Raw genomic sequence first — 56,843 nt, forward strand, 5'->3', positions numbered from 1 at the left:
ATCCATTACCATTTGATCCCTTCGTTTGAGTCCGTCGATCGAGACCGACAATCGGCCGAGTTTATCATTTTCGTAAGGATCCGCTCCGGCAAGGTAGAAAATGATGTCGGCCTGATGAAGTCTGATACGGTCAAGGGCGTGCTCCAACGTCTCCAGGTACTCCTGATCGCCGGTGCCGTCGGGCAACTCAATGTCAAGCGATGAGGCCTGCTTGAAAAGTGGATAGTTTTTTGCTCCGTGCATCGAAAAAGTGAAAACCTCGGGCGACTCCCTGAAAATGAACGCGGTCCCGTCGCCTTGATGAACGTCACAGTCGATGATCAAAAATCTCTCGGCGAGTTTTTCCTGCTGCAACACCCTGATCGCAATCGCAACGTCATTCAAAACACAGAAACCCTCGCCACGATCTGGATATGCGTGGTGTGTACCGCCCGCGAGATTGGACGAAATGCCATCGGCCAACGCCATGCGGGCCGCGTTTATAGTGCCCGAAATCGCATGGAAAGACCTGCGAACCAACGACTGAGACCACGGCAGGCCGAGCTTTCGCAATTCCTTCACGGTCAACTCGCCAGAAGCGAGCCGTGAAATATAATCTTTTGTATGTACCAGATGCAGGTCTGCGATCTTTGCGGGTGCCGGCTCGATGAGTTCGTCGGCCGAAATCGTCCTTTCTGCCAACAGTCTATCGCGAACGAGTTCGAACTTTCTGATCGGGAAAATGTGCCCTTCGCCGATATCAGCATAGTAGTATGGCGAGTAGAAGATCGAGTAGCCAGACATTTGCGAATTCATTCTGCTGTATCCGGCAGTTCGGATTTAACGACTTCGAATTCAAAACGAAGCTCTTTTCCGCGCATCAGGAAACTCAAATACTGCTCCCAAAATTTTCGAAGAAAACGCATTGATGGCGACCGTTGATCGAGATTAACAAGGAACTCGATACCTAAGGACCTCCAGAGCCCGGCAAGTGAGACGTATGTCGAAACTGGCTTCAGCTGAACATCGGTGTAAAAGTCAAACACCTGCCGGCCGGGCTGGAAAGTATTGAAAGTATAACTGTTTATATGGTTACGATGGGTCGGGTCGTTGGCCCAGTCGGCGTTGGTATAGTGTGGCGTCAAGAGGCGGATCGTGCCTCCGGGCTTCGCGATCCGGTGCAGTTCGCTGATGAATGCCATCACATCCGGTACGTGCTCGACAACATGGCTCGAAACGATCAGGTCAAACTCGTTGTCGGCGAACGGATATGGAATCTCGCCAAGGTCGTGGATAACATCGGGATTTGTCCGCGGATTGTGATCGAGCCCGATCGCACCTGGATATTTGTTTGCACCGCAGCCGACGTCCAAGATCTTCATTGTATTCAAAAATTATCACACCGAAGACAGAAATACGACCAACAGCCACGACGTCGGACAACGCTTACTAGAGCTCAAATTTTGTTAGGGCGTCGCTTCTCGCTCAAGTAAAAATGCCAGAGAAGTCTGGCGGCTACGGACCGATATGGCCGCCAGCGATTGGAGATCTGCAAGAACTCGTTCGCGCTCGGCTTGACCTCGCCTGAAACGCGTTGCCACGCGGCGTGAAGCGCAATATCGCCTTTCGGCATAACGTCCGGGCGGAGCAGTGCCATTAGTAGGTAAATGTCGCTGGTCCATTCGCCGACGCCCTTCAGTTTCATAAGTTCGGCCTTGACCTCGGCGTCCGGCAAATTCCGGAGTCGCCCAAGGTCGAGGCGTTCTTCGATTATGGCTGCCGACAAATGCCTTGCATAAGCTGCCTTCTGCCGGCTGAAACCTATCGATCGAAGTTCGACGTCATCGAGCTCCGCGAATCCTTTGGGCGTCACTTCGCCGATCTGTTGCGACAGTTTGTCGAAGCAAGCCTTTGCCGAGGCCAGCGACACTTGCTGTTCGAGAATTATTTGCAATAGCGTCGCAAAACCAGGAGGCCTGTCCCAAAGCGGCGGAGTGCCGTACCGGTCGATGATAAAAGACATATGCTCATCGGCCGCAAGCGATCTGCAGGCGGCGACTAACTGACTCAGATCTAGCTGTATGGACATCGTTCGAATGCGCTGTTACATTTCTGCTCGACACGATTGTATCAACAAGATGGAAAAGGTCACACGAAATGCTGCGGTTTACTTTTTGGCACAGGGTTTCGCTGTTGCGGGCTGGTGGGTGGTGCTTATAACGGTCCCGCGATCGCGCAGCTATTTTCAGCTTGAGGCCGATTCTTTAACGACGCTCTGGGCGTTTTGGCTGCCCGATCTGTTACTTATCGGCCCGCTTTCGATCGTCTCAGGGCTGTTGATAACTGTTCGGAATCGCTTCGCGTCCTCGGCGGCGTGGATGGTCACAGGTGCGGTTTCGTATGCGACCCTGTACACGCTGGCAATGGCAACTATGACCGACACCGGATGGCTCGGGGTCGTGCTGATGCTCCCGGCAATGCTCTGGTCGGGTGTATTCGCTACAGCGCTCAGCGTCCGCAGCGATATGTTTCGCGAGGCGCGGCCGAGCTCGTCAAACTACGTGCTTGTCAAGACTTTCACGCAGATCGTCTTGGTCTGGTCGGTGATACTCCTGATCTTTCCTTATCTCATCACTATCGTCGAGGACAAAATCGGTATCGTCCGCCTCGAATTTGCGGGACAAGGGCCGATCGCTTTGCTGTTGTTCGTTTTACTAAGTATCCCCGGCATTTGGTCAGCTATCGTGATGTCGAGAATCGGAAGAGGGACGCCGCTGCCTCTTGACCACGCCAGAGAGCTTGTCGTACAGGGGCCGTATTCATTCGTACGCAATCCGATGGCGCTGTCAGGCATTGGTCAGGGCCTCGCGGTCGCATTGTTTCTCGGCTCGCCGCTTGTTGCAGTTTATGCGCTGATGGGTTCGGCTATCTGGCAGCTTATCTTCCGTCCGCTCGAAGAGGACGATCTAATGCGACGGTTTGGCCCGCCGTATGAAGACTACAAAAACGCAACAAAGTGCTGGGTGCCGAGGCTCAGGGCCTACCAGATCGACGGAACCGCAGATTCGTCGAATTCGGTCGATCGCCCATCGGGTAGTATATGAATGATCCGGTCAATGCCTTTTGCTCTGATCAGAGGAGCGAGCAGTCCGATACGGTGACAATTCGCCCTTGGTATCTTGTGCCGCGAAAGCGGGTGCGATTCCGAACACATTAAAACGGTCGCGACCTCGGACGATATCTCGACGATCCGGTCGACCCCCCAGGCAAGATCGTCAGGTTTCGGTTTCGTTCTGCCGCCGCATTCGGGCAAATGTTCATATCCGATACCGTTTTCCGTCAGAAGTTCTCGCAAGACCATTCCGTTGAAATGCGGCCACCGTGAACGAGCGACGCTCCGGACGTCGCAAACGAATTTCACTCCGTGACCGTTCAATAGCTCGAGAAAATACCCGAAATCGTGCCGGCCATGGCCGATCGTATATATGTCAGCTCCGCTCACGTTTCGATGCGATTCGGTTCGGGAACGCCGGTTGTTTCGATCGCCGGCTGGCCATCGCCAACGAGCCGGTGCAAGAAATCGTTGACCTGCCATTGATCGTAAAGCTCCAGTGCGGAGCGAAACGCTTTGCTCCGACGCCGAACGAACTGCGACATCAACCAAATGGCGGCGTGTCGTTCCGGAATTGACAAGTGATCTGCGTTTCGTGCTGGTAAGCCCACGTTTCAGATCGACGATCCACACATCGCAGTCGTGAACTTCGCCCAGATACGACTGCATCGCTGCGATCTCTTTTGCGGCTGCCGGAAGATCTGTCTCTTCGCCGAGAGCGAACAGTTCCGCTGCATAACGCAGATGTTTTGCAGCAATACGCAGCTTATGATGCCGCCGGACCTGATGCGGGTCAAAGAGAGAATCGGCAAGCTTGTGAAAATCTTCGACGCGTTTCTGCAAGATCTCACCTTGGGCATCTTCGAGTGTCGCTGCCCCGAAAAGGCTTCGTTGACCAAGCGAAGTATTTAATGCCTTTTCGAAACGATGCGAGAGTCTTTCGACAGCCGCTGGTAAAAGGTGAGGCCGCAACGCATCGAATTCCTCACTACGACGCTTGCGAAACTTCCGCACGATGTCGAGGACGCCGGCGGAAATATCAGGGTCGCGCGTTTTTGCTGCGAGGCGTTCGAGTGCCTGAATTGCGACATCAAGATCGCGTACCTTGCCGAGGGCGTCGGCTAGTTTCCCAAGGTCCTTTCTGAGGGTCTTAAGAGGGAATTTATCGGCAATATCGGCAAAATCGCGGATCACGCTGCGAAGCCGTCTGATGGATACCCGCATGTCGTGAATGCCTTCGACCTGGCTTTCGTTCAATGCGGAACCCCGATTCGAGATCACCTCATTAAATCGAGTGCGCAGCACGGCGGCAAGCCATTCCTGCGGGTCTGCAGCCCGAATGGGAGCTTTGATCTCGATCGCTTGTGCCACGGTTTCTTCAGTCTATCAGAATTTCGGAGCGTCAGCCTTTAAAACCTAATGTGCGAATTTCGTCGACGGCCTGTGGATTTTCGAGAGCCGAAAGATCGCCCGGATCGTCGCCAAGATAAGCCGAACGTATCACGCGTCGCATCACCTTGGCATTGCGGGTTTTCGGCAATGCCGAGACGAAATGGATCTTAGAAGGAGCAAGCGGCTTGCCCATGTCTTTGGCAACCAGGGCCTTTAGCTCTGCCTGCAGCCCGGTCGATATCGCTCCCGGTTCTGACAAGACTACAAACGCCACCATCGCCGTGCCTTTAACTTCGTCGGGGACGCCGATGACGGCGGCTTCGGTGACGAGCGGATGGGCGACGAGCAGGCTTTCGACCTCGGCGGGGCCGACGCGTTTGCCAGCGACTTTCAGCGTGTCGTCGCTGCGGCCGAGGATGAACCAGTGGCCATCCTTATCACGCATCGCAAAATCACCGTGGACCCAGATGTCTTTGAATCGCCGCCAATAGGTGTCGAGATAGCGTTCCTTCTCCTGCCAAAATCCGCGAGCCATCCCGATCCAGGGCTGTTTGATGACGAGTTCGCCGACCTCGCCGGGTCCGACCGGATTGCCTTCTTCATCCAGAATATCAACGTCCATTCCCAGACAAGGAGCAGGGAACGAACAAGGCTTTATCGGCAGCAGCGGATTGCCCATAAGAATACCGCCCGCGATCTCGGTGCCGCCGGAGTAGTTGATGATCGGTAGTTTGCTGTTCCCAACTTTCTCAAACAACCACCACCACGGCGCAGGATTCCATGGCTCACCGGTCGAGGCGAATGCCCGCAGAGAGCTCAGATCGTGCTTTTTCGGCAGGTCGTCACCGCAATTTGATAACGCACGGATCAGCGTCGGCGATATCCCGAGGATCTCGACCTTATGCTTCGCACAAAATTCCCACATCCGGTCAGGCTGCGGATAATCCGGAGCACCGTCGTAAATACAGATCGTCGCACCGTTTATCAACGCCCCATAGATCAGCCACGGCCCCATCATCCAGCCGATGTCCGTGTACCAAGAGATCCGCGTGCCCCGCCCCACATCCGTCCCAAACGCCATATCCTGCGCCGCCTTGATCGGAAAACTCGCATGCGTGTGGGCAATGCCCTTAGGCTTGCCCGTCGTGCCGGAGGTGTAGAGAATAATGAGCGGGTCTTCGGCGGCGGTTGGTTCCGGAGGCGTTTCAATACGAGGACTTAGCTCTTCGATGACTCTATCGATTAAATGAGGTACGAAAGTTACTTTGGGATTCGAACTCGCTCTAGCATCAGGAACCCATTTTTCATCGACCGTGAGGCTGCGATTCACAACAAGGATTGATTCCACAGTTGGACACGCCGCTACTGCTTGTTCGGCGATTGCATACGCATCAAAGAACTTTCCTCGGCGTTTGAATCCTTCAATCGTAACAAGCGCCTTTGCCTTAACCGCATTTAATCGGCTGGCAATCGCGTCCACTCCATAACCTGAGAAGACAGGAACAGCGATGGCCCCGATTCGCCCAATGGCTAATAATACTTCCACCGTCTCGTCCGACATCGGCAGATGTATCCCGATTGCATCACCTCTTTTTAGGCCGAGCATCATCAAACCCTCAGCCAAATCTTCCACGTCCTCCATCAATTCGAGATAAGAGGTCTCCCGAGAATTGCCCTCCTCGTCTTCCCATATGACCGCGGGCTGGTGTTGCATCGCGTCTGTCTGCCAGCGGTCGAGGCACATCTCGGTGATATTGAGGCCGGCGTCTGAGAGCCACGTTGGCAGTTCTACGCCGTTTGAGGTGTCGAGGAGTTTTTCGTAGGGCGGGTCGAATTTGATGTCGAGGAATTTCAGGACCTCTTCGGTGAATTTTTCGACGTCGCGGATGGAGAATTGATATAGCTCGTCCCACGTCGAAACGCCGACTTGCCGCATGAACTGCGTTAGCCGCGAACGTTCGATGACCTCGGGCGTCGGTGTCCAGGCGATGGGCTGATCTTCGAGGAGGTTTTGATCGTTCATAAGACTCGGATTTCATTCAAAAATATCACGAAAGCGACAGCATAAAAACTTGTTGATTCGGTAAGACCTTAAAACGTATCATTGATATGGAAATGCCTCAGTCCAACCCACCCAAATGAGCAAAATTAAACTTGACGATAGGATCGAAAACGCAGTGAATGCGTTCTTCGAAACGCAGCCCGAACCCGGCTCTTTGGCGGTGAATTATAGCGCTCATGATGAGCTGATGGCCTCGGATGAACCTGCTTTTTCCGAAAAATTTGGGAAATGGTCGACGATATTAAGAGAACTACTTTTGTTCGGCCCCGGAACGCTTTCTCTGTATTGGGTTACTCTCGTGCTGATATTCTTTTATCCGACGCTGGGTCTTCCGCTTCCGGGCCTATTGATGCTCGCAATGACCGCGTTTATCACTTACGCGGGTGCTGGAGATATCAGAAAGGTTAAAAATCTGGCCGTGCCGGCGACGGTTATCATATGCGCGGCCGCAGTTTCGGCTGTGAGATCGATCTTCCCGGTGCCAGAAATCCTTAGCCCCTATTTCTCTTGGGCGATATATATGTTTCCCGTTGCGCTGATCGCTGCAAAGCTCGTTCAAATGTGGCTTAAAGATAAATACTAGACGTCGGCAAAGCATTTGAGCGGCGGCGTTTATCAATGCCGCCGTTTTGATTTTTAAATGCCTTTGCGGCTATCTTATTTTCATCAACTATTTTTAGGGAGCATCATCCAAGCTTCACGCGGTTGCGTGAAGGTATGAAAGTTCCTGACCGCAAAGGCCTACGAGGACCATGACGGACAACACACCTACGATCTCGTTTCCAAATAACCTTTTTGCTGGGAAAACTGCGGTCGTTACCGGTGCGTCGCGAGGTGTTGGGCGGGCGGTAGCTGTACGTCTCGCTGAGGGCGGGGCAAATGTTGTTGTGAACTATCTACAGCAGCATGCCGAGGCTGATGAAACCGTTCGGCTTTGCCAGGAAAAAGGCGTGAAAGCGATCGCGGTTCAGGGCGATGTTTCCAGCATAGTTGCGGCGACCGAGATCGCGAGACGCGCGGTAGAGGAATTTGGCGGCATTGATCTGCTGGTGCTGAACGCCGGGATCTGGGAAGGTGCTCCGATCGAGGAAATGTCCGAGGAGACCTGGAACCGCGTCCTTAACACAAACCTGAAAGCGGCGTGGGCGATGTCGAAGGCGTGCGTTCCCGCGATGAAGAAACGCGAATCCGGTGCGATCGTCCTGGTCTCTTCAACCGCCGGCCAACGCGGCGAGGCGAATTATTCGAATTACGCGGCGTCAAAAGGCGGCCAGATCAGTTTTACAAAGGCACTCGCATCAGAACTTTGCCCAAAGATACGAGTTAACTGCGTCGCACCGGGCTGGATCGAAACGGCAATGGTCCGGCCTGTGTTTGAAGACAAGGAATATCATCAAAGCGTTTTGAAGACGATCCCGCTTAACCGCGTCGCCACGACCGACGACGTTGCCCTTTCAATATGTTTTCTCCTCTCGCCATGGGCACGCCATATCACCGGCGAGATCATGAACGTTAACGGCGGCGCCGTGCTCTGCGGGTGAGAAGCCGGAATTGTGACCTAACGCACAGCGAGATGCCTTTCAGCGTGATAAGCGATAAGTAGCCGGCCCGGTCGGCTTGATCGCTTATGAACACGAATAGCCTCAGCGATTTCCAGAGCCACTTTGCCGCTCTTCCAGCCAGTCGGAATTACGTCGAAAACCTGATCGGCAATACCCCGCTTCTAGCCATTCACTGCCATTTTAAAGGCTCGCGTCGGACCGTTTTCGCAAAGGCCGAACACTTGAATCTGTCCGGGAGCATTAAAGATCGGATGGCGTACCATATCCTTCAATGTGCATACCGCGACGGTGCAATCCGTAAGGGCGACATCATCGCCGAGGCGACCAGCGGCAACACCGGCATCTCGTTCGCGGCTATCGGCCATGCATTCGGAAATCCGGTTCATGTATTCATGCCTGAATGGATGAGCCAGGAACGCATATCGCTGATCAAGAGTTATGGGGCCGAAGTAACGCTCGTGTCTCATGAAGAGGGCGGCTTTCTTGGTAGTATCGAGATGGCTGACGCATTCCGATACGAACATGGCAGGGTTTTTCTGCCGCATCAATTCTCGAATCTCGCCAACCCCGAGGCCCATTACGAAACGACGGCGCCCGAGATATGGGCCCAACTCGCTAAGGCCGGATTTGAGCCGGATGCCTTTGTGGCAGGGGTTGGAACAGGCGGGACCATTATGGGATGCGCGGCGTACTTTCGCGAGAAAGATCCCAACATCAAGGTCTATCCGCTTGAACCGGCCGAATCGCCGACGCTGTCGACGGGCCACAAGGTCGGCAGCCACCGTATCCAGGGCATCTCGGACGAGTTCATTCCGCCGATCTGCGATTTAAAGAAATTGGACGAGGTGATCAGTGTTTCGGACGGCGATTCCATCCTGATGGCGCAAATGCTTGCAAAAGAGCTTGGGCTCGCGGTCGGTATCTCGTCCGGAGCGAATTTTCTGGGAGCACTGATCGCTCTCGAAAAACTTGGCCCCGAGGCCGTCGTTGCCACCGTGCTTTGTGATGACAATAAGAAATATCTGAGTACGGACCTTGTTCGTGAGGAACCGATCAAAGACGGCTATCTTTCGCCCGATGTCCGACTTTTTGGATACCAAACGATCGGACGGGTCACTCCCTAGATCGAAACGCAGGCGAGCGATCGCAATCCATCAGCTAAGCTTGACAATGCTATAAGAAACGGTTGAACTTCTCAGTTATTGTGAGCGCAAGTTCGGCACCGACAGTCATGAAGTTTGGCGGCACGTCCGTCGGCGACGTCGCCGCGTTCGAACGCGTTCTTCACGTTGTTTCGACCCAGGCCGAAAGGCGTCCGATCGTTGTAGTCTCGGCGATGACCAGAGTAACTGACGCATTGCTTGCGGCTTTCGAGATCGCTAAGAAAGGAGAATTTGCCGGCGCGATATCTTCGCTCGAACCGCAATACGAACGGCACATCGAGGTCGCAAGACATTTTATTCCCGAAGGCTCGCCGAACCTCTTTGACGCCGAGCTACAATTTGCCCGCGACGAACTTTCTGATCTTTTGATGCGTGCTGCACGGCGTTCGCTCCCGCTCTCGATGCTTAAAGACGCGATCGTTTCCTACGGCGAGCAACTTTCCTCGCGACTCGTGGCCGAGGTATTGAAGGTGAAAGGCGTCAACACAAGGCATGTCGATTCGCGGCGGCTTATCGTGACAGACGACGAATTCGGCGCGGCCCAGCCGATAATGGAGGAGACGGCCGATCTTGTCCGGCTCGAGCTTGAACCCGCGATCGACGAGGGTGAAGTGCCCGTAATGGGCGGCTTCATTGCCGGCAACCGGGCGGGTGAAACGACGACTCTCGGCCGAGGCGGTTCCGATTATTCGGCGGCGATCGTGGCTGCGTCGCTGAACGCCCGTGAATTGCAGATATGGACCGATGTCACGGGCGTGATGACGTGCGATCCGCGGATCTGCAGCAACGCTCGCACGATCCCTGTACTGTCTTACGAAGAGGCGGCCGAGCTTGCTTATTTTGGGGCGAAGGTCCTTCATCCGAAAACGATCAAACCGGCGGTGGATCATGGCATCCCGGTTCGCGTCTGCAACACATTTGAGCCTGGAGCGGTCGGCACGATGGTCGTTGCCAAATCGGGCGAGGCTCCGAACAAGATCAAATCGATAGCAAGCAAAAAGGGTATAACGATCTTGCGGGTAACCTCGGCGCGGATGCTTGGCAGCTATGGTTTCATGAGTGCGGTGTTTCAGGTATTTGACCGCTACCGTACGGTGATCGACGTGATCTCGACATCAGAGGTCTCGATCGCGTTGACGCTCGACAATACCGCTTCTTTAGAAAAGATCGTTGACGAGCTGTCGAGGCTTGGCGATGTCGAGGTCGTACCGGGTTACGCCGTCATCTGCGTCGTTGGCGAGGGCCTTCGAGCCTCGACCGGCCTTGCATCCAAGATCTTTTCAACCATTGATGACGTCCATATCGAACTCGTCTCCCACGGGGCATCGGCCGTGAATCTAACTTTTGTTGTGAAAGAAGAGGACGCGGCCGGCGTCATAAGTAAGTTGCATTCAGAGTTTTTCATTTAACTGACAACCGAAATGAGTCTTTTTGAATTAACGAAGTCATTAATGAACATTCCGTCCGTTTCCGGTAACGAGGAAGCGGTAGGGTATTTCTTGCGCGATCATCTGGAAACGCTCGGGTGGACGGTCGAGCTACAGCCGGTCAGCGAGAATCAAAATAACGTCATCGCAACTCTGAACGACACCCCGCGAGTATGGCTTTCGACACACATGGACACAGTGCCGCCGTTCATTCCGCCGACGGAAGATAACGAGAAGATCTATGGCCGCGGGGCGTGTGACGCGAAGGGAATAATTGCGGCCCAGATAACTGCGGCTGAGCAGTTACGAAAAGAGGGAATTACGGACATCGGCTTGCTCTACACGGTCGAGGAAGAGCGTGCGAGCACCGGTGCGAAGGCGGCGAATCTGCACCCGCTCGCGGCGAAATGCGAATACATGATCAACGGCGAGCCGACCGATAACGACCTCGCGATCGGCTCTAAGGGCTCGTTCCGTCTGATGATCAAAACAAGCGGGAAGGCCGCACATTCGGCGTATCCCGAAGAAGGCGATTCGGCGATCGAGACGCTTCTGGACATTCTTGAAGACATTCGGCACACGCATTTCCCGCATGACGATTTCTTTGGCGAGACGACTGTGAATATCGGCACGATAGACGGCGGCCTCGCCCTGAACATCATCCCGCCAAAAGCGGAGGCCGGCTTGCTCATACGCCTGACAACGAAAAGAGAGCCGATCGAACAGGCTCTCGAGAGTGTCATCCGCGGCCGCGCCGAAATAGAGGTCTTATCGTGCAGCGAACCGGTAAAACTATTTCCTGTGGAGGGCTTTACACAGAAAGTGGTCCGGTTCACCACCGACATCCCGCACATGTCCAACTGGGGCAAACCTCTTCTCCTCGGCCCCGGATCGATCCTCGTCGCCCATACGAAGGATGAATTTGTTTTGAAGAAAGATCTTGAGATCTCCGTTGAGTTTTACATTAATTTGGCTAAGAAATTATTAGCCACGAATTACACGAATGTCACGAATCAGGCGGTCTGATCCGTGACATTCGCGTAGAGTCGTGGCAAAACCGCTTTGCTTTATGAAAATCGCACTTATAGGCTACGGAACGATGGGGAAACTCATTGAACGTCTTGCCTTAGAGAAAGGACACGAGATCGCCGCCATAATTGATGAATCCGATGCCGAACGTACGGCTGCTGAGATCGCGGGGAAACTGCACGGATGCGATGTTGCGATAGATTTCACGACCGCTGAGGCCGTTCGGCGGAATGTCGAGGCTTGCGTGCTTGCAGTTGTTCCGTTGGTCGAGGGCACGACGGGTTGGAACGCGTCGCGTACTGAGATCGAACAAATTGTCCTTGATGGCAACGGGTCGATGGTTTACGGGGCGAACTTCTCGATCGGTGTGAATCTGTTCTATCGCATTGCCGAATTTGCCGCCGAGCTTTTCGCGAGGTTCCCGGAGTACCAAGCCTTCATCGAAGAGCAGCATCATTCACGAAAGAAAGATGCACCAAGCGGAACGGCGTTAAAGCTCAGAGATCTGTTGTCACATTACGTCAATGCTGGAGATATCGCCTCAACTCGTGCGGGGAGCATTCCAGGCACGCATCGTGTCGGATTTGACGGGCCGGCGGACCAGGTCCTGCTTGAGCATATCGCCCGTTCGCGTGAGGGGTTTGCATTAGGGGCCGTGATGGCCGCCGAATGGGTCGTCGGAAAGAAGGGTTTTTTCGAGTTTAGTGAAGTGATGGACGAGATAGTTGGCAAAAAAACCGCGAATTAAGGTCTGCTGTATCGCCGATGCTCAAGAGGCGGCCGATGCGATCGCGTATGGCGCCTCGGCTATCGGGTTGGTAGGAGATATGCCGTCCGGTCCGGGGCCCATATCAGATAGAGAAATATTCAGGATCGCCCAAACTGTTCCGCCGCCAATAGCTACGTTTTTGTTAACCAGCCAACAAACTTCGCAGGGAATTATTGATCATCATCACCGTACGAAGACGAACACGATCCAGATCGTCGATGAACTGACGGATCGTGCATATCACGACATCAAGGCGGCGTTGCCAAATGTGAAGCTTGTGCAGGTAATTCATGTCATCGGCGAAGAATCGGTGGACGAAGCGGCTGAGCTTGCCGAATATGTTGACGCGATCCTGCTGGACAGCGGCAATCCTAAATTAGCGGTCAAGGAACTAGGTGGAACCGGGCGTCGGCATGATTGGAGACTCAGCAAAAAGATAGTCGAAACGTGTGGAAGGCCAGTGTTTCTTGCCGGCGGGCTGAATGCCGACAACGTCCGAAATGCGATCGAAACCGTGCAGCCGTTCGGGGTCGATCTTTGCTCCGGCGTTAGGACAGACGGAAAGCTGGATCTGCGAAAACTAGAAGCGTTTTTTGACGCGGTATCGGTTTGATGCTGACAGGGCACACGCCCGACCAGTCGTGTTTCCGCCGTTGATTCTGTGATAATCTTTGCCGTATGACTACGAAAGTTGACTGGATGCGGGGGTGTGCGACCGCGCTGGTGACGCCGTTTCGAAAGGACGGCTCGATAGATGACGAGTGCCTTCAAGAGCTTGTTGAGCGGCAGATAAAAAGCGGTGTAAGTCTACTTGTTCCTTGTGGCACAACAGGGGAAAGCGTCACGATGAGCGAATCGGAACGGCTGCTCGTGATTCGATCGACGGTTGAGACGGCTCATAAGCACAAGGCAAGAGTCATTGCCGGAACTGGGAGCAATAATACTGCCGCGACCATTGAATTTACCCGAAAGGCTCGCGAGGTCGGAGCTGATGCCGCATTGCTCGTTGCCCCGTATTACAACAAACCGACCCAGGCGGGCATGTTCGCTCATTTTAGCGAGATCGCAAAAAGCGTGAAAGGCTTCCCGATAATGTTGTATAACGTGCCGTCGAGGACTTCTTCGAACATTTCGGCCGAAACAACGCTGCGATTGGCAGATAAATTCGAAAACATCATTGCGACCAAAGAAGCCTCAGGGAATTTCCCTCAGGTTATGGAGATCTTGCGTGAGCGTCCGAAGAATTTCAAGGTTTTTTCTGGCGACGACGCTACTGCATTGCCGCTGATAGCGTTGGGCGGCGACGGTTTGGTGTCTGTTTGCTCTAATGAGATCCCGAAGGAAACCTCGAAAATGGTCGAGTATGCACTAAAAGGGTCATTTCACTTCGCACGCAAGATCCATTACAAAATATTGCCGTTGATGGAAGCGAATTTTATCGAATCTTCGCCCGCTCCGTGCAAGTTCGTGATGAAGGAAATGGGCTTGCTGGAAGAGAATTTGCGCCTGCCGTTGGTTCCAGTAACTGCGGAAACACGTGCAGAATTGAAGTCGATAATTAAGGAACTGAAACTCGTCGGATGAGTTAAATTGTCAATTGTTAATTGCCTAATTGGCAATTGAAAGAGGATGTTTCTTACCCCCAATTAACAATTCGACAATTGCCAATTTACAATTCTTATGGAATTTGACGATCTAAAAAGGCCGGGCGGGACTTCTGGAGGTTTGGCGGAGTTCGTGATCGGGTTCATCATGACCATCGCGGGCGGCTATATGCTCATCAGCCGCGTGATCGTGACCAGCGGCTTTTGGAATTGGGGTGGTTACAACACTTTTGGACTGTCGCTCGTGCCGCTGATCTTCGGCATCGCGTTCGTTTTCTTTAACGGCAGATCGATAATTGGCTGGATCCTGATCGCGATAAGCTTGATCGTCATCGCGGCGGGGATTTTGATGAACCTGCAGATATATTTTCAACCGACGAGTCTTTTTAACACGATAATCATGCTGGTTTTGTTCGCGGGCGGGATCGGATTGATCGCGAAGGCAGTTATCGGAAACCGGGACGAAGTTTAATATGCGGAGAGTTTGTGAATCTACAGAGTGAAATAGAGAGGTTATTTGAGGAGTCGGAATTTTCCTCTGATGACCGCGAAATCTACGAAACGTTCAAAACTGCGCTCCGTCGCGGCGAGATACGTTCAGCGGAGAAAGGTGCGGACGGCGTTTGGCGGGCGAATTCTTGGGTAAAGCAGGGAATTTTGCTCGGATTCCGCATGGGAAAAATGGTCGAGATGTCTAAGCCGACCGAGACATTACAGTTCTTTGACAAAGACACATTTCCGCTGCGGCCGATGACTTTGGAAGACGGCGTGAGGATCGTGATGGGCGGCTCGGCTATTCGCGACGGTTCGTATGTCGCCCCGAGCGTGGTTGTGGTGCCGCCGGCTTATATCAATGTCGGCGCGTATGTTGACGAGGGAACGATGGTCGATTCGCACGCGCTTGTCGGCTCGTGCGCACAGATCGGGAAGCGCGTTCACCTTTCGGCAGCCGCACAGATCGGCGGTGTGCTCGAGCCGGTCGGCGCATTGCCTGTGATCATCGAGGACGACGTACTCGTCGGTGGTAACACGGGCGTATATGAAGGAACGATCGTTCGTGAACAGGCGGTTCTCGCTTCGGGGGTGATCTTGACGCGGTCGACACCCGTATTTGATCTGCCGAACGAGCGAGTGATCAAGTCAACCGACAACTTGCCTCTGGAGATCCCCGCCGGAGCCGTTGTTGTCCAAGGGGCTCGTGCTGTCTCGGCCGGTTTTGGCAAAGATAATGGCCTTTCGATCTATTGCCCGATCATTGTTAAATACCGTGACGAGAAGACCCAAACTTCTACAAGACTAGAAGACTATTTGAGATAGAGGAATCTGGAGTCCAGCAACGACAGGATGATTGGAGCTTATCGAATTCGCTGTTAGAATCGGAGTGTATGATCACAGAAAACGAAGCTCCTGAGGGAAATGTAAAGGAATCGACCTCGATCAAAGATTCGATATCCGCTCTTGGACAAAAAATAATCGGAGAGGTCGAGATGATCGGCGGCATACTTACGGCTGATCCGAACACTGCCGCTGAAGGAGAGTTTAATCTCGAAGTGGCTGAACTGCGCGGGGAGATCGAAGATGATCTCGAAAGCAGCGATTCTCAACCCGATGCCGAAACTGATCCTGGAAAGGCGACCACTGACGGCGAATGACAGCAAGTGTAGAAAAGACCGAAATTCCGGAATTTGAACTGCCGGCTAGGCTCCGCGGTCTGCAGCCGACGCTTATACGTCAGTTCTTTGAGCGGGCATTACCCGATAGTATCAATTTCGGCCTCGGCGAGCCGGATCTTCCGACCCCGGAGTTTCTCCGGGAAGAGGCGTCGCGTGTTACGCTACACGAGCAAAATGGTTATACGTCCCATCCGGGGATTCCGGCCCTCAGGGCCAAGATCGCTGAACAGTACCCGCACCTTGAACTCGGGCTGAGCGACGTCGTCGTAACTTGCGGTTCGCAGGAAGCTATGACGGCCGCATTTCTTTCGATCGTCGACATAGGAGACGACGTACTCTTGCCAAATCCTAGCTTTCCGGCCTACGACGCATGTGTCCGCATTTCACAGGGAAATCCGGTCTATTACCGTTTGCCGGCCAACAAGGAGTTTGCATTCGATATTGAAGAGTTCAAGAGTGCGATAACCCCGAAGACGAAGGCTGCCGTCGTGATCTCGCCATCAAATCCGACGGGCAAGATCTTTACCGAAAGCGACCTCAGGCAGATCGCAGAGGTGCTTGACGGTTCCGGGGTATATTTGATCTCGGACGAGATTTACAGTGATCTTTACTTTGGCGAGCGTCCACGTTCCGCCTCGGAATTTTACGACCGAACGGTGATCGTCAGCGGCCTTTCGAAATCATTGAGCATGACCGGCTGGCGGCTTGGTTGGGCGGCAAGCTCCAGGCCCGAGGTAATGAAAGCGATCCACGTGCTGCACGGGTTTCTGACCGTCTGCACCTCGACCATCACCCAAAAAGCTTCTCTGCTCGGATGGACCGCCGAGGCTGAAAATTGGAAGCAGCATTCGCGGGATGTTTATCGGAAACGCGGCGAGTTTCTGGTGAACCTGTTCAAGACCGAAATGCAGCTCGATGCTACATCGCCCGAAGGTGCTTTTTATACGATGCTTGATGTCCGTACGGTCGGCGATGATATGGAGGTCGCGGAAAGATGTCTTCAAAACCGGGTCGTGACCGTTCCGGGAACGGCTTTTGGGTCTGAGGCGAAGGGTTTCTTACGCATTTCATTCTGCAACACTGAAGAGAAAATGGTTGAAGGCGTTAAGCGGATGAAAGAAGCCTTGTTGACGAACATTTAAGAAATACCCCGGCGAAATTTTGCACCTCGCCAATTCGTAACGACCTAATTTACGGACATGATAGACAAATTCGTGCAGATTCGTTCGTAAACCGAAATAAGTGAAAAAATACCGTGTAGGAATATTGGGAGCAACAGGAACTGTGGGGCAGCGCTTCGTGCAGTTGCTTCAAGGGCATCCGCAGTTTGAAATAACCGCGCTTGCCGCTTCTGACCGCTCGGCAGGCAAATCGTTCGCGGAAGCTTGCGCGTGGAAATTGACAGGCGACATCCCTGAGAATGTACGTGAGATCGTTGTTCAACCGATCGAGCCGCCTCTGGATTGCGATATCGTATTTTCGAGCCTTCCATCGTCTGTCGCACGCGAAACCGAGGAATCGTTCGCACGGGCAGGATTTCCGGTGATAAGTAATTCCTCATGCTATCGGATGGATGAGGATGTGCCGCTGCTAATCCCTGAAATCAATGCAGATCATTTAGGCCTGATCGAGGTCCAGCAGCAAAAGCGGGGATTTGCTAAAGGTTTTATCGTGACAAATCCGAATTGCGCGGTGACCAGTATTGCTCCGCCCCTTGCCGCACTTCACCGTCGGTTTGGTGTCGAATCGGCAGTTGTGACAACGTTGCAGGCAATTTCCGGAGCTGGATATCCGGGCGTCGCATCTCTGGATATCATCGATAACGTTATCCCGTATATCGCAGGCGAAGAACCGAAGGTCGAGACCGAATCCCAAAAGATCTTGGGGGAAATGGTCGGCGGTGCAATTCACAAGGCGGACTTTACACTTTCGGCACAGTGTTTCAGAGTGAACGTGATCGATGGTCACACCGCCTCAATAAGGGTCAACCTTCGCAACACGGCCACGCTTGAAGACGTGGTTGATGCGATGAAGAGTTTTCCGGTGCTCGATCTTCACTCTTCACCCGATCGATTCATCGACGTTCTTGACGAACCATCGCGGCCGCAGCCTAGGCTCGATCGAGATCGAGGTAATGGAATGACCGTAATTGTCGGTCGCGTTTTTCCAGACAATGTTTTTGACTATCGTTTCGTATCGCTCAGCCACAACACCGTCCGCGGGGCGGCAGGTTCGACCATTCTCAACGCAGAACTGCTTATAGACAAAGGCGTTATCTGAAAATGGGACCTATCTCAGCCTCTGAAAGAACGTTTGCCCAAAAGGTGCTGATCGTAATCGGCATTGTCGTTCTCACCATAATGCTGATCGCATTGCTCTACTATACGATCGACATTCTGTTATTGATCTTTTCTGGTGTCCTTATCGCGATCTTCTTACGCGGTTTAGCCGTTCCGGTGGCGTCGCGGTTCAAGATTCCCGAGGGATTGGCGGTGCTTGGTATTTCCGCCGTATTGTTGGTCGTTCTCGCCGGGGCGGTCGCATTGCTTGCCCCAAGCGTTGCCGAACAGGTCCAACTTCTTAGAGTAAAGCTTCCGCAGTCGGCTAAGCAGGTTGGCGATTACGTCGGGCAGTTTGGATGGGGCCAGGCGCTTATCCGCCAGATGCCGAGCACAGAAGCGATAATGGAGAAGATCGACACTGGCCAATTGATATCTGGTGTCGGCGGCGTCTTTTCTTCGACCGTAGGAGCACTCGGAAATTTTTTTGTGGTGGTTCTTCTCGCGGTCTATTTGGCTGCCGAACCGCGCTTGTATTCGAACGGATTCGTGCGATTGTTTCCGATCGGTTCAAGGGCCCGAGTAGGCGAGGTGATGGACACGATCAGCGATACACTTAGCTGGTGGCTGATCGGGAAGATCGGATCGATGGTCTTTATAGGGGCATTGACCTGGGTCGGGCTTTCGATCATTGGCGTACCCCTTGCCCTCACACTCGGGCTTATCGCCGGCCTTCTGTCATTTATCCCCAATTTTGGCCCGATAATTTCGGCGCTTCCCGCATTGCTCTTAGCATTTATAAACAGCCCGATAACAGCCTTATACGTACTGGGACTTTATGTCGGGGTTCAGCTGATCGAGTCGAATCTGGTGACGCCGATAATCGAACGTGAAACCGTCGAATTACCGCCTGCACTAACGATCATCTTTCAACTCGTTTTCGGTGTGACACTTGGCGGCCTCGGCCTGGTTCTGGCAACGCCGCTGCTCGCAATGATGATGGTCGTCGTCCAAATGGTTTACGTTCAGGACGTTCTGGGAGACAGCGGGGACTTCGATGGCAGCGCGGTGAATGCTGATAGCGGTACCCCCGAAGAAGAAACCTGAAAACTATGATCGAACGCTACACATTGCCCGAAATGGGCGCGATTTGGTCGCAGCAGAACAAATTCCAGAAATGGCTGGATGTCGAGATCGCCGTTTGTGAGGTTCATGCCGATGATGGAACCATCCCTGCTGACGCACTCGCTGAAATAAAGGTCAGAGCTGCATTCACGCCTGAGCGTATCAGTGAGATCGAAAAGACGACCGATCATGACGTCATTGCGTTTACGACCAATCTTGCCGAAAATATCGGCCCGGCATCTCGCTTCGTTCATTACGGCCTGACATCGAGCGACGTTGTCGACACCGCAAACGCGATACTTCTGCGGGAATCGTGTGACTTGCTTATCCAGAGGATCGACGCAATGCTGCCGGTACTGAAGCGACGAGCATACGAATTCAAAGATACACCGCAGATCGGGCGAACGCACGGCATTCATGCCGAACCCACCGCATTCGGGATGACATGGGCGTTGTGGTTTTCCGAGATGGAACGTAACCGGCAGCGGCTTGCTCAGGCTCGAAGTATCGTTGCCGTCGGCAAGATCAGCGGTGCCGTCGGAGCCTTTGCCCATTTAGGGCCTGATATCGAGGAACGCGTTTGTGCGAAACTCGGACTTGCGGCTGCCGATGTCTCAACACAGGTCATTCAACGGGACCGTTATGCTGAATACCTATGTACTCTTGCGATAGTCGCTTCGACTCTTGAAAAGATCGCTCTCCAGGTACGCCATTGGCAGCGAACAGAGGTTCGCGAAGCTCAGGAGGCCTTCAAGAAGGGTCAAAAGGGCTCGTCGGCCATGCCGCATAAACGAAACCCCATACTGTCCGAGCGGATCTGCGGTATGGCTCGAACAGTTCGCGCAAATGCGATCGTAGGGCTCGAGAACGTCGCTTTGTGGCACGAACGTGATATTTCACACTCTTCGGCTGAACGGATAGTCTTGCCCGATTCCTCGGCAACACTTGATTATATTCTTGCGAAAACAACTTCGTTGCTAGACACGCTGGTCGTATTTCCCGATAACATGCTAAAGAACCTTTCGATATCGAAGGGGTTGGTCTTCAGCGGGCAGTTGATGCTCGCTCTGACGCAAAAAGGCGTCTCGCGTGAAGATGCATATGTTTTTACTCAGCGAAATGCGATGAGGGTCTGGGACGAAGGCGGTGACTATCAGGACCTGGTTATGAAAGACGCGGACATCTCTTCGTATTTGTCACCCGAAGAAATTGCCCGCGTCTTTGATCTGAAACATTATCTACGCAATGTAGATGCCGTTTTCAAAAGAGTATTCGGTTAGGCCCATTTTTCGGCCATATCACCAACAATTGGGAATTTGAATTTCTCGCCCTGATAGCCCTTGATGCATCCGTATATCATTGCACCCAAGAATGCGATGATCACAACGAAACTCAGAAGGCTGAAGAGTGAACCAAGCGTCCCGCTTACTACCGCGCCGATCACCCCGCCGATCACGGATATCGCGATAACCAACACGATGTAAAGCCCGGTTAAAAGCAGCGACTGAAACGCGTGGAAGCGCATCGTCTTGTTGTCCTTATCCGATACGAGAACGATGATGCTGTAAACCAGGCTCACGAGGCACACCGGCAAGTAGCAAAGCAATGCACCGACATTGGTGTCCAATCCAAGTGCGGTCTTACCGCCTCCCATGTTTTGCATATTCTTTTTGATTTCTCCTTTTGAGGTATTGAAAGATAAAAGCGACTGCAGTGATGACAGCGTGAAAGTTAACACAAGATGTTGATAAATACAACAAATTGCGTAACAATCTACAATTTATTTCGGAGAGGTAAATGAAAGCAAAAGTATACGTTACGCTCAAATCGAGTGTTCTCGACCCTCAGGGCAAAGCCATTCATCATTCCGTCCAGACTCTCGGGTTCGACAGGATCGCGGACATACGTCAGGGCAAGTATTTTGAGATAATGCTCGATGGAGCTTTCACTGAAGACGAGGCCCGACGTTCCGTCGAGCAGATCGCCAGAGACGTGCTTGCAAATCCCGTTATCGAAGAATATCGAGTGGAGATAGTTGACCAATGAAATTCGGAGTTATCGTATTTCCAGGCTCGAACTGTGATCATGATGCATATCATGTGATCTCGAAACACGTCGGACAGCCTGTTGATTTCGTCTGGCATAAGGAGACCGATCTTGGTGGGTTCGATGCTTTGATCATCCCCGGCGGATTTTCATACGGCGACTATCTTCGTGCCGGTGCACTGGCTCGTTTTTCTCCGGTGATGAATGCGGTAAGGGAGTTTGCGTCTGAAGGGAAGTTCGTTTTCGGGATCTGCAATGGGTTTCAGATACTTTGCGAGGCGGGGTTGCTGCCCGGAGCCCTGATGCGAAACGCCGGCCTTCATTTTGTTTGCCGGCACGTCAACGTTCGTGTAGAGAATCAGAATACGCCATTCACCAAGGTCATCGAACCAGGCCGCGTCTTGTCGATTCCGATCGCCCATGCAGATGGCAACTATGCGTGCGACGACGAGACATTTGATTCACTCGAAGAAAACGGCCAGATCGTTTTCCGGTATTGCGAACAAGATGGTGAGATAACGGAAGCCGCAAATCCGAATGGTGCCCGCTCGAACATCGCCGGGATCTGCAATCTTGATCGAAACGTACTAGGGATGATGCCGCATCCCGAACGCGCTTGTGAAGAGATCTTGGGCTCGAACGACGGCCGCGACATATTCCTTTCGCTTACCAACGCGATCGCGGCGAATTAGAATATCAGCGAATAACACTGCGTGTGAAAAAGAGCCGCGAGATGCGGCTCTTTTTTGCGTTAATGTTACTTCGATCATCAGTACTTCTTGTCGCCATCGGTGGTCTCGATCTTTACTCCGCCGTTCGTGGTTTTTACCCGTATCGGTGCTCCGCCACCGTTGATCGAAGTGTTGATCTGCTTTGAGCGATGGCGTCCGTTCCACTCGCCTTTCTCGTCTTCGGTTGTAATGTTCAAGGCCGGAATATCGCTTTTGTATCCACCATTCACCGTTCCGGCCTCGATATTTGCCGCGTAGTTAACAGGCAAGTTGAGTTTTACACCGCCATTCGTGGTCGAAACGTCAAGGCCGTTTCCTCTCCAGCTCGACCCGGTAAGGCTTATATTGATTCCACCATTCGCAGTGCGACCGCGTACGTTGCCCGAAACGTCGCTCAGGCTTATGCCGCCGTTTACCGTAGTAAATTCGAGATTGCCGTCGACGCCCGCGATCGAAATGCCGCCGTTTTTGGCCGTAAGTTCGAGATCGGTATTGCGTGGGACCGTGATCTGATACGAGACGCCCCAGTTGCTATCATCAGATCTGTTCTCTGCTACGATCGTACCGCTCGTTGAGATCTTGATATTCTCGGCGTTCGCACGAGCGTTTTGTTCGGTTGTTCCCCAGGCATTGACACAGGCCCGGACCTGGATCTCACCGACGTTTCCGCCTTTTACTGAGATCCCGCCGTTTCGTTCGCCGTCAACTCGCAGAGTCCCGCTCGCCGGTACAGTAAACTCACGCAGTTCGCGGTGGCCAACTTTATCGCCGCCGTAATTACTGTGGGCGGAACAGAATTCGTGAGATCCCTGTGATCTCGACTTTGTCTCCTGTGAATATGCATCGTCGATCAAGCCGCCAGTAACAAAAAGAAGAGTAGCTAGAAAAAACCTACTGAACTTTGGTGTAATCATTAAGAAGATCCTCCGGTTTTCTGAATATGAAAAATGCTTTTCTGTATTCAAAACACCGTGAGGATCGAACTTGTGACAAAAACTTGAAGGTGTGTCAACTCCAGGAAATATCGAGGAGATATTCTCCTGCACCACCGCGGTCATCCGTTATCTCAACGATTGCCGTAAAATCGTTTTCGGCCGTCGGCTGCTGAATTACCGCAATTCTACCCCGACCTTCGACCCTTGCACCAACAACGGTCACAGGCACTCTAGGCAGCCGAGCCGTGAAACTATGATTGCCGGGTGCTGCCGCCCGACCGGTTACTGTCTTTACTTCAAGCGTGAGGCCCTTGATCACGAGGTGAACTTTATCATCGACCGAACCTCGCCAATAGACCCTTCCGTCTTTTCTTTCGGCTTGAGCGATGACCGAAACACTGAAGACCAGTATCGAAAAGACGACCGGAATTATCATTCGTTTCATAAAGGAACCCCTAAATCTGATTTGGATGACAGCCGGAATATCAAATCAGCCGCGACAAATACGAACTTGAGCGAAATTCTAGCGCCAGCATCGGGCATGACGCAACGGGCATCATCGAATGTCGACCGTTAGGCCGGTCGTGTTCATCTCCCAATTAAGTACTTCAACCCCATTTTCCGATCCTAGAGCTGACTCGACATCAGACCTGCGGTCAGCTTCGCAGAAGAAAGCGATGCATCCCCCGCCGCCCGCGCCGCACACTTTCGCTGCTAACGCACCATTTCTGGTGGCTTTGTCGATAAGCTCATCCATGTGCGGTGTGGTAATGTTTGGCGAAAGCCGTTTTCTTTGAGGATGGGCCGAGTTGAGAAGTTCACCGACCGCTTGCCAATCGTTTCTCAGCAACGCCTCGCGCAGACGCAGCGAACCATCGCGGATCCCTTCGAATATGTCGAACAGCTCCCGATCGCCGTCTATATGTCGTTTGGTGATCTCCCAGTTGTTCGTACCCGAATTCCGCGGCTCGCCCGTGTAACATACCACGATCCGATCTTTAAGCTCAGAATGATCGAAATCGAGTGCTTCGCGCTTTATACCCTCCGGCGAAAAGTGTATGCACGCCGCACCGCCGTATTGCGCGGAATAATAATCCTGGAATCCGGTCGGGACACGTATCACCTGACACTCAACATTTGCCGCGATCGGTATGAATCGATCGGCGGTGTAACGTTCGCCAACCAGGGCGTTAAGTGCGCCAATGCACGCGATGTTAAGAGTCGACGAACCGGCAAGACCGGCGCCTGCCGGTGCCTCCGATTCTGTTGTCATGTGAAAACCGGTCGTGGGCTTGAAGAAATGAACGAGCTTCGAAAGCAGTTCGAGCCTTGGTTCATTTCGAAGTTCGTGAATGCGGTCGATCGTCGTCTCAAAACCCACACCACGGTCGATCGATTCGAGGGAGATGACGTCATCGTCGCGTGTCTCAATGCGGCATTTGGCGAGCAGGCTGACGGCAAAATTTACGGTCGCGGCTCCGTCGTGAAACAGAAAAAGCGGTGGAATATCAATTGTTCCTCCGGCAAGATCGACGCGGGTCGGCGCGGACGATTCGATTATCACAGATTACTTTCCTCGAGAGTTTTTCGAAATATGGACTATAGGATGACGTGCTATATTACAGCAGGTTTGTGTGAAAGATATAGCCGTACCATCATTTTTTGGCGGCAGCACCGGATCTTACTTTTGGTTTTCCATTCGGACCCTCCAGCTCGTCTCTGTTTGGCTCACGCGTCAGATGAAGACGTTCGGTCAGGTCATGGAGCTTTTCCTGAGCTACCTCTTCGACCGCATGGAGTTTTTCTTCTATTTTGAGTATCGTTTCGGGATCGGCCTCCTCGACCTTCTCCGAAAGCCAATATCGCTCAACGGCATAAAGGATGATCACGGCGAATAGAATGACGAAGAACAATGCGATGCCGATCTGCTGAAAATCGCCTATGATCGACGTTATCGCTCCGCTAAAGAAGTAGCCGGTTCCCGACAGCACCAGGACCCATGTGAAGCAGCTGATAGCGTCAAGAACAACAAATCGGGCGAACGGCATTCGGCCCACACCATAGAAGACGCACATTGCCGCACGAATGCCGTATATGTATTTCGAAATGATGATCGCAAAACCGCCGAATTTATCGATCAATTTGTCGATACGCGGCTGAGCCATTTTATAAAAGCGGTAGTGTTTTGCCTTTTCGTGGAAGATCCGACCAATGCCGTAGCCAATATGGTCGCCAACCATCCCGCCGAGGGTTCCGAATATTACTACCTTGGCAAAGCTGTAATCACCGAAAAAACCGCCCTGAGCCATTGCTCCAGAGATGAGCAAAGTGATGTCACCCTCAACCATACAAAGAGCGAAAACCGCGTAAATGCCATACTCCGCGATTATTCTTGAGAGCTCATCCATAAAAAAGTGACGAAGCGCGACCGCTTCCGGGGCACTTGTCAGGTTAACGCCCTAACGCATATCAGTCAAACTTTCGATATCACGCGACCAGCAACATCAAGCGCGATCGCGAGGCTGCAGAAACGCGGCTACGCACGGAAGATGATCTACTTATTCGTTTCTTGGCCAATGATCAACAGCTTTGACGCTACGGATCAAATGCCAGGGCGGATCTCGACCTTTACGCTGAACGCACCAGTATTGTCTTCCAGATTACCTTCGTTGATGCCGAGAAACAGGGCACCATCTCGTTCGGCTGTAAACTCTCGCTCGGACCCGATATAGATGAAATCGTTGTTATCGTCACCGATCACAGCTATCAGGGCTCCCGTCGGTACCGCTTGCATCAGTTTGCCTTTGTCGTCGATCTCGTAGCGGCCCGACGGACCGGTCATCTGCCCATTCCCGAGCGACGCTTCGCCGTCACCAATTATCTTGATGCGCTGTCCCTTCTTTACAACCCAACCCGAATTGGTCCAACCGTTTGAAGTGTTGTCTGCAAGTACTTTTACATTGAGTTCGATCGGCTTCACCGCTGACGCTCGTTCGCTTGCAACTGTAGGATACTCGGCTGGCGGGTCGGACCGAACAACTTTCGGTTCGGACTTGATCACTGGTGGTTTTTGAACGGATGCAGTACTTGTATCTGTCGTTATCACTCGAGGCACGCTTGCTGGCCGCGAGCTCGCCGACTGAGGATTCGAACCCGCATTTCCCGCGACAGAGCGTTCCGCGTTGGTGTTTCCCGCATCGAACTCGACCGATTCGACTTCATCTGCCTCGAAAGTCAGGGTTCGTCGACGTTGGCCCTCGCCGATCGTCACGGTAAACCTGCCGCCGCTGAAGCCCGTGATCTTTCCCTTCACGATACTACCGTCCTTGAGCCGGATAGTATCTGCGAATGCTGTGGATAACATGACGCCGATCAGCACCAATATACTTAGTTGTCGAAAGATCTTTTGCATCGCTTTAATTCTCCAAAGAGGCCTATCTTTTCCATGTTCCGGCTTGACTCACTGAACCCGGTTACAAAGTTCATTCAATGACCGGAAAAAAGATGTCGGTGCCGCCTTTTCAGTTGCAAGGAATCTGCCAGACGCTTCTCGAAACGCATTATACTATGCACTGCAAGCAATCTGTACGCAGAGCTTAGCAATTAGCGCCGGAAAGCGGCGAAGGTGACGTGCAAGTTCACCGCGCTCAGCCGTTCCAATTGCGATGAGGAACGGTGGATCGCGAATCCACATCCTGGATGCAGTAGACAAACGAGTAAAGGGAGAGTTTGAAAATGAGAATAGTTGCATGTCTGATCGGAACGATCATTGGGTTTGGGGGATTTGCAGTGAGTGCACAGGATAACGGACTGTCGGGAACCGTATGGCGACTGACGGAAATGAACGGGGACAAAGTAAGCAATTCGCGCGCATTTATCGAAGTGGACAAAGGGGCATCGAAACTTAGCGGCAACGCAGGATGCAATCGGATCTTTGCTGGTTTGACGATCGCACGGAGGACGATCACAGTTTCAGGGATCGGATCTACGCGCATGGTGTGTCCTGACCAAATGTCTGCCGAAGCCGAGTTTATTTCCGCTTTGAGGAGCGTAACAAGATATCGCCTCGATGGCGATTCGCTATCGATGTTTGCGGGCCGAAAGGTGGTACTTCGTTTTGGCACGATCAGCACAGATGATTCGACCTCGGACGACATCAGCGCTCTTGCGGACAAAAAATGGGTGCTCGATTCCGTAAAAGGTGAAGCTGTGGGACCCCTCGGCACGCAAGCGTTTATGATCTTCGACCCGGCAAAATCAAGCCTTGGCGGGAATACGAGCTGCAATGTCTTTGGCGGAAACTACACGATCGACAAAGGCAAGTTCGAGTTTTCGCAAGGCATCTCAACAATGCGGGCGTGTATCGAAGACGAGCGAATGAGCATTGAGAGGTCGTTTCTCGACGGACTACGAACGGCAGACCAAATCGAAATTATCGAAAACAAACTCACGCTTTTTCGTGACCGCGAGGCCTTACTGACCTTCGTCGGGACCGAAAAATAACTGCTTCGATCAAAGAAATAGAAAAAGATGCCGTTAAACCTGATCGGCATCTTTTTCGTCTTTAGGAGGGGAGTTCGAGAGAAAGGGTATCGTCTATTTCACTACGATCTTATCAATCTCTTCTTTGAGTTTTGCAATAGCCGTATTCGAAGGCTCGACAGCCTCAAGCCTTTGGAGAGCGGCAGTTGCCTTTGCTGAGTCGCCTTTCTTGGTAAAGGCGATCGTAAGATTTTGAAGAGCCTGAACGTGATTAGGCTCCTTCTCCAACGCCGTATTGAACTCTTTTATCGCCCGGTCATAGTCCGGCTGCGGCCGGAACACGAACGTCAGTCCGAGATCGGTGCGAACGTTCAGGTCATCAGGCTTCTTTGCCAGTGCCGCTGTATAGCTTTTCTCGGCGTCTTCATACTTACCAGAATCAAAGTAGGCGTTACCCAAGTTTATGATCGTGTCCAGATCGTCCGGTTTTAGCTTCGCAGCCTGTTTGAGGAATTCGACCGCTCCCTCAAACCGTTGGATCTGATAGTACATCTCGGCCGCTTTGATCTGCGCCTCAAAATTGTTAGGCTCGGCTCGGGCCTTTTCGATCGCGGCCTGAACCTCAGGTATCGAACCGCCTTGAGTTCCTGTTGGCGGATGGCCAGCCGGCATGTTCGCAGAAACGGCGGCCGGATTTATTGCCGTCAAGGCAGCACTTTGGTTTACCGAGTTGGCAAACATGAACCCGATTATGGCGCCGGCAAAAAGTCCGACGAGGCAAAACAATACATTTTCTTTATTTATCATTTTTCTTATGCGTAAGAGTGTAATCCCGGAAGGAGATAACTTACTCCAAGATAGGTGAATATCACAAACAGGAACGCGACCAGTGCGAAATAAGCCGAACGCCGTCCACGCCAGCCATAAGCGATCCGGGAATGCAGGAATCCTGCATAGGTAAGCCAAGCCACCAAGGCACCCGTCTCCTTTGCATCCCAGCCCCAATATCTTCCCCACGATTCATTTGCCCAAACCGCACCGGTGATCAGAAGAAGCGCTAAGCCCGCGAAAGCTATGCCACCAAGCTTGTACATCAACCCGTCAAGGGTCTTAGCAGACGGAAGCGACTCCCGCAGCCTATCGGTTTTAATACTGAAAAGAAGAACAAAAAGCGTTCCCGAAAATGCAGTGATCAATGCGGCAAGCTCGACCGGGTTCGCATTGAGGCTCAAATGCAGCCGATCGCCGTTTTGTTGGATCCAATTAGCAGACATCCCGATCAGCTGGTCTGCTGGGATCTGCGATATCTGCTGCTGCGGCACGTCCTCTTGCTGCAGCATCCAAACCGCGAACCGTTCATATTGCATCGGATCTATGAGCACGAGCACATTCTGGATCGTTTTGATCTGATAAACGAGTGTCGCGATCGCAGCGGCGTGTGCGATTAGAGATCCGAAAAGCATGCCAAGGCCGATCCTTTGGGAAGCCCTGTCATCTTTGGCCAAATATACACCGAACGCGAACATAGCTCCGATCAGCAAAACGGCCGCGGCGACCAATATCCATCCGACATACGGAATGTCTGCCCGCAGTGCGAGCGACATACGCGAGTCGCCGACAAACGTCGACGCGGTGTATGTGCCAAAAGACGCCGGAGCGAACACGCTAAATTTGCTGATCGTCGCAAATACCGAAAGGGCAAAAATACCGGTCCAGAGCGTCATTTTCTCGACTTTCAGGCCGTCTTTCAAGAGATACAGCACTGCCGCCGCAAAGCAGACCAACGCGACTCCATAGCTGAGCGACGCGATCCCGACATGGATCGGACGCCAGTAAGAATCGAGAACCGGCGGAAGATCGAGCAGATCGTCACCGATAAATCGGGCAAGTACAAGGATGATCGCGGCAAGCGGCAATGAAACGCCCGCGATTATTCGGAAATCCCTTCGCCGCATCACCAGAAGCGTTGTTATCCCCGCTCCGAAAGCAAATGCAAGACTCAGGTCGTAAAGGTTCGCAAATGGCACGTAACGGAACAACCAGGGCATTTCGGCTGCATCTCTGCCTTGGCTTCTGAATATCTCCAGTTCGCGATCATGAGCAGCAACCCATCGGACCAGCCAGCTCGAGAGATTAAAGAAAACACCGAGCGTTGCGGCCCAAAGGCCGAGGCTTTCGGCAAACCGGAACGGTGCGTAGAAATTGGTCAGGTAAAAGACCGCGGCGATCAAATATGCTGCGAGAGCAAGCATCATCAAAGCGCCGTCAGAGATAAAGGCCGCACCACCGAAGTAGATGCGAGCAGCGACCAAGATCAGCGAACCTGCGATCGAAATTGCAAACGGTATGTACGTCTGTGCCGCGTCATCCGCAATAACAAACGCTTCGCCTGTATCTCCGGCAACGACAGGTGATTTCAAAATACTTTCACTCATTTGGAATTTGTCCCTTCATTTCATCGACGATCGCCTTTTCGATCCGTTCAAATCTCTCGTCGAATCCGTTTTGATTCCGATTCGCGTGTCCCGCCAAAGTTATTTCGATTTTTCCGTCAGGCATTTCATCGATAACGGCCCAAACCCGTTTGTGTGAGTACATGAAAACACCGACAAGCGTGATGAAGAGCATCGCAAATCCTACATAAACGATGTTCGAGCCCGGATCGTGCTGGACGGAAAGCACGTGTTGATCGGAAACCTTTTCGAAACTATTCATTTTGAAGGTGTACCCGCCGACCGGTTTTTTCGCGATCGGGATCTCGCCCACCTTCGGGCCAAACACGGTCGCCGTCTGAAGCACTCCACCTGGAGGCAGCACTTCAAGGATCGCCGCCGGATTCTGATATCCGCTTGTGTCTTCATTCGGATCTTCGGGACCGATCCGAAAGTTGCCGCGAAATTCTTTCAAGATCAGCTTTGCACCGTCAGCGAGACTTACATTTCCGTTGCGGGCTAATTCGACGGTTTCCGTTTCGCCGCCATTGACAGGCGTGGCTTCGATCGTTACGGTGCGAGCCCTTCCGATGGGTGTAAAACTTGCCTGAAAAAAACGATATCCGCGAAAGTCGAAAGGGCGGTTCATTTGGACAAACGCGTCGTGCGTTCCGGTTTCGTCCGTGATGCGGAAATAGGTCAACCAATCTATCGTGTTGTTGGCGGCCAGCGATCCGTCATTACGGATCAGTATTTGCCGAATATCCGTGCATTCGACCGTGAATGGCAGCTGCTTTGTGACCTCAGTCATTTTGTCCAGCTCGAACGCCGTGTCGAAGATCAGATCAGAGCTTTGCCCCGGGGCTAGCGGTAAATTACCTGTGTTCCCAAGCTGCGCCGTCAGGAAACCTCCGAGAAAGATCGTCAGCAACGCGACGTGTACGGCGCAGAACATGAAGCGATTCCACACGCCGGACTGGCCGAACGCGAACGTTCTGCCATTCTTCACTTCGACCGCCGGCGAGCCGAGTCCATGCTCTCGAAATGCCTGCGAGATGCTCCTTAAAGCAGATTTTTTATCGACCGATGTAATTATCGAAACGCAGTTAGATCGTTCGCGAAGCCACCTCAATGGAACGGTGACGGTCGGTTTCGAGACAAACGGCCAGATCTTGGGAAATCGCTCCAAAGTCGCGAGTATTATATTCAGCGAGAGCGCTGAGAGCAGAGCATTAAAATACCAAGAATGGTAAATGTCAAAGAAACCTAGTCTGCCGTAGACAAGACGCTGGGCAGGCGTCAAAGATGCGAAATAGTTGCCGAAGCCGGTAACATTCTGCTGCATGACGAGCATCCCGATCATGCAAGCTACGCCAAGCAATATGAGCAACGCGACACCGAGCCGCACGGAGCCCGCATATCTGAGAACCATCTCGAAGTACGGTTTTGGCCTCGCAGAGCGAACTCGCAATTGAGTAGCGGCGATCGTCTCAACTCTTTCAAATGCAGCCATATTCGTGTTGCCGTCGACCACTCGTGAGAATGCGATCGGCATGATCAATGCAGATCACGACCAGCAATCAGCGTGCCGTGTCCGGGCGAAGGCGATCGGTGCCTGCGTTAAGATGCGGTCAATTACGGGAATTCGCACATTCATTTCTGTGAAATTACGTCAGATCAAATCGACCGGATCGTGATCTAAACAATCAGTGACTGCGGAATTATTCGCATTCCATCATAGTTTCTTTCGCGACTGGGGCAATGTGACGTGAGTCACAGTTGCCCTGCTCGCTTTCTGATAAACTCAGCTGATTCTATTGAAAAGTGAGGTTATGAGGCTGACGCGGCTCGAAAGATGTACAAGGGATCGAACATCAAACTGATTTGTTGCGGAGCTTCTTTTGTCGCCGCTCTGATGTTCATGCTTGGATCATGGCCAGCGAAGACCGTCAACGGTTCGAACCGAGCTATTGTGGCTACTGCTACCCCGACACCTAAACGGATACGATCGGTCGCCGCAAAGCCGAAATACTCAGAATTTTCGCACAGCGTAAAGGCCCATAGCGTTGGATGTAGTTCGTGTCATGCCTTCCCGTCGTCGAACTGGAAATCGGTTCGAGCAGAAGATAAGGCATTCCCCGATATCACGGAATATCCGAAACATGCTTCGTGCGTCAATTGCCACAAGCAGCAGTTCTTCAGAGGAGCAAACCCCGCGATCTGTTCGATCTGCCATACAAACCCGTCGCCGAGAAACAGTAAACGTCACCCGTTTCCGAATCCGCGTGAGATCTTCGACGAATCGCCAAAGGGCAAAACGGCGGATTCTGATTTTCAGATCCATTTCACGCACGACATTCACGTTGAGATCGTTTCGAAGACGACGGCAAATTTACCGGCATTCGTCAATGCATCGTGGTCAAGGGGGCGGCGGGCCGAAGAAAGCTGCAGCGTATGTCATCAAACCATCATGCCGCAGGGTGACAGTTCGGACGAATACCTTGTCAAACCGCCTGCGGATATCGGTGAGGCATTTTGGTTGAAGAAGGGAACTTTCAAATCGTCGCCGATCGGTCACACAACATGTTTCACCTGTCATTCGGCGGATTCTGGAATGAGCCCGTTACCGACGGATTGTGCGGCCTGCCACAAACTGAAAGAGAGCTTCCCTCCCGGAGATTTTATTGACGTCAACGCCGAGAAAATGGGAGCTTCGGCGCGAATGATGCGCGATGCATGGCGAACACGCACGTCTTCAGGGACCTTTCGGCACGAGTGGATGAGCCATGCCGAGATGAGTTGCTCATCCTGCCACAATGTTTCGGCGATGGTGACGACCGATCAAAACACCAGAAAAGTAGCGATCTCGTCATGTAACACTTGTCACATAACAGCGACGTCGGACGACGGCGGAATACTCAATTTTGAGATCGATCAGCGGAAAAAGACTCCAACGTTCCAGTGCGTGAAATGCCACCTTTCATTTGGCACCGGGCCGATACCCGAATCGCACCTAAAGGCGATAACTGCCGCGGCCGGTAATTGAGCCGCTTTTTGAGATGACCCAAACCGGTGAAAATGTCAGAACGCCCTGCGAGCCGAAAGCGGCCTCACCCACAAAATTGGTTGCGGTCGCAGCGTGGTTCCTTTTGCTGGTGATCTGCATTTCCTCCTGTCGAGGTGACGCTTCAAAGATCGATCCCTCGGACGTTGAAGCCCCGAAGCCCGAACCAACCGCGAGCGTTGTAAAGTTCGAGTTCCCGGATAAGGACTACGGGAAGTTTGACCACCAGAGCGAGCAGCACGTTCGCCTTCCATGTCAGGTTTGCCACACGAATGACGGTCAGGCTGCCAAGGTGAAATTTACCGGTCACATTCCGTGTTCAAGCTGTCATACAGAGCACTTCGCAGAGAAGAACGTAGCCCTCTGTTCGATCTGTCACACCGATGCGGAATCGGGAAACATGAAGAGTTTTCCGCCACTTCGGTCGTTCAACGCACGTTTTGATCACGCCCGTCACACGCCGCACGCTAATTGTGCGACCTGTCATTCGCCAACGCAGCGAGGCACGGGTTTTTCGGTTCCGACAAGGGCCAACGCGCACACGACTTGTTTTCAATGTCACGGGGCAGACGCTGCGATCGCAAAATCTGAGATCGCCAAAGGGAACAATATCGATTCCTGTGCGACCTGTCACCAACAAGGAACTCCGGGGGCGGGACGTGCATTTGCGAAATACGCAGGAGGATTTTCTCATGCAAAACATGGCGGCCCGCAGCGACTTTCGTGCAATAGCTGTCATACGATCCAAGCCGGCGCGAGACGCGACCGACAAGTCTCGGCACCAGAAACTGCGATGCACTTTGCGGCCGGTCGAGGTCAATCTTGTGCAACGTGCCACAATGGCAAGCGAGCTTTCGGCGGCGAAGATTTTAGCAGCTGCAAACGATGTCATCAGGGCGATTCTTTTAAGTTTTAGGGTTGAAACTAATTGCCGCGAAGTTTTTCGCGGTCATGAACGGCAGTAATGTGGTATTTCGGGGCATTTGACTCAGATGGAGCACGAATATTGCCCTAAACAGGGCTGTTTCTTGACTAATGAGTTGGCACGTCCTTTGCTTGATGAATAGTTGACGGCGGGAAAATGCCCGTCGATCGCAATGATCAACAAACATTACTTTCGGAGTACTTTCATGAACAACTATAAACTCAAGATCCTCACAATAGCCCTTTTTGCTGTACCTATCATCTTCACGGCATCGTATAGCGGCGTCGTAACGAATGCCATGCCGATTGCCGATGACGACTCGGCGGCGGTCTATAAGGCGAAATGCGCAATGTGCCATAGTCCAAAGGCGGAAAAGCACTTTGATGCCGCCTTGGCCGATGAACACCACGTTAAGGCGATCCTTGAAGGACAAAAGGGCGAAAAGCCGCCATTCATGCCGGCGTTCAAGGACAAGGGCATCGATGCCGCAAAAGCACAGGCGCTTGTTGCCTACATGCGGTCGCTGAGGACCCCACCCGCTGAATAAGCGTTGAGGAGGCGGGTCAAACGAACGGTTCAGTCGCTATACGGCGAACTCAGATCAAGTGCTTGATCGAGGGCTGTCGGTGATGCCGGTCAGCGTCCGGTGCGTCATTGTAACGAGAATTTCATCTACGAGATGAAAGTTCGGAACATTGTCGGCCGGAGCTGACTTGTTTCCGTTTAGCGATCGATCAGTGCGGTCGACTTTGTGGTGCCGAACTCTCTGTTCAAGAACGAGGAGCAATTGCAAACTATGAGCGAAGAAGAACTAACTGAAAACAAGGAATTGCCGTCAGAGAAAAAGGCGGTTCCCAGCCTTTTTAGGAACTTTATCAGCTTTGCGGGGTTTGCGATCGTCACTGCCGCGCTGACGAGCATTGCCCTGCTTTTCCTTATCGAGATCTCGGGGACGTCAGACAATCCATACACGGTCTTGGTGACTTATATTCTACTACCGAGCGTGATGCTGTTCGGTTTAGCGGTCGCCGGGATAGGGGCTTTGTTGGAAAGACGAAGGCGGCTGCGATCGCCAGGTATGGATATTACGCCATACCCGATCATTGACCTGAATGATCCGGCTCGACGACGCTCGCTGCTCGCTTTCATTGCCGGAACCTTCTTCTTCCTTTTTATCAGTGCGTTCGGCAGTTACCGGGCGTTTGAGTATACCGAATCAGTTTCGTTCTGCGGCCAACAATGTCATACCGTTATGAAACCGGAATTCGTCGCATTCCAGGCCTCGCCGCACTCGAGTATAAAGTGCGTTGATTGCCACGTCGGCGGCGGGCCGGAAGCGTATGTGCGGTCAAAGCTGAACGGTATGCGGCAACTTTATGGCGTTGCTTTCAATTCGTTCGATCGTCCGATCCATACACCTATCAAGAATATGCGTTTGGCCGAGGAGACCTGCGCAAAGTGCCATCGACCTGAAATGTATTACGGCGATCAGCTCAAGGTCTTCAACCATTATGGGTTCGATGAGAAAAATTCGCTCCGACAGATCAGAATGATGATAAAGGTCGGCGGCGGTACAGCCGAACGCGGTCCAACCGGCGGCATCCATTGGCACATGAATCTCGACAACGAGATCACATATATCGCGACCGACGATAAGCGCCAGAATATTCCATGGGTGAGGATGAAGACCGCTAATGGCGAGGTGGTTGAATACCTCGCCGAAAACGCCAACTTCACTTCGCAGCAGATCGAACAGGCAACGAAAAAGCGAATGGACTGCATCGATTGTCATAATCGTCCGACGCATATCTACCTGTCGCCGAACAAAGCGGTCGATCAGGCACTTGCAGCCGCACGGATCGATCAATCACTGCCGTTCATCAAGGCCAAAGCGGTCGAGGTTCTCTCGAAAGCGTACAACACAAACGATGAAGCCGTTGCAGCTATAAATGCCGATCTGGCGGAATATTACCGAACGTCGCATCCGGACGTTTATGCGTCACGGAGAGGCGTTGTGGACGGTGCCATCGCAGAGATTGCACGGATCTATCAGACCTACTTTTTCCCGGAAATGAAGACCAACTGGTCAAGCCATATCGACAATATCGGGCATTTTAACGCGCAAGGGTGTTTTCGATGTCACGATGGGCAGCACAAGAGCAAGGAAGGGAAGGTCATTCGAAATGATTGTGCTATTTGCCATACGACGCTCGATCAGACGTTTGCCGGCCAGACCTTCACCCCGCCTAACGGTATGTTCAAACATCCGGTCGATCTCGGCGACCGCAACACATGGCAGTGTGCGGCGTGTCACACAGGCGACAGCTCATTCAAACATCCGCTGAATCTTGGTGATATATCGAGGTTCCAATGTGCGGAGTGCCACAAGGGCGAGAGCTTTAAGGTTGCTCGTTAGCTGGACCAAGAAAAGAAAAACCGCGGCGATCAGTCTGGACTGATTCGCCGCGGAACTGTTTTCCCACCTGAAAAAACTCTAATTGCTATCTGTCGGCTCCACGTCCGAGATAGATCCTCAATGACATATAGGGCAAGTGGGCGTTGTAGTCCTGGGTGTTTTGGAACTTTTCGGTATAACCGAAATACTGATATCCAATATTCCAGTCGATGTATCGCGAAAGCATTACCGACATTCGGAATTCCGGCATCTTGAATGTCATCGGATACGAAGTGATTATGTTCTGAGGGAGCGTCGAGACAAGATCTTTCTGTCCTTGGTCGTTGCTGAACCGATAGCTTCCAAAAAGTGTGATCCTTTTTATCGGCCGAGCTGTTACATCGACGAATGCGTAGTGGTCACGCATATAAAACTCGCTTATCCCTTGTAGACGCTGACCGCTAACCGGGACAATGATCGCCGACTCGCTCTTGATATACGTGTATGTGTATCCACCGCTGAGGCTAAACTCAGGGATCGGATCCCAATCGAGGCTGCCAGAGTAGGTTCTGTTCCTGACATCTGCACCAAAATCCCTTGGCGGAACTTCGATGGACTGCGCCGGATTGGTGTTGTTCTTCACGATCGCAGAAAGATTTGCAGCGACCTTGTTGAAACTCCACCTACTCCGAACTCGGAAGTTCGTGAACCGATAGTTCGCCAGCCGCGTGAATACGTTGTCGGCACGACCGCGTTCGACATCAGCGAAAATAGCCCAGTTCTTCATCGGTTTGATCTTCGTCCCGGCAAGGAATGTGTGGGTCGAATTCGAAAACTCGTCCACCTCAGTTGTCGGGGTAGCAGAGGCGAAATTGCGGTCGAACAATTCGAGGACGGACTGACGATGCGTATACCGGTAACCGATGTTGAAACCGAACATGCTATTGGCTTGATAGTCGGCCTCTACGGTATTGACATATCGTTTGTAACTCGTAAGACGATGTGAAAGCGTATTCGTGAACGTCGTCGGCCGCGGAGCTCCTGCCGATGTCCTTGAGTAGACTGCCTCAGCAAAAAGATTGCCGCCTGTGATGTTGAACTGATCAAATGTAAACGTGTTCGAGATCCGGAACTTGTCCGTTACCATGTAGGTCAACCCGAGATCGGCACGTGTCTGCGGTCGTTTTGAATCTCCACGGATCTCAAAACGGTCGAGGTCAATTTGGTTATTCGAGTTGTCGCGGCCCGTAAGAGCTTCGAAAAGCGTGAAATTGGTGCGCGAATCTGAATATGAGATGCGCGCTGTCATGTCGAGCTTCTTAGCGAAGGTTCTTTGAGCAGTAAAGATACCGAAATGGGTTTCGCCGAGAACCGGATTTTGCCGATCGAATGTAAATAGCCGCGGGTTGTTTGTTGGGTTGTTTCCTAGATTCAAACCAAATTGAGTGAACCGCGTATGGTCGTCAAAGTTCCGATAACCGTATGTACCCGTGAGATTGAACCCAAGCAGCTTGCCGTCTATACCAGCCCTCAGATCGTGAGCCTCGGTACTGACAAATGAAACAACGGGGAATTCGTCGCTATACGCCCGAGTCGTGTAACCACCAGTACCGCGGACGGTGTTCAGCGAATATCCGAACCGCATCCGAAAATCAGGGCTTTCCGGAAATACGATCAGATCGATATCACCGAGTGTCCGGCGAGAATCCGCATCGTGCTGGCTTAGTGCATGATTGTTGAGGTTGTTGTAAAAGCTCACTCGGCGAACATTTGTATCGAGCCTATATTTGCCGGTGCGTTCCATATTGATACGCAGGAAGCCCGACGGGTCGGCTCCCCAACCCGACGAGATAATGAGGGCTGAGTCGAAAACCTTGTAACCTTTACCTTTGTCTTCGACGACAATGCTCGAATCGAATACTCGAAATCCGTTTCGGTAATTCAAATCGCTGCGAAACTTTTCCCTATTACCATCAACGCTTACGTTCCGGGCACCGATCTCTGTGCTCACAGAGATCTCAAATCTCTCATCCGTCGCCGGCGTTTCGGAGGTCGGTGAGTTCTGTCCGATACCGGAAGTGGTCATCAAAGCGGCGGCAACAAGAACAAACGTCGATCTTATCCAAATCCCTCGTGTTGCGAATAGACTAATTGTGTTGATCATGATCGTTGTCTTTTGCCTCCTAGCGGAAGAAATCTTTGTTAGTATTTGATCCGTGTATTGCAACGTGGCAGATAGTGCAGTTCTGATATCTGACTACTGCCTGGTTGTGGAACGATGGTGTGTCCGGTGCCAACTGCTCAGTAATGCTGCTGTGGCATTCGAGACAAAGCTGGCGAACAGAATTGCGTTTGAGCATCTTCGGATTGCTGGCGCCATGTGGTGTATGACATGCCGAGCAACCCTCGAGGGTTAACGGGGCATGTTCGAATACGAACGGCCCTTGCTTGTTCGTGTGACACCGAACACATGCATTGTCCGCACCAAACGTTGCGCGGGTCTGTTTACTTTCGAAGCCACCATGCGGGTTATGACAGTCGCTGCAGCTCATCTGGCCTTCAAGGACCTTGTGATGGAATGGTTTTGAGAACTGAGCCTTTGTTTCGGTGTGGCATCCAATGCAAAGCTGGGGTTCGTTGGACTTTAGCATTGCTCGGTTTGCAAGATTGGGCCGTTGAGCGGCTGCATCACCGATATTGGTTATCGACCCTGCTTTGAAATCGCCAAACTTAGAGCCGTGTGCTGAATGGCAATCGGTGCATCCGACGTTATTTCGCCAGTGTTCGCCTCTACGAAAATTGTTGTGGTTCTCCTTACCCGCGTGGCAGGCCAAGCAAGATTCGGAAACGGCCTTGGCGTCCATTTCTTTAAAGATCTTTATTTTTGTCTTATCGCCGCCGCCATCCACATGTTCCTTACCAGGCCCGTGACAGGATTCGCAGCCGACCACTTTGTTTTTCCAGTCCGGAAGTTCTCCGAGTTTGCCATGAGTTGTTTGGGCAACGTCGTTGAATTGAGACTCATGACACGCCTTACAGGTTTCACTGCCAACGTAATTGTCGTCTTTACCATACCCTTCGATGAGTAGGGTTTCACTCACGGCCGAAGCCGATGTGCCGGCTACCGGCGAGGTCAATCCGACAACGAACCAAACCGAAAGAAACAGAACGAAGCCGACCAGTAAGACAAGTTTAAAGTTTTTTGCTGAAGCCATATGAATTGCCTCCCCAAGTACTTGGTCTGCCGTAAGGAATTGCTATGCGGAGATCCGCGAGAACGTTAACATCAGTCGAACTGCCCAACTGTGATAAGTGTCACAGAAACACGGAAAATCGCACCTTTTTATTGATCTCGGGCCCGTCTTTGGCGGAGTTGGAGGCCGATACCGAGAATACGGATCAGCCGGGAGCGTGGCACTTCCTCGTTTCGCAGGAATTTATCAAAGTCGTCTCGCTCGATCCGTTCGACCTGGCAGGTCGAAACGGCCCGAACACTGTAGGTATAACCGACTTCGGCGAACATTTCGGTAATACCGAAAACCTCATGCGGATCAGCGTAGCGCACCAGTACGTTTTCGTTCTTTTGTGTGTCGGAAACCAGCACTGCCCTTCCTTCGCAAAGAATGCTGACCGATGATGGGATATGGCCTTTTTCGACAAGCAGTTCGCCTGCCTTGATCTCGCGAATTAAACGGATCATCTGCAAGGCCTTCCGGGTTCGTGACGAGAGGTCGCGAAACAACCCTTCGTCATTTATTCTGGTGCCCGATACTTCGGCTGGATTTATTACGTATTCTGGATAGATTGGCCTCACCCCCACTGACTCCGCGGGTCAGGCCAAGAATGTCACTGATGCGACCTAGAGATAGGATTTGAGTCACATTCGGCTGTGACGGCCATCACAACTTTGCCCGAGATCCTCTTGGCCGGCCGATCATCGCCTCAAGAGCCTTTGTGTCGTGAATGTGCAGATCAGAACCTTTAAGAGTTATCAGGTTGCGCTCACGGAAGTCTTTTAGCAGACGAGTCACGGTTTCACGCGACGTGCCGATCATCTCAGCGACCTCTTCGTGGGTGAATGGCATCTTGATCCGAACAGGTCCGTGCGGTCGGCCGTTGCCATTGCCATTGCCATTGCCGTCACCATTGCCGCTCCATTCGAGCATCAACAGTGCAAGTTTGTCGGACACCGAGTTTGATAACCCGAAAGACCGTATCTGGTTATATGCATCGTGATACTGGCTGCAAAGATGTTTCACCGCATTCATCGCGACGTCTGAACGCTGCATCAGCCGCATGAAATCAGATCGGCGGACGTAATTGACCTGACATGGCTCGATCACCTCAGCAGAAACCTCGTAGTTGCCGCCCGAGACGATCGCGCTAAGCCCAAGCAATTCGCCGGCGGCCGCAATGTGAAGTATCACTACCTTTCCGTCCCTTGAGCATGTAAAGAGTTTTACGCGTCCCTGACACAGCATAAAAACGCCATTCGCGGGCTGTCCTTCGATAAAGAGCATACTCCCGGGAGCATATGTGTTGGTTATTTTTACTTCTTCGAAGGCTCGTAGGCTATCCGGCTCTAATCCGCAGTAAAAACTCTCGGTCGGCAGGCAGCATTCGACGCATTTATTCTGGATCTTTAGGTGATTCGGACTCATTGATTTTGCTCCAACGTCGTCGGGCCGAGGCCCTGGCCTCTCACAACCAGAACCGAACATGGTGCATTGTGAACTACTGAGTTGGAAACAGAACCCAAATACACGCGCTGCCAAAATCCTCGGCCATGCGAACCCATAACGATCAGGTCAGCATTCCACTCTGCGGCCGTTTCGACCACGGCTTGCGCCGGAGATCCAACCGCAAGTTCCGTTGTAATGTTCTGATCACCCTTGAGGCAATCAGAAAGCATGGACCTGGCTTTGTCCAGATTGCCAGCAGCCTCATTTCGAGCCTCTCTAATATACGTATTGTAGTACTCATCGACAACCCCGAACGGTGCCCCGACAATGTGTGTCATCGGTTCGACGACAGTGAGTATCTTGACCTCGTCGTACTTTCCAGCAAAAGCACTGCAGTATTTGGCAACGGCAGCGTCGCTGAATTCAGAGCCGTCGATCGCAATGATTATTCGCATTTTCCATACCCCTCAGGCTGCTGCTTTTTCTAAAGTATCAGCCTCAAATTCCCCTGATTCCGGCTCTTTGACAGTATGATCCACTACCTGAAGTACCCCATCGTGGCCGATGATGCTGAGCCGGTCGACGAACCGCGTTGCATTTTCCGGATGATCCGAGACAAATGTGAATACAGGCAACGCAGAGCGGGTGTCGTTTAACACCGCATGGCAGATCTGTGTGACGCAGGCCGCGAGATCATCTGGCGAGCGTTCAGATCCTGGCATTCCCGAAGCACATATGCCCGGGCTTACTAAAATGTCTTCAAAATAGGGACAATTTGCTGTGCAGCTATCTATGTACCGGACGTCAGCAACGCTCGCGGTGCACCAAATACCGTGCTTGCCCGGTTCGTTCTCTGACCGTGTGAGCTGGTTGACCATAGGTGCGGCAAATTTTTCAGCTGAACTTATGTTTGATCCAGCCCATAAGCCTATCACCTTTCCTCGAGGTAGGTTCGATTCCGCTAAAGCAATTGCCGCGAAACGTTCTACAGGCTCGTGAGTGACGATCATGACACCTCTAAATCCATTGTCCTTAAGTTCGCGGACGATAGCCGCAAACGACGCTTCAGGGTTCGAAACATCATCGGTACTTGCCAAGATCGCAACATTCGCTTCAGCCGCTTTATCGATGCGACCGATCACGATACGCGGAAGCTTACCGAGCGGAACCAATTTCAGTAGGTCCGCTAATTCGCCCACTCGTGAATCTGGGGCGGATCCGACAAGTATCAGTTCGTCCATCACTACACCTGCAAGCAGGGCATAAAGATCTGTTGCGCTGACATGACCCGTACCGATCACAGCAACGCTTGCTTTTGTTTTGTCCTTTGTCGCCATTCTCGTGCTGGAAATGAAACGAATGTTAGTACCGCTTACGAATTCAACAGTGCAAAAGGCGTGCCCGTTAAGGCCGATATCCTGAGGCCCGAAAAAAGGGCAGTTATCACACTGCCTTGTGATCATGAACACAAAAATTACGCGGGTTGATCGAATCAGGTGTGTGAAAGTTCGCGCATTCGCAACGGCATCACCTCCGAATTCGGTGTCAGATAACAAAGAGGAGATCTGTCTTGGATGGGAAGCTCGGAAATATCGGAATAAATCGACCATCTAAAGTGATTTACGGACAGACGGCTGTTCATCATTTATTAAGATCTCTTTAACCGTCCGTTTATCGAAATTCGTTCTAATTGTGTTTGCAGCCGTCAAAGCTATGAGATCAACACCTGGATTTATGGCACTTGCGGGGCCGTCAGGCGATCCGTTCCTCAATCCCGGATTTACCGGAGTTTCGGATGGGCGCTACACGGTGCGTCTCGCTGAAGACAGCAACGACGTCGAGTCAGCGCTGCGATTGCGTTACGACGTTTTCAACGTGGAGCTTGGTCGAAGGGGAACATCAATACACGACGCGGGGCTCGAATTCGATGCCTACGATCTCAAATGTCGTCACATGATCGTTGTTTCAAAAGCGACGGGAGAGACCGTTGGTACTTATCGCCTGAATTCGATCGAGACCGCCCATTCGACCTACGGTTTCTATTCTTCGAACGAATTCACGATCGAAGATCTGCCGTATGAAGTGCTCAACGACGGGATCGAGATCGGTCGTGCGTGTATAGCCAGCGAACACCGGAACACCAAGGTTCTCTTCCTTCTCTGGAAAGCCCTGCTTGCGTATCTCGAACAAAGCGGAAAGAGGTACTTTTTCGGATGTTGTTCAATTTTCACGGACGAACTCAGCATAGGACGGAGAGTGTTCAGACACCTGGCCCGAGCTGGCCACATCCACAGAACATTCGCAGTTTCGCCGTGCAGAAACAGTCTTAGCCTGGTCGAAGAAGACGGCGGCACGGATGAGGTCAGGCTTCCTGCACTCTTCGATATGTACCTTCGAATCGGCGCACGGGTATGCGGCCCGCCTATGGTGGATCGCGAATTCGGGACCATCGATTTCTTTGTTGTATTTGATGTTACGGAAATGAATGAGAAATACCGCCGGCTGTTTTCTTGATGTGCGGTCGAAATGATCGACCGGCAAGTCAAACATAAACGCGTTCCTCAAAACTCCATTCCGAGTCTCGATGAAATCGCAGCACAGTCGAGCAGCGTGTACCGTAATTCGGTGTCTTTATGAAGATTGCCGAGACCGCTTTTTCGGCTTCATATGGGAGCCCGGTCGATGGCAGATCGTCGTCGCTGGCTTGTGATTCATCCGACAAAATATCGAAGAGTTCATCGTTCGACGTTCCGAGCGATCCGATCAGGTTCGCCAAGCGCGATCTTCCTTTTGTGACCTTCGGCCATGGCGTATCGAGCAGGTGATTACTTAGACCGTAAATGCCGGGCGACAATTCTCGAAACCCTTTGACCCTGTTCGAGGAATAAAACAGCTCCTTTCGCCTGCCGATCTGGCCAACAAGCAAGTTGAAGCCCGAATATTGGTGTCCTTTCTTCTCGACATCCGCCAGATGATCCTCAGCCGGCCGATCAGATCGGAGAAATGCAGCGACCAACTCGCCTCGTGAACGTGATCCCGCCGGAGTTCCTGGTTCGCGGAAATTGGTCACGGCCGCAAATCGTCCGCTTTTTGTTACGCCGAGCCACGTTCCGCCGCCTTTCAGGTCACGGCCTCCGAAAATGTTATCGGAACCATCCCAATAGGCCGACGGTGCAGAAGGCCGGTCGTAAAATTCGTCTCGGTTCGCAAGCAAAATAAGCGGATGATCGGGATGTTGTTCGTAAGCAATATATATTACGCACATCGTTGTTTCGTTGGCTGATACGGATTACACGAACGTCGTTTCGGCCGCACGGGCTCCAAGGGCGAGACGAGCAAGTCGCAGCACTGATGTTTGCCTGACCCCCGATTTGCAATTCGCGGCACCGATCTCAAACGCGATGCTCCATTGCCTGAACAAAATTCGATATGCATCGAACAGGGTATATTGCGGATCATAGATATTAGTTGACTCACTCGTGACACCGTTAAGCTCGATTATCTTAAAACGTTCACCTCGTTTGAGCTCTTCGAACGAGGACGTGCGAATATCGAATCGGCCAAAAAAGAAACCATCAAATCCGCGGCAGATCTCGTCGATCTTTTTCTCTAGTACATTGGTTTTGAGCCACCCGCCATCGAGGAATATTGCCCCTCGCGAATGCGTTCCGATCTCGGTTAGTTTGATCTCTTCGCCACCGCCGTAAACATTGGCGAGAGCAGCCTTATTTTGCTCGAAATATTTTGCAGCCAGGCAAACGGCCCGCGGATGGCTCAGGATCAGTTCTTCAAGAGTCGATCTTCCGTCACCGATAAGCGAAGGTAAGTGTTTCTCGGTGATCGAAAAGATGCGCCCACGTTTTTCGTGCGGATAACGATAGTAAAAGATGCTGACCTCGCGGCCGGACGCATTTTCCTGCAGTATCATGTCCGAGTCAGAGGCTGACAGTTCCGCTTCGAGGCTTTCAGATGTTCGGATGATCCTTACGCCCGTTCCGCGTTCTCCCCTGTCGGGTTTCAGTACAAGCGGAAATTGCAGTCCGTTTTCGTCAATGAATTGCGATGCCTGACGGAGTTTTTCGGGCGGGGAAAGCGCGCCATTCAATAGCGTGTGTCGAAGCAGGAATTCGGTCGCGTCTCGCGAGCTCTTTAGTTGCTTGTAAATGTCATCTTTCGATTCTCCCTTAAATCCGCTGGCCGGGATCGCGGGATTGACAGCGGTGAAAGCAGTAAGGCTTCGGTGCCTGATCGCGAGCCAAAACACGTATAGGACGACCGGTGCGTAAAAAACTTGAAGCGGCCAGAATTCCCAGTGTGCCATTCGTTTGATCCGGCCAACCAACATGCGGCGATTTTTCCATGAACTGTATTTAATGGCCGTCCGAATCACTATTACGATCACGATCAATCCGAGAAGTGTGTTATCCGGGAAGAGAAAAGCTTGCGAGAATGCTGTTGAGCCAACCAGGATCGGCGTCCATATCGCCGACGCCAACAAAAAATAGAGAACGAACTTTCCGAAATCCGTGCGTAGAGCCCCGGCCAACAAATAAGTAGGCAGGCGGAGTCCCGAAACAAAGCGGCTAAGAAACACTGCTGCCGCGCCGTGCTTCGTTAGCCATTTGGACGCACTGGTTATCGTTCGATCCGGTACAAATCGCTTGACCAGTTTGTTTTCAAACGTTCGTCTTCCAAGCATCCTTCCTGCTCCATACAGAAGAATATCGCCGACGAAGATGCCCAGAAAGCAAGCTGAAAGTGCAAGCGCAAAGCTCATTCGCCCGGTCGCCGCTGCTGTTCCCGCCAATAGGCACGCGCCATCTTCGCTCAAGAAGGTGCCAAAGAAGAACAGGAAAAACAATCCGGCGGCCGAGAATTCCGGAACGCCATTCTGAAGGATCTGTGAAAGATCAAGCATCTAGCATACTGCCGAGGATCGGCAACTCCTTTCGGTGTATCAACAGGATGACCGCACTCAGCACAAACACCGTTACAGCTAAGATAAATAAAAGGCCGCCGTCGTCCTTTACAATTATCCCGAGCATCGTCGCATGGCTCAGGATCGCCCCTGAAATAGTTCCGAGAGCTATGAACGCACCCAGCCAGGCTGTGCTGGGAATAAGCAAGAGAATGACGGCAATAAGCTCGATAACGCCTGACCCTATACGACCGTAGGCTTCAAATTCTGCGCCCATCAGCGTTGTAAAGATATACTTCGATTCCTCTGCCCCTGTGAATTTAAAGAAGAGGGTCTGAAATAGAATGATCGCCACGACTATGCGGCAAACCCAGCTAAGTATCACTATCTTTGATGACATGGTTTTCTCCAAATATTAACGGTTGAAAATTTGCTTAAGGTGCCAAATAGAAATCGAGGTCAGCAATAAATGCCCTTGGGCTGCATCCCGTTAGAGTTACGCAGCCATCGTTTTCCAATGATCAAGTGTCGACGGTGCAACGCCGAAAGTTCCAGACACGGCGATGCCGAAACCGGCCAATTTTTCCGCGATCAGCGCATGATGGTGCACCGTATGACTATTAAGGAATTCGAGCTCGCGTGCGATGCATGACGGCAGCCAGGCCTCGTGGTCTATCTCTGAACGGACGTAAACGGTCTGTTTCAAGATCGTGTCGTCAACACCATGCATCCGTTGCAACGCGAGCCGCAGCCTTTCCGCTGCGTGACTGCGATCGATTTCGACGCGGAGATCGCGTTCTCGCGCACTGTAATCGATGCGCCTCTCAGTAATTCCCTTTAGAAAGTTGTTCAGAAAATCCAGATTGTGGCGGAAATGCCCGCCGATACTGCCAGTACCGTTGGCAGAGGTTCGATATGTCAGATCATCGAGTCGTTCGATCAGTTCGCGCCCGCGTTCGAACTCGGCGATGGCATTTCGAATGAGCAGATTGTCTGATCGTAAGCAAATGCGTGTGTCTTTCATTCGTTACTTTACTGCACTGAATATTAAGGCCGTCGCAGAGTGAATTCCCTTTATCGGAGTAATTATTCCACCGATCGGCTTTGGAATACCAAGAGCGATTTCCGGGATTCATGACACTGAAACTCAGCGGAGGTACGTAATTTTCGCGAGAAATTCTAATAACCGATTACGGAGAAAAAAGTATGACTACCCAGAAATTTATGGCTAGTGTTGCGATCATCGTGACACTGGTGTTGAGCATTCAGACAGGCTTCGCCTTCAACAAAAACGGGAAAAAGCAGGCGACCTTCAAGGTTCGCGTGGAGAACATATCCGATCCTAATGGACTCGTGACCGCCGGCGGCAATAAATATCCGTTCGCGCTCTCGCCGGGCCTCTTTGTCATAAATCACAAAAAACAGCACTTTTTTGAAGAAGGTGAGAAAGCGAGCGCGGCCCTGGAACTACAGGCCGAAGACGGCAATCCAGAAACTCTGTCAAAGAGACTCCAAACGAAAGTAGGCTCCCTCTTTATGGGTATATTCAACACGCCGGTGGGCGCTGATAAGCCAGGCCCGCTTCTTCCCGGCAGCGCGTACGAATTTACGTTCGAGGGTGCCGAGGGAATGAAGTTCAACATAATCGCGATGTATGGCCAGTCGAACGATCTCTTCTATGCTCCAAAAGAAGCTTTGGACCTTTTTGACAAGAATGGCGATCCACTGGATGGTGACATCACGGAAAAACTCCTACTGTGGGATGCAGGTACCGAAGTCAATCAGGCTCCCGGGATCGGCGATGAACAGGCTCCGCGTCAGAAAATGGCGAACACCGGCAAAACCGAGAATGGTGTTGTAAAGCTCGTCAACGACGAATTCAGATATCCGAAAACATCTGACGTTCTGCGAGTGACCGTTACCGCGCAGTAAATGCAATCTCGTTACAGCCCGGCTGCAGCGGAGACCTTGCAAAAGAGATCTGCCCGCAGTCGGGTCATCGAAATGCGGAGAAAAATAATGAAAATCAATACGCTAATACTTGCGATCACGTTCGGAATCTGTGCGGTTGCGACGTCAGCTCAAACCCTGAGCAAGAAATCGATCACACTTGAAGGGGCTCGAACGGTCATATCCGGAGCCAAAGCCTTCGCTAAGGCAGCTAATGCACCTGGAGGTGTGATCGCCGTCGTAGATGACGGCGGTAACCTCGTTGCCCTTGAACGCCTCGACGGCACCTTCACAGCCGGGGCCAACATCTCAGTCGGCAAGGCAAAGACCGCAGTTATGTTCAAACGGCCGACGAAATTTTTTGAAGACATCATCAAGAACGGCCGCACATCGATGGTCGCCTTGCCGGATTTCACACCTCTGCAGGGCGGTGTGCCGATAACGGTCGACGGTCAGATAATTGGCGGCGTCGGTGTCTCCGGCGCAGCCTCAGCCCAGCAGGATGAAGAACTTGCGATGGCGGGTGCGGCAATGCTCAGCGGCGAAAAGGCATCCTCCGTAACGTTTCTTGACAGCAAAACTGTAAACGATGCTTTCGCAAAAGGTGCGGTTCTGAGTGGCGGCACGAATGGCGAGAACTACATGGTTCACGCGAGTCGCCGCGAGAAGGCCGGCCTCGCTGAGGTGCATGATCTAGATACGGACATCATCTACGTCCTTGACGGAACCGCAACGGTCGTTACAGGTGGAAGCTCAGTCGATCCGAAAACGATCGAGGCCGGTGAGCACCGCGGTACTTCCATCGAGGGTGGCGAAACACGCCAACTCAAGAAGGGAGATGTGTTGATCGTCCCAAAGGGGACCCCGCATTGGTTCAGACAAGTAGACGGCACTTTTCTTTACTACGTCGTCAAGGTTAGGTAAGAGGTCTGCCCGCAAAATACTCCAAAGAACGCAAAAATGAAACTTCCTTTGCATTCTGTTTTTTCGCGGGCACGTCTTTGTGAGGATATATGAAAAGCATTTTTACTATTGCGATCCTATTTCTTGTATTTGGTGCTGTTAAGGCGCAGGATGTTCCATCGGGCAAGCCGGAAGCGGCTATCGATCTAACCACGACCGAGGGCGTTCGGCTGGTTGCGGGTCAATGGAAATACAGCGATACGAAGATCGTCGAGACCACTTTCAACGCCGCCGGAGCGGACAACCAACCGAGCGGGCCATCTGTGAAAACGTACGACTACACTCCGCACGCGGGAATCGCGAATTTTGACGATTCGGCATGGGAAAACGTCGCCCCGGACGATCTGGCAAAGCGACGCGGCAATGGCCGCTTGTCATTCAACTGGTATCGCATCAACGTAACCATTCCTGAGCGTTTGAACGGTTTCTCGACCGCAGGTTCTACGGTCGTATTCCAGACCGCTCTCGATGACTATGCAGAGGTCTGGGTGAACGGCGAACTCTCACGTTCCCTAGGCCAACGCGGTGGTTCGGTCGTCGCCGGTTGGAATGCCCCGAATCGACTAGTAATTGGCCGCGACGTAAAGCCGGGCGATAAGATCCAGCTGGCGATCTTCGGCATCAACGGCCCGATCTCGAATCCGCCCACCAATTTTATCTGGATACGCGAAGCAAGACTTGAATTTTACAAGGGTGAAACCACCGGTCCGATCGCGGTCACGCCGAGCGAGGTAAATGTCGAGGTCGTGCGTCTCGACAACGAGATCAACAAGATCGTCGGGCCAAATCCAAAGGTGTTCAAGTTAGCAGAGGGCTTCAAATTTACCGAAGGGCCTGTCTGGACAAAGGACGGCCTGCTCTTTAGCGACCCGAATGCTAACACCATCTACAGGTACTCGAAAGACGGAAAGCTCAGTGTTTTTCGCTCGCCCAGCGGCTACAGCGGCAGCGACATCGCCGCCTATCGTCAGCCCGGGTCAAACGGGATCACCCTCGATCCCCAGGGCAATATTGTCTTCAACCAGCATGGCAACCGCCGCGTTGTCCGGCTCGAAAAGGACGGCAAGGAAACCGTTGTAGCGGATAAGTTCGAAGGCAAGCGTTTCAACTCGCCTAACGATCTGGTCTATCGCTCGGACGGTACGCTTTACTTTACTGATCCGAACTTCGGGCTGCCCAAATTTGGCGATGATCCGAGGAAAGAGTTACCGCATACGGGTGTTTACTCACTCTACAAAGGCAAGCTACAACTGCTCACGACAGAGTTCACCGGGCCGAACGGCATCGCACTTTCGCCCGATGAGAAATATCTCTACGTCGGCAACTGGGACGATAATCGCAAGGTGGTTTATCGCTATGAGCTCCAGCCGGACGGCACGGTAAAGAACGGGAAACTGTTTTTCGACTTCACGCCGATCAAGGGTGAGGACGCTATCGACGGCGTGAAGGTCGACATCGCCGGCAATGTGTATGTTTCGGCGCCTGGCGGGCTGCACATTGTGTCGCCCGAAGGCAAACACCTCGGCACCATAATCGCACCGCAGCATGTTCATAACATGGCGTGGGGCGATGATGATGGGAAGACGCTGTATCTATGTGCACGAAATGGGCTTTATAAGATTCGGTTGAATGTCAAAGGAGCCGGGCCGAGCCACGATTGATCGATGTTAATGAAGTTCTTTCTTGGAGCTTGTCTTCTCTGTTGGGCGATCACGAAACCGATCGCCCAGCAATCCTAAGGTTTATTACCGCAATTGATATCGATCGCCTTCGATGGCTGATCGGTTTCGCCCCGACGGCCGCGGCTTATCTCTTCTGAGTATCTGACCCCGTTTGATCACCGCGTTGCCTTTATTCGCAAAGATCGATCACAAATGAGATCTCGATATTCAGACGGAATCCGGAACTAGTTAAAGACTTCGGTCTTTAAGACGGCAATCTCTTTCTCAAGGTTTTCAATATGGTCGCGAAGCGGCAGTATCATCTGCTCAACCTCGGCCATCGTGTATCGCGGTGTTATATGCTGCGGGCAATTCCAGTCGAACGCCTCGACATGGAGAGTGACCGCACGCTCGATCTTTGCTCTATAGTCGGGCATTTCCAACTCGGCGATGAGGTCTGGAACTTCGGCCGCCGGCTTGACCTCGGCTTGCACGAGGATCTTAAGGCGAGCTTTATTTGCGTAGTCCATTAGGAACAGTGCCGCTTTCGCATTGGCAGCGAGGTTTCCGACACTAATGTATTGTAGGTTCCCGCGAAAGTCGGCGAACCCGAGCGTCCGTTCATCCAGGACTTTTAGAAATCCGGGCGGCCCGCCCCGAAACTGAATATAAGGCTGGCCGTTCTCGCTTACGGTCGCCATGTAAAAACCATCTCGCGATCCGATAAAATCAGTTTCCGCATCCGATAGGCCGTTAAAATCAGGTTCACCGCCTTCAAATCGTTCGAGCTTCTTTCTCGAGCCATAACGCTCCTGCGCGAGCTTTACGCTCGGCGTGAACGTAAGGTCATAGAACTTGTGTGACATTTTGTAACCCCTCTACTGCATGATACGACAGTTGTCGCCAAACGATCGATAAAGCCAAAAATGACGCCCGGATGATCGCACCGGGCGTCAAGTATTTCGGAGGATAATATAAGAACGAAACGAGTTTACGCGACCGCTGCGAGACCTGGGGTTCTGATGCCGTATTCTCGGGCGACCCCTGCGAGAGACTTTTTCAATTGCGTCCTGGCTCGACTGAGACGCGACATGACCGTCCCGATCGGTATATCCAGGATCTGTGCGACCTCTTTGTAATCAAATTCGTGAACGTCAGCCAGCAACACGACCGATCGATAATGGTCTGATAGCTTGTCAAGCGCGTTAATAACCTCTTCATCGGTGAGATGCTCCGGGACTGAGGGCCTTGCGGTCGAGAACTCAAACAGGAGTTCGTCGGCTTCCTGAAAGTACTTTGCCTGCGTGAACTGCTTTCGTCGATGGTGATCGTACTTGTTGAACAGGATCTTGTAGAGCCACGCACGGCAATTCGTGCCGGGTTCATAATGTGCAAAGGATTTCCATGCCTGCATATAGGTTTCCTGAACAAGGTCGTCAGCCTCAGTTTCACTTCTTGTTAGCCGCTTTGCCGTTCGGTATAGGTCGTCGATATGCTGCATCGCTTCCGCTTCAAAAATTTCTGCCGCTATCTTGGTCATATGGTTGCTCCTAAGATTGATGAAAAATTGCCGCTCACAACCATTTGTCGCGCGGGCTCGCAAATCCTTACATGTTTTTTTCGATTTTCTTTGAGGCGAGAAAAAGGGATGAAACTGCGCTGTTTCATCCCTTTAGATTGAGCGACAATCGCCCGTTTACCTTGCGGTTGCCGTGTAGGTCCTGACTGAAGGCGGCAGCTCTTCACTAGATACGCTCGGAGCTCGCAGCGTGAGAAATTGCACCGGATCTTTCGTGAAGATCAGATCCAGCGTCCAATCGAGCGCGACGCGCAGTTTCTTTTCAAATCTGGGCAGCTTCATCAGGTAGATCGTCCGCCATAGCCACCAAGCGATAAAACCCGAGAAGTTCACGCCTAAGATCTGCGCGACTCCTGTTCTGCGGCCAAGTGCTGCGAGTTGACCGATCGTTTCGAATACGAACGGCTTCATCTTTCCTCCGCGGATAGAGGCTTTAATGTTGTGGGCAAGCACCTTGCCCTGGCGAATTGCGTGCTGCGCGGTCGGAGGGTAGGGTCGCCCGTTTTTCGGATCGACTATCGAGGCGCTATCGCCAACGGCCCAGATGCCCTCATATCCGGGCACAGCCATGAAAGCATCCGCACATATCTTGCCCCGGTCCTTTTCACACGGCAGTGCTTCAAGCAAAGGGTTTGGGGCCGTTCCCGCCGTCCAGATCAGCGTGTTCGTTACGATCCGCGTGCCGTCGCTTAGCCTTACGAGGTTACCGTCAACCTCTGATACCTTTGTGTTCGAGTGGATCTCAACGCCTCTCGCCGCGAGCTTCTTCGCGGCATATTTGCCGAGCTTATCGCTTAGCTCGGGCAGGATCGTGTCGCCAGCGTGTACGAGCACAACGCGCAGCATACCCTTGGTCAAATTCGGGTAAAACTTCAGTGCCTCGTGAAGGAAATCATTGACCCCGGCGATCGTTTCGACACCGGCAAATCCGCCGCCGGCCACGACAAAGTTGATCAGTGGCTCACGGACCTTCGGGCAACATTCGAAATCGGCCTCTTCGAGATTTGAGATCATGTGGTTTCTCAAATAGATCGCGTCGCCGAGCGATTTCATCGTCAGCGCGGTTTCCTCGAGGCCTTTATTGCCGTAGAAATTGGTGATCGAACCAAGCGACAGCACCAAATGGTCGTAAGGCAATTGGTGATGGTGATGTTCCTTTCCGTGTGAAACGTGTACGATCCTGGAATCGACGTCGATACTCTCGACATTCCCGTTGAAGATCTTTACCCGTTTCAACAGCTTTCTGACCGGGCTCACGATATGAGTGATGTCCAGGTCGCTTGCTGCGACCTCGTGAAGCATCGGCGTAAACAAAAAGAAGTTCTCACGATTTATCAGCGTGACCTCGATGTCCGGATCACGCGCAAGTGTTTTTTCGAGATTCAGCGCCGTATAAAGGCCGCCAAATCCGCTTCCTAAGATGAGAATGTTAGTTTTCCGTTTCATGGTCGCCTACGAACACCTCGCTTCGAGCAGCGTTCCAAAAACAATCGCGACGGCGGCGTAGTTTATTCCGTTACGGAACATTGGAATAAAACCGCATCCTGGTCTGATAAAAGAGATGAAATTAGCCGAAGGGGCGTAGAGGAGTGCGAAACAATGACAAAATACTCGAGCGTTGGGTCAGGATTTAAGCAGATGTCTTCGCGAAACCGGATCTTCGATGTCGAGCCTTTCTCACGAAAGGAGCAAATGTCGTTGACGGAGGTGCGCGACGGCTTGCGTCTAAAGCGAGCATTGAAGCGGGCTATTGGCCGAGATTCGGCCCCTCAGCGACTTGTTGATTCCATACTGAGCATGATCAGGGAATGACAATATGGGCTCGGAAGCCGTATCATTTACGATTCAGAATACGAAGATGGAGACCGGCGAAGCATTGGCACCGCAAGCCGAACGTACGCGTCCGAACATCGATCCTTCTCGCTGGATCGACGACCATGGCGACGTTCTCTTTCGTTTTGCCTTCGTGAGGCTTCGCAACGAAGCCGCGGCGGAAGATCTCGTTCAGGAAACGCTCTTGTCGGCCATCCAATCGCTTGAGAGGTACGCCGGTAACTCATCGGAAAGGACTTGGCTGATCGGGATATTGAAGCACAAGCTTATCGATCATTACAGGAAGAACAGTAAAGAAGTAAACCTGGCCGACGATGAAGAGGATCTTTCCGACCTGGATGGTTTTTTTTCCCGGCCCGACAAATGGGATGGCCATTGGGTGGTCGCGCTAAGGCCGGTCGATCCTGAACAGTCGCCTGATCAAGCGATAGAGAAAAGCGAGTTTTGGGGAGTGATGAACCGGTGTCTTTCGGCCTTGCCTGATCGTGTGGCAAGTGTTTTTGCACTGCGTGAAATGGACGGGATGTCAAGCGAGGATATTTGCAGCGCAATGGGCCTTTCACCAAGTAACTTTTGGGTTATCATGCATAGAGCCCGCATGCAGCTCCGGCGCTGTATCGAAATAAAATGGTTCAAGCATCCGGTCTAGTATGTAATGAAAGAAGCTAAAGTAAAACATACCAGGTTCAACGTCCTTCTCTGGCGGAAATTGCCGCCGTGCCGGGAAATTGTCAAGATCATCACCGCGTCGATGGATGCCAAACTTTCGTGGCGCGAATGGGTACTGATGAAGCTGCATCTGCTTTCATGTGATCCGTGTGTCAATTTTCTGAAACAGATAAACTTTATTCGAACAGCTCTTGATCACAGCGACGAAGGAATGGATGATGCCCTCCAGCACATTTCGCTTAGTCACGCCGCACGTGAGCGGATGAAGGATGCCCTCGATTCTGCCAATACTGCCTCGTAGTTAGATGGAATAATTCCCGCCCAAGAGTGGATTTGCCATAGTTGTGCGCATCGCGTGCGCATCACTGATTATGGCGACTTCTACATTCACTGAAACTCATCATCACCAGCATTCACAAAACCGATTTTCGGTGATCCCGACGGCTGAAAGACTGGGTGCCAGCCCGAAATACAACGGCCGTGGCGTTACGATAGCATTCCTTGATTCCGGATTTTACCCTCATCCCGACATCGCTGATCGGATCGTCGCGTTTCATGACATTCACGGCGAGGAAAATAGATGCGACGCAGCCGCTGAGCCACAACCTCATCAATGGCATGGAACCCAGACGGTCGTTGCATGCGCGGGGGACGGACGGCTGTCGGACGGGATCTACCGTGGTCTGGCAGATCAAGCCGATCTCGTTTTGGTGAAAGTCGCACAGCAAGGCCGCATAACTGATGATTCGATCGAAAAAGGCCTTCAATGGGTGATCGACAATCGAGAAAAATACGGAATACGAATTCTTAATATTTCGCTCGGCGGCGACATCGATGCCATGACGAATGATAGTCGGATCGATCGGCTGGCTGAAGAGTTGGTGGAAATGGGCGTCGTTGTCACTGTCGCTGCCGGCAATTCGGCGGAAACACATCCGATCCCGCCGGCAAACGCGCCGTCGGTCATTACCGTTGGCGGTTACACCGATCAAAACCGGTTTGATCCAAATGCGTTCGATCTTTATCACTCAAGCTTTGGCCCGACCGCTGACAGGATCGTCAAGCCCGAGATCATCGCACCTGCGATGTACGTTGCTGCACCAATACTGCCGAGAACTAATGACTATCATGTTGCGGAATTGCTCTCGATGCTGGCAGCAGCACCTGATTATTCGTTTCGGCCATTGGTCCAAGAGTATTGGATCGAAGCAGGTCTCAATGCTGATGTTTTGAACATGGACGATGAGGCCGTGCGAAAGATCGTCGGCTATGGCTTACAAAGGCGAAAGGTCGTTGCGACGCACTATCAGCACGTAGATGGGACTTCGTTCGCCGCACCAGTCACCGCATCGGTCGTCGCGCAGATGCTTGAGGCCAACCCGGATCTTTTGCCCGCCGCGGTAAAGAATATTCTCATTACAACGGCCGAACGGATAAAGAACTCATCGGCGATCAGGCAGGGCTACGGCGTAATAAATGCAAAAAAAGCCGTTGACCTCGCTGAAGCCGAAAAGCACCATTTTGATCCAAATGTTCACCACCCGCCACGGCGAAATGGAGCATCTCTTCGCTTCTCGTTCCACGACGACAGTGCCAGATCGGTCAACCTCGTCGGTGACTTTAATGGCTGGGATCCTTCAGGCGTGTCCCTAGAGAGGTCATCGAACGGCTTCTGGTACGCGACGATATCCGCCGAACATAAAACTCGATACAGATATAAGTTCCTTATTGATGGCCATCGCTGGGTCGAAGACCCGACTCATGGAATGAAGGAAGAGGACGGCTTCGGAGGTTTTCATTCGATTCTCGACGTCAACTGAGAATACGCCCCAACGCATACTCGATACGAACTCGAAGGTGGAATAAAAAAGTCAGGAACTTTGATTTCAAAATGCGAGATCAAGATGCTTAACGCCATAAGAAATCACTGGCCCGAATATCTGATCGAGGCGTGGGGCCTCGGCACATTCATGGTGTCAGCATGCGTATTCGGTGTCCTTCTGTTTCATCCGGATTCATATCTTGCAGGATATGGCGTCATCTTTCGCAATGTCCTTATGGGAGTCGCGATGGGAATGACCGCAATGGCGATCTTCAAATCACCGTGGGGAAAACGCTCGGGAGCGCATATCAATCCCGTCGTTACTCTGACATTCCTTCGCCTTGGCAAGATCAGTCGGCCGGATGCCGTAATGTACGTTGCTGCTCAATTTGTTGGCGGCATGTCCGGAGTCCTCCTATCTTGGTTGATCCTTGAAGAGCGGCTCGAGGCCCGAGAGGTGAATTTCGTTGCCACGGTCCCCGGTGTTTACGGTGTCTTGGCTGCTTTTGCAGGCGAGCTGACGATCGCGTTCGTAATGATGTCGGTAGTGCTCGTAACGAGCAATCATCGGATCCTGTAT

At 52.2% G+C, this 56,843-nt stretch carries 59 protein-coding genes (2 of these 59 running past the window's edge); 32 read left to right on the forward strand and 27 right to left on the reverse strand.

The annotated features are described in order from the left end of the window. The 3 genes from IPM28_16885 to IPM28_16895 form a co-directional block, all read right to left on the reverse strand. Positions 1-783, reverse strand: the 5' portion of a protein-coding gene (locus IPM28_16885; GenBank protein ID MBK9174658.1) for a histone deacetylase. The gene continues 150 nt to the left of window position 1, outside the view; 783 of the gene's 933 nt are visible here — the first part of the coding sequence; its start codon is at positions 781-783; its stop codon lies off the left edge, out of view. An 8-nt stretch (positions 784-791) separates the two neighbouring features. Then, the gene (locus tag IPM28_16890; GenBank protein ID MBK9174659.1) at positions 792-1,361 is read right to left on the reverse strand and encodes a class I SAM-dependent methyltransferase; all 570 of its coding nucleotides are present in this window, start codon (positions 1,359-1,361) and stop codon (positions 792-794) included. A 74-nt stretch (positions 1,362-1,435) separates the two neighbouring features. Next, the gene (locus IPM28_16895; protein ID MBK9174660.1) at positions 1,436-2,068 is read right to left on the reverse strand and encodes a DNA-3-methyladenine glycosylase 2 family protein; all 633 of its coding nucleotides are present in this window, start codon (positions 2,066-2,068) and stop codon (positions 1,436-1,438) included. Positions 2,069-2,117: 49 nt separating this feature from the next. Here IPM28_16895 and IPM28_16900 point away from each other — a divergent pair, with 49 nt between their 5' ends. After that, positions 2,118-3,083 carry an isoprenylcysteine carboxylmethyltransferase family protein gene (locus tag IPM28_16900; GenBank protein MBK9174661.1) on the forward strand — a complete coding sequence of 322 codons (966 nt, stop codon included), beginning with the start codon at positions 2,118-2,120 and terminating at the stop codon, positions 3,081-3,083. On the opposite strand, the gene IPM28_16905 is transcribed toward IPM28_16900, so the two are convergent. Together IPM28_16905 and IPM28_16910 are read right to left on the reverse strand one after the other, a co-directional pair. Further along, a complete protein-coding gene (locus tag IPM28_16905; GenBank protein ID MBK9174662.1) occupies positions 3,020-4,462 on the reverse strand; it encodes a CHAD domain-containing protein in 1,443 nt (480 codons plus the stop codon). The genes IPM28_16900 and IPM28_16905 overlap by 64 nt on opposite strands. A gap of 31 nt (positions 4,463-4,493) precedes the next feature. Continuing rightward, positions 4,494-6,506 (reverse strand): AMP-binding protein, encoded by a 2,013-nt coding sequence (locus tag IPM28_16910; protein MBK9174663.1) that lies wholly within the window; start codon positions 6,504-6,506, stop codon positions 4,494-4,496. Between the two features lie 115 nt (positions 6,507-6,621). Here IPM28_16910 and IPM28_16915 point away from each other — a divergent pair, with 115 nt between their 5' ends. The 15 genes from IPM28_16915 (at position 6,622) to IPM28_16985 (ending at position 20,456) form a co-directional block, all read left to right on the forward strand. Continuing rightward, on the forward strand, positions 6,622-7,128 hold the full coding sequence (locus IPM28_16915) for a hypothetical protein (GenBank protein ID MBK9174664.1): 507 nt from the start codon (positions 6,622-6,624) through the stop codon (positions 7,126-7,128). A gap of 169 nt (positions 7,129-7,297) precedes the next feature. Next, positions 7,298-8,086, forward strand: coding sequence for a 3-oxoacyl-ACP reductase FabG (locus IPM28_16920; GenBank protein MBK9174665.1), 789 nt, complete (start codon positions 7,298-7,300; stop codon positions 8,084-8,086). 86 nt (positions 8,087-8,172) lie between these two features. Then, positions 8,173-9,231, forward strand: coding sequence for a cysteine synthase family protein (locus IPM28_16925; protein MBK9174666.1), 1,059 nt, complete (start codon positions 8,173-8,175; stop codon positions 9,229-9,231). A 107-nt stretch (positions 9,232-9,338) separates the two neighbouring features. Beyond that, a complete protein-coding gene (gene lysC, locus IPM28_16930) occupies positions 9,339-10,679 on the forward strand; it encodes a lysine-sensitive aspartokinase 3 (GenBank protein ID MBK9174667.1) in 1,341 nt (446 codons plus the stop codon). Positions 10,680-10,691: 12 nt separating this feature from the next. Then, positions 10,692-11,723 carry a M20/M25/M40 family metallo-hydrolase gene (locus tag IPM28_16935; protein MBK9174668.1) on the forward strand — a complete coding sequence of 344 codons (1,032 nt, stop codon included), beginning with the start codon at positions 10,692-10,694 and terminating at the stop codon, positions 11,721-11,723. A 43-nt stretch (positions 11,724-11,766) separates the two neighbouring features. Then, positions 11,767-12,474 carry an NAD(P)-binding domain-containing protein gene (locus IPM28_16940; GenBank protein ID MBK9174669.1) on the forward strand — a complete coding sequence of 236 codons (708 nt, stop codon included), beginning with the start codon at positions 11,767-11,769 and terminating at the stop codon, positions 12,472-12,474. Beyond that, positions 12,452-13,108, forward strand: coding sequence for a phosphoribosylanthranilate isomerase (locus IPM28_16945; GenBank protein ID MBK9174670.1), 657 nt, complete (start codon positions 12,452-12,454; stop codon positions 13,106-13,108). The genes IPM28_16940 and IPM28_16945 overlap by 23 nt, the downstream gene beginning before the upstream one ends. A gap of 86 nt (positions 13,109-13,194) precedes the next feature. Further along, positions 13,195-14,079, forward strand: coding sequence for a 4-hydroxy-tetrahydrodipicolinate synthase (locus IPM28_16950; protein ID MBK9174671.1), 885 nt, complete (start codon positions 13,195-13,197; stop codon positions 14,077-14,079). Between the two features lie 96 nt (positions 14,080-14,175). Further along, on the forward strand, positions 14,176-14,571 hold the full coding sequence (locus IPM28_16955; GenBank protein MBK9174672.1) for a hypothetical protein: 396 nt from the start codon (positions 14,176-14,178) through the stop codon (positions 14,569-14,571). Between the two features lie 14 nt (positions 14,572-14,585). Continuing rightward, positions 14,586-15,416 (forward strand): 2,3,4,5-tetrahydropyridine-2,6-dicarboxylate N-succinyltransferase, encoded by an 831-nt coding sequence (locus tag IPM28_16960; GenBank protein MBK9174673.1) that lies wholly within the window; start codon positions 14,586-14,588, stop codon positions 15,414-15,416. Between the two features lie 68 nt (positions 15,417-15,484). Next, positions 15,485-15,751, forward strand: coding sequence for a hypothetical protein (locus IPM28_16965; protein ID MBK9174674.1), 267 nt, complete (start codon positions 15,485-15,487; stop codon positions 15,749-15,751). After that, complete coding sequence (locus IPM28_16970; protein ID MBK9174675.1) at positions 15,748-16,914, forward strand: pyridoxal phosphate-dependent aminotransferase; 1,167 nt, start codon at positions 15,748-15,750, stop codon at positions 16,912-16,914. Before IPM28_16965 ends, IPM28_16970 begins: the two co-directional genes overlap by 4 nt. A gap of 100 nt (positions 16,915-17,014) precedes the next feature. Further along, complete coding sequence (gene asd, locus IPM28_16975; GenBank protein MBK9174676.1) at positions 17,015-18,052, forward strand: aspartate-semialdehyde dehydrogenase; 1,038 nt, start codon at positions 17,015-17,017, stop codon at positions 18,050-18,052. Positions 18,053-18,054: 2 nt separating this feature from the next. Further along, positions 18,055-19,158, forward strand: a complete 1,104-nt coding sequence (locus IPM28_16980; protein ID MBK9174677.1) for an AI-2E family transporter — start codon at positions 18,055-18,057, stop codon at positions 19,156-19,158. Positions 19,159-19,163: 5 nt separating this feature from the next. Further along, positions 19,164-20,456 (forward strand): adenylosuccinate lyase, encoded by a 1,293-nt coding sequence (locus tag IPM28_16985; protein ID MBK9174678.1) that lies wholly within the window; start codon positions 19,164-19,166, stop codon positions 20,454-20,456. Here IPM28_16985 and IPM28_16990 read toward each other — a convergent pair. Beyond that, the gene (locus IPM28_16990; protein MBK9174679.1) at positions 20,453-20,839 is read right to left on the reverse strand and encodes a DUF4870 domain-containing protein; all 387 of its coding nucleotides are present in this window, start codon (positions 20,837-20,839) and stop codon (positions 20,453-20,455) included. The genes IPM28_16985 and IPM28_16990 overlap by 4 nt on opposite strands. A gap of 134 nt (positions 20,840-20,973) precedes the next feature. On the opposite strand from IPM28_16990, the gene purS reads away from it, so the two are divergent. Together purS and purQ are read left to right on the forward strand one after the other, a co-directional pair. After that, positions 20,974-21,222, forward strand: coding sequence for a phosphoribosylformylglycinamidine synthase subunit PurS (gene purS, locus IPM28_16995; GenBank protein MBK9174680.1), 249 nt, complete (start codon positions 20,974-20,976; stop codon positions 21,220-21,222). Further along, positions 21,219-21,914, forward strand: coding sequence for a phosphoribosylformylglycinamidine synthase subunit PurQ (gene purQ / locus IPM28_17000; GenBank protein MBK9174681.1), 696 nt, complete (start codon positions 21,219-21,221; stop codon positions 21,912-21,914). Before purS ends, purQ begins: the two co-directional genes overlap by 4 nt. A gap of 77 nt (positions 21,915-21,991) precedes the next feature. Here purQ and IPM28_17005 read toward each other — a convergent pair whose 3' ends face one another. From IPM28_17005 to IPM28_17025, 5 genes are all read right to left on the reverse strand, one after another. Then, positions 21,992-22,867 (reverse strand): DUF4097 family beta strand repeat protein, encoded by an 876-nt coding sequence (locus IPM28_17005; protein ID MBK9174682.1) that lies wholly within the window; start codon positions 22,865-22,867, stop codon positions 21,992-21,994. Between the two features lie 94 nt (positions 22,868-22,961). After that, positions 22,962-23,333, reverse strand: a complete 372-nt coding sequence (locus IPM28_17010) for a hypothetical protein (protein ID MBK9174683.1) — start codon at positions 23,331-23,333, stop codon at positions 22,962-22,964. Between the two features lie 111 nt (positions 23,334-23,444). Further along, positions 23,445-24,452, reverse strand: a complete 1,008-nt coding sequence (locus tag IPM28_17015) for a GHMP kinase (GenBank protein MBK9174684.1) — start codon at positions 24,450-24,452, stop codon at positions 23,445-23,447. Positions 24,453-24,543: 91 nt separating this feature from the next. Then, positions 24,544-25,296, reverse strand: coding sequence for a DedA family protein (locus IPM28_17020; protein MBK9174685.1), 753 nt, complete (start codon positions 25,294-25,296; stop codon positions 24,544-24,546). Between the two features lie 194 nt (positions 25,297-25,490). Then, a complete protein-coding gene (locus tag IPM28_17025; GenBank protein MBK9174686.1) occupies positions 25,491-26,300 on the reverse strand; it encodes a hypothetical protein in 810 nt (269 codons plus the stop codon). A 323-nt stretch (positions 26,301-26,623) separates the two neighbouring features. Between IPM28_17025 and IPM28_17030 the strand changes: the two genes are divergently transcribed. Then, positions 26,624-27,391, forward strand: a complete 768-nt coding sequence (locus tag IPM28_17030) for an META domain-containing protein (GenBank protein ID MBK9174687.1) — start codon at positions 26,624-26,626, stop codon at positions 27,389-27,391. A gap of 93 nt (positions 27,392-27,484) precedes the next feature. On the opposite strand, the gene IPM28_17035 is transcribed toward IPM28_17030, so the two are convergent. Genes IPM28_17035 through IPM28_17045 form a run of 3 tightly spaced genes read right to left on the reverse strand, consistent with a single transcriptional unit; the run spans position 27,485 to position 31,357 of the window. Then, positions 27,485-28,177: a tetratricopeptide repeat protein gene (locus tag IPM28_17035; protein ID MBK9174688.1), complete on the reverse strand. Its 693-nt coding sequence runs from the start codon at positions 28,175-28,177 to the stop codon at positions 27,485-27,487. A gap of 5 nt (positions 28,178-28,182) precedes the next feature. Then, positions 28,183-29,805, reverse strand: a complete 1,623-nt coding sequence (gene ccsA / locus IPM28_17040) for a cytochrome c biogenesis protein CcsA (GenBank protein MBK9174689.1) — start codon at positions 29,803-29,805, stop codon at positions 28,183-28,185. Further along, on the reverse strand, positions 29,798-31,357 hold the full coding sequence (locus IPM28_17045; GenBank protein ID MBK9174690.1) for a cytochrome c biogenesis protein ResB: 1,560 nt from the start codon (positions 31,355-31,357) through the stop codon (positions 29,798-29,800). Before IPM28_17045 ends, ccsA begins: the two co-directional genes overlap by 8 nt. Before the next feature lie 417 nt (positions 31,358-31,774). On the opposite strand from IPM28_17045, the gene IPM28_17050 reads away from it, so the two are divergent. The 4 genes from IPM28_17050 (at position 31,775) to IPM28_17065 (ending at position 36,207) form a co-directional block, all read left to right on the forward strand. After that, a complete protein-coding gene (locus IPM28_17050; protein ID MBK9174691.1) occupies positions 31,775-32,848 on the forward strand; it encodes a hypothetical protein in 1,074 nt (357 codons plus the stop codon). A gap of 13 nt (positions 32,849-32,861) precedes the next feature. Next, positions 32,862-33,782: a hypothetical protein gene (locus IPM28_17055; protein ID MBK9174692.1), complete on the forward strand. Its 921-nt coding sequence runs from the start codon at positions 32,862-32,864 to the stop codon at positions 33,780-33,782. 214 nt (positions 33,783-33,996) lie between these two features. After that, the gene (locus IPM28_17060) at positions 33,997-34,338 is read left to right on the forward strand and encodes a cytochrome c (GenBank protein MBK9174693.1); all 342 of its coding nucleotides are present in this window, start codon (positions 33,997-33,999) and stop codon (positions 34,336-34,338) included. 249 nt (positions 34,339-34,587) lie between these two features. After that, the gene (locus tag IPM28_17065; GenBank protein MBK9174694.1) at positions 34,588-36,207 is read left to right on the forward strand and encodes a NapC/NirT family cytochrome c; all 1,620 of its coding nucleotides are present in this window, start codon (positions 34,588-34,590) and stop codon (positions 36,205-36,207) included. Positions 36,208-36,292: 85 nt separating this feature from the next. On the opposite strand, the gene IPM28_17070 is transcribed toward IPM28_17065, so the two are convergent. The 6 genes from IPM28_17070 to IPM28_17095 all read right to left on the reverse strand — a co-directional run bounded on the left by IPM28_17070 (position 36,293) and on the right by IPM28_17095 (position 42,205). After that, positions 36,293-38,350 (reverse strand): hypothetical protein, encoded by a 2,058-nt coding sequence (locus tag IPM28_17070; GenBank protein MBK9174695.1) that lies wholly within the window; start codon positions 38,348-38,350, stop codon positions 36,293-36,295. A gap of 19 nt (positions 38,351-38,369) precedes the next feature. After that, positions 38,370-39,401: a cytochrome C gene (locus IPM28_17075; protein ID MBK9174696.1), complete on the reverse strand. Its 1,032-nt coding sequence runs from the start codon at positions 39,399-39,401 to the stop codon at positions 38,370-38,372. 128 nt (positions 39,402-39,529) lie between these two features. Beyond that, positions 39,530-40,000, reverse strand: a complete 471-nt coding sequence (locus tag IPM28_17080) for a cyclic nucleotide-binding domain-containing protein (GenBank protein MBK9174697.1) — start codon at positions 39,998-40,000, stop codon at positions 39,530-39,532. A gap of 85 nt (positions 40,001-40,085) precedes the next feature. Then, a complete protein-coding gene (locus IPM28_17085; GenBank protein ID MBK9174698.1) occupies positions 40,086-40,847 on the reverse strand; it encodes a Crp/Fnr family transcriptional regulator in 762 nt (253 codons plus the stop codon). Next, positions 40,844-41,323, reverse strand: coding sequence for a universal stress protein (locus IPM28_17090; protein MBK9174699.1), 480 nt, complete (start codon positions 41,321-41,323; stop codon positions 40,844-40,846). The genes IPM28_17085 and IPM28_17090 overlap by 4 nt, the downstream gene beginning before the upstream one ends. Before the next feature lie 12 nt (positions 41,324-41,335). Beyond that, on the reverse strand, positions 41,336-42,205 hold the full coding sequence (locus tag IPM28_17095; protein ID MBK9174700.1) for a hypothetical protein: 870 nt from the start codon (positions 42,203-42,205) through the stop codon (positions 41,336-41,338). A 376-nt stretch (positions 42,206-42,581) separates the two neighbouring features. Here IPM28_17095 and IPM28_17100 point away from each other — a divergent pair, with 376 nt between their 5' ends. Then, positions 42,582-43,382, forward strand: a complete 801-nt coding sequence (locus IPM28_17100; protein ID MBK9174701.1) for a GNAT family N-acetyltransferase — start codon at positions 42,582-42,584, stop codon at positions 43,380-43,382. Positions 43,383-43,410: 28 nt separating this feature from the next. On the opposite strand, the gene IPM28_17105 is transcribed toward IPM28_17100, so the two are convergent. From IPM28_17105 to IPM28_17120, 4 genes are all read right to left on the reverse strand, one after another. Then, positions 43,411-44,133 carry an NRDE family protein gene (locus tag IPM28_17105; protein MBK9174702.1) on the reverse strand — a complete coding sequence of 241 codons (723 nt, stop codon included), beginning with the start codon at positions 44,131-44,133 and terminating at the stop codon, positions 43,411-43,413. A 24-nt stretch (positions 44,134-44,157) separates the two neighbouring features. Then, on the reverse strand, positions 44,158-45,786 hold the full coding sequence (locus IPM28_17110) for a VTT domain-containing protein (protein MBK9174703.1): 1,629 nt from the start codon (positions 45,784-45,786) through the stop codon (positions 44,158-44,160). Beyond that, on the reverse strand, positions 45,779-46,186 hold the full coding sequence (locus IPM28_17115) for a DoxX family protein (GenBank protein MBK9174704.1): 408 nt from the start codon (positions 46,184-46,186) through the stop codon (positions 45,779-45,781). Before IPM28_17115 ends, IPM28_17110 begins: the two co-directional genes overlap by 8 nt. 96 nt (positions 46,187-46,282) lie before the next feature. Next, the gene (locus IPM28_17120; GenBank protein ID MBK9174705.1) at positions 46,283-46,810 is read right to left on the reverse strand and encodes a hypothetical protein; all 528 of its coding nucleotides are present in this window, start codon (positions 46,808-46,810) and stop codon (positions 46,283-46,285) included. A gap of 182 nt (positions 46,811-46,992) precedes the next feature. Between IPM28_17120 and IPM28_17125 the strand changes: the two genes are divergently transcribed. The 3 genes from IPM28_17125 (at position 46,993) to IPM28_17135 (ending at position 50,360) form a co-directional block, all read left to right on the forward strand. Further along, positions 46,993-47,718, forward strand: a complete 726-nt coding sequence (locus IPM28_17125; protein MBK9174706.1) for a spondin domain-containing protein — start codon at positions 46,993-46,995, stop codon at positions 47,716-47,718. Positions 47,719-47,805: 87 nt separating this feature from the next. Then, positions 47,806-48,660 carry a heme-binding protein gene (locus IPM28_17130; GenBank protein ID MBK9174707.1) on the forward strand — a complete coding sequence of 285 codons (855 nt, stop codon included), beginning with the start codon at positions 47,806-47,808 and terminating at the stop codon, positions 48,658-48,660. Positions 48,661-48,749: 89 nt separating this feature from the next. Then, positions 48,750-50,360, forward strand: a complete 1,611-nt coding sequence (locus IPM28_17135) for an SMP-30/gluconolactonase/LRE family protein (GenBank protein ID MBK9174708.1) — start codon at positions 48,750-48,752, stop codon at positions 50,358-50,360. A gap of 245 nt (positions 50,361-50,605) precedes the next feature. On the opposite strand, the gene IPM28_17140 is transcribed toward IPM28_17135, so the two are convergent. From IPM28_17140 to IPM28_17150, 3 genes are all read right to left on the reverse strand, one after another. Beyond that, the gene (locus IPM28_17140) at positions 50,606-51,226 is read right to left on the reverse strand and encodes a pyridoxamine 5'-phosphate oxidase family protein (protein ID MBK9174709.1); all 621 of its coding nucleotides are present in this window, start codon (positions 51,224-51,226) and stop codon (positions 50,606-50,608) included. Between the two features lie 125 nt (positions 51,227-51,351). Beyond that, a complete protein-coding gene (locus IPM28_17145) occupies positions 51,352-51,900 on the reverse strand; it encodes a sigma-70 family RNA polymerase sigma factor (GenBank protein ID MBK9174710.1) in 549 nt (182 codons plus the stop codon). A gap of 156 nt (positions 51,901-52,056) precedes the next feature. Next, positions 52,057-53,385, reverse strand: a complete 1,329-nt coding sequence (locus IPM28_17150) for an NAD(P)/FAD-dependent oxidoreductase (protein MBK9174711.1) — start codon at positions 53,383-53,385, stop codon at positions 52,057-52,059. A gap of 153 nt (positions 53,386-53,538) precedes the next feature. Between IPM28_17150 and IPM28_17155 the strand changes: the two genes are divergently transcribed. The 5 genes from IPM28_17155 to IPM28_17175 all read left to right on the forward strand — a co-directional run. Continuing rightward, complete coding sequence (locus IPM28_17155; protein MBK9174712.1) at positions 53,539-53,751, forward strand: hypothetical protein; 213 nt, start codon at positions 53,539-53,541, stop codon at positions 53,749-53,751. A 4-nt stretch (positions 53,752-53,755) separates the two neighbouring features. After that, positions 53,756-54,421 carry a sigma-70 family RNA polymerase sigma factor gene (locus IPM28_17160; GenBank protein ID MBK9174713.1) on the forward strand — a complete coding sequence of 222 codons (666 nt, stop codon included), beginning with the start codon at positions 53,756-53,758 and terminating at the stop codon, positions 54,419-54,421. A gap of 6 nt (positions 54,422-54,427) precedes the next feature. Beyond that, complete coding sequence (locus IPM28_17165) at positions 54,428-54,742, forward strand: zf-HC2 domain-containing protein (GenBank protein MBK9174714.1); 315 nt, start codon at positions 54,428-54,430, stop codon at positions 54,740-54,742. A gap of 70 nt (positions 54,743-54,812) precedes the next feature. Beyond that, positions 54,813-56,261, forward strand: coding sequence for a S8 family serine peptidase (locus tag IPM28_17170; protein MBK9174715.1), 1,449 nt, complete (start codon positions 54,813-54,815; stop codon positions 56,259-56,261). Positions 56,262-56,345: 84 nt separating this feature from the next. After that, positions 56,346-56,843, forward strand: partial view of an aquaporin gene (locus IPM28_17175; protein ID MBK9174716.1) — the 5' portion only. The gene runs 384 nt beyond the window's last position; only the first 498 of its 882 coding nucleotides appear in the window; the start codon lies at positions 56,346-56,348; its stop codon lies off the right edge, out of view.

Source organism: Chloracidobacterium sp., from assembly GCA_016716305.1.
In the GTDB taxonomy this organism is placed as follows: domain Bacteria; phylum Acidobacteriota; class Blastocatellia; order Pyrinomonadales; family Pyrinomonadaceae; genus OLB17.

What these genes read in the sequence shown, in the direction of transcription:
- IPM28_17115 (MBK9174704.1), bottom strand. Translation starts at nt 46,186, where the DNA reads ATGTCATCAAAGATAGTGATACTTAGCTGGGTTTGCCGCATAGTCGTG.
- purQ (MBK9174681.1), top strand. Translation starts at nt 21,219, where the DNA reads ATGAAATTCGGAGTTATCGTATTTCCAGGCTCGAACTGTGATCATGAT.
- purS (MBK9174680.1), top strand. Translation starts at nt 20,974, where the DNA reads ATGAAAGCAAAAGTATACGTTACGCTCAAATCGAGTGTTCTCGACCCT.
- IPM28_16925 (MBK9174666.1), top strand. Translation starts at nt 8,173, where the DNA reads ATGAACACGAATAGCCTCAGCGATTTCCAGAGCCACTTTGCCGCTCTT.
- IPM28_17110 (MBK9174703.1), bottom strand. Translation starts at nt 45,786, where the DNA reads ATGCTTGATCTTTCACAGATCCTTCAGAATGGCGTTCCGGAATTCTCG.
- IPM28_16935 (MBK9174668.1), top strand. Translation starts at nt 10,692, where the DNA reads ATGAGTCTTTTTGAATTAACGAAGTCATTAATGAACATTCCGTCCGTT.
- IPM28_17165 (MBK9174714.1), top strand. Translation starts at nt 54,428, where the DNA reads ATGAAAGAAGCTAAAGTAAAACATACCAGGTTCAACGTCCTTCTCTGG.
- IPM28_17070 (MBK9174695.1), bottom strand. Translation starts at nt 38,350, where the DNA reads ATGATCAACACAATTAGTCTATTCGCAACACGAGGGATTTGGATAAGA.
- IPM28_17145 (MBK9174710.1), bottom strand. Translation starts at nt 51,900, where the DNA reads ATGACCAAGATAGCGGCAGAAATTTTTGAAGCGGAAGCGATGCAGCAT.
- IPM28_17065 (MBK9174694.1), top strand. Translation starts at nt 34,588, where the DNA reads ATGAGCGAAGAAGAACTAACTGAAAACAAGGAATTGCCGTCAGAGAAA.
- IPM28_17030 (MBK9174687.1), top strand. Translation starts at nt 26,624, where the DNA reads ATGAGAATAGTTGCATGTCTGATCGGAACGATCATTGGGTTTGGGGGA.
- IPM28_17135 (MBK9174708.1), top strand. Translation starts at nt 48,750, where the DNA reads ATGAAAAGCATTTTTACTATTGCGATCCTATTTCTTGTATTTGGTGCT.
- IPM28_17045 (MBK9174690.1), bottom strand. Translation starts at nt 31,357, where the DNA reads ATGCCGATCGCATTCTCACGAGTGGTCGACGGCAACACGAATATGGCT.
- IPM28_16895 (MBK9174660.1), bottom strand. Translation starts at nt 2,068, where the DNA reads ATGTCCATACAGCTAGATCTGAGTCAGTTAGTCGCCGCCTGCAGATCG.
- IPM28_17140 (MBK9174709.1), bottom strand. Translation starts at nt 51,226, where the DNA reads ATGTCACACAAGTTCTATGACCTTACGTTCACGCCGAGCGTAAAGCTC.
- IPM28_16950 (MBK9174671.1), top strand. Translation starts at nt 13,195, where the DNA reads ATGCGGGGGTGTGCGACCGCGCTGGTGACGCCGTTTCGAAAGGACGGC.
- IPM28_17130 (MBK9174707.1), top strand. Translation starts at nt 47,806, where the DNA reads ATGAAAATCAATACGCTAATACTTGCGATCACGTTCGGAATCTGTGCG.
- IPM28_16910 (MBK9174663.1), bottom strand. Translation starts at nt 6,506, where the DNA reads ATGAACGATCAAAACCTCCTCGAAGATCAGCCCATCGCCTGGACACCG.
- IPM28_16915 (MBK9174664.1), top strand. Translation starts at nt 6,622, where the DNA reads ATGAGCAAAATTAAACTTGACGATAGGATCGAAAACGCAGTGAATGCG.
- IPM28_16940 (MBK9174669.1), top strand. Translation starts at nt 11,767, where the DNA reads ATGAAAATCGCACTTATAGGCTACGGAACGATGGGGAAACTCATTGAA.
- IPM28_16955 (MBK9174672.1), top strand. Translation starts at nt 14,176, where the DNA reads ATGGAATTTGACGATCTAAAAAGGCCGGGCGGGACTTCTGGAGGTTTG.
- IPM28_16900 (MBK9174661.1), top strand. Translation starts at nt 2,118, where the DNA reads ATGGAAAAGGTCACACGAAATGCTGCGGTTTACTTTTTGGCACAGGGT.
- IPM28_17160 (MBK9174713.1), top strand. Translation starts at nt 53,756, where the DNA reads ATGGGCTCGGAAGCCGTATCATTTACGATTCAGAATACGAAGATGGAG.
- IPM28_16920 (MBK9174665.1), top strand. Translation starts at nt 7,298, where the DNA reads ATGACGGACAACACACCTACGATCTCGTTTCCAAATAACCTTTTTGCT.
- IPM28_17105 (MBK9174702.1), bottom strand. Translation starts at nt 44,133, where the DNA reads ATGTGCGTAATATATATTGCTTACGAACAACATCCCGATCATCCGCTT.
- lysC (MBK9174667.1), top strand. Translation starts at nt 9,339, where the DNA reads ATGAAGTTTGGCGGCACGTCCGTCGGCGACGTCGCCGCGTTCGAACGC.
- IPM28_17120 (MBK9174705.1), bottom strand. Translation starts at nt 46,810, where the DNA reads ATGAAAGACACACGCATTTGCTTACGATCAGACAATCTGCTCATTCGA.
- IPM28_17055 (MBK9174692.1), top strand. Translation starts at nt 32,862, where the DNA reads ATGACCCAAACCGGTGAAAATGTCAGAACGCCCTGCGAGCCGAAAGCG.
- IPM28_17125 (MBK9174706.1), top strand. Translation starts at nt 46,993, where the DNA reads ATGACTACCCAGAAATTTATGGCTAGTGTTGCGATCATCGTGACACTG.
- IPM28_17085 (MBK9174698.1), bottom strand. Translation starts at nt 40,847, where the DNA reads ATGAGTCCGAATCACCTAAAGATCCAGAATAAATGCGTCGAATGCTGC.
- IPM28_17100 (MBK9174701.1), top strand. Translation starts at nt 42,582, where the DNA reads ATGAGATCAACACCTGGATTTATGGCACTTGCGGGGCCGTCAGGCGAT.
- IPM28_16970 (MBK9174675.1), top strand. Translation starts at nt 15,748, where the DNA reads ATGACAGCAAGTGTAGAAAAGACCGAAATTCCGGAATTTGAACTGCCG.
- IPM28_16980 (MBK9174677.1), top strand. Translation starts at nt 18,055, where the DNA reads ATGGGACCTATCTCAGCCTCTGAAAGAACGTTTGCCCAAAAGGTGCTG.
- IPM28_17155 (MBK9174712.1), top strand. Translation starts at nt 53,539, where the DNA reads ATGACAAAATACTCGAGCGTTGGGTCAGGATTTAAGCAGATGTCTTCG.
- IPM28_17035 (MBK9174688.1), bottom strand. Translation starts at nt 28,177, where the DNA reads ATGATAAATAAAGAAAATGTATTGTTTTGCCTCGTCGGACTTTTTGCC.
- IPM28_17170 (MBK9174715.1), top strand. Translation starts at nt 54,813, where the DNA reads ATGGCGACTTCTACATTCACTGAAACTCATCATCACCAGCATTCACAA.
- IPM28_17025 (MBK9174686.1), bottom strand. Translation starts at nt 26,300, where the DNA reads ATGCAAAAGATCTTTCGACAACTAAGTATATTGGTGCTGATCGGCGTC.
- IPM28_17075 (MBK9174696.1), bottom strand. Translation starts at nt 39,401, where the DNA reads ATGGCTTCAGCAAAAAACTTTAAACTTGTCTTACTGGTCGGCTTCGTT.
- IPM28_17010 (MBK9174683.1), bottom strand. Translation starts at nt 23,333, where the DNA reads ATGAAACGAATGATAATTCCGGTCGTCTTTTCGATACTGGTCTTCAGT.
- IPM28_16965 (MBK9174674.1), top strand. Translation starts at nt 15,485, where the DNA reads ATGATCACAGAAAACGAAGCTCCTGAGGGAAATGTAAAGGAATCGACC.
- ccsA (MBK9174689.1), bottom strand. Translation starts at nt 29,805, where the DNA reads ATGAGTGAAAGTATTTTGAAATCACCTGTCGTTGCCGGAGATACAGGC.
- IPM28_17060 (MBK9174693.1), top strand. Translation starts at nt 33,997, where the DNA reads ATGAACAACTATAAACTCAAGATCCTCACAATAGCCCTTTTTGCTGTA.
- IPM28_17150 (MBK9174711.1), bottom strand. Translation starts at nt 53,385, where the DNA reads ATGAAACGGAAAACTAACATTCTCATCTTAGGAAGCGGATTTGGCGGC.
- IPM28_16985 (MBK9174678.1), top strand. Translation starts at nt 19,164, where the DNA reads ATGATCGAACGCTACACATTGCCCGAAATGGGCGCGATTTGGTCGCAG.
- IPM28_17095 (MBK9174700.1), bottom strand. Translation starts at nt 42,205, where the DNA reads ATGGCGACAAAGGACAAAACAAAAGCAAGCGTTGCTGTGATCGGTACG.
- IPM28_16990 (MBK9174679.1), bottom strand. Translation starts at nt 20,839, where the DNA reads ATGCAAAACATGGGAGGCGGTAAGACCGCACTTGGATTGGACACCAAT.
- IPM28_16890 (MBK9174659.1), bottom strand. Translation starts at nt 1,361, where the DNA reads ATGAAGATCTTGGACGTCGGCTGCGGTGCAAACAAATATCCAGGTGCG.
- IPM28_17020 (MBK9174685.1), bottom strand. Translation starts at nt 25,296, where the DNA reads ATGGATGAGCTCTCAAGAATAATCGCGGAGTATGGCATTTACGCGGTT.
- IPM28_17090 (MBK9174699.1), bottom strand. Translation starts at nt 41,323, where the DNA reads ATGCGAATAATCATTGCGATCGACGGCTCTGAATTCAGCGACGCTGCC.
- IPM28_17005 (MBK9174682.1), bottom strand. Translation starts at nt 22,867, where the DNA reads ATGATTACACCAAAGTTCAGTAGGTTTTTTCTAGCTACTCTTCTTTTT.